We start from the raw sequence: 56907 nt of genomic DNA on the forward strand, positions 1-56907 counted from the left end.
TGACAAGTTTAATGGTGTGTTTTTTGGTTTTGGCTAGTTCAATTTCTTCATCAAGTCTTACCAAAACTCCATCAATTTGAGCTCTTACATAGCCTTTGTTGCGTAAATTTTCAAGCAAATCTGCATAAGTTCCTTTTTTTTCTCGTATGAGTGGGGCGTAGATGATGATTTTTGCACCTTTTGGAAATTTTAAAATTTCACTGACTATATCACTTACACTCATAGATGAAATTTTTTGTCCACATCGATGACAATGTTGAATGCCAACTCTTGCGTATAAAAGTCTTAGATAATCATAAATTTCAGTGATGGTTCCTACAGTAGAGCGTGGATTTTTAGAAGTAGTTTTTTGATCTATGGCAATGGCTGGAGTTAAACCTTCGATTTTATCGACATCAGGTTTGCCTACCTTATCTAAAAATTGTCTGGCGTAAGCACTTAAACTTTCTATATAACGGCGTTGTCCTTCAGCATAAAGAGTTCCAAAAGCAAGGGTTGATTTTCCACTTCCGCTCAGTCCTGTAAAAACAATGAGTTTGTTTTTGGGAATTTCAAGGTGGATATTTTTTAGGTTATTTTCTCTTGCGCCAATGATTTTTATGGTATCGTTCATAGTCTTTCCTAAACATTAAATAAATTTAAGATTTTAGCATAATAATATTAAAAGAACTTGGATAAATCCAAGTTAAAAATTTATAAAATTTAGCTTATTAAGCAAAGAGTGGGTGGTTCCAAGTATTGATAAGGCATATACGCAAAGTAAAATTTTTCTATGAGCTGAAATATGCATTTTTTCTATGATTTTAATTCCTATAAAAACTCCAACCATAGAAGCTATACCTACTAGTATTCCTTTATGAATAACTTCAGAGTCTATAACTCCAGAATTTGAAAAAGATATAATACCAGAGACTGAAGCAAAAATAACAAAAAACAAGGATAAGGAAACAACTTTTTTACTATCATAGCCTAAAAAATAAGCTAAAATCGGAGCAATTAAAAGTCCGCCACCAATTCCCAAAGAAATAGCAAAAATACCAGTAAAAGCTCCAGCAATAAATAAAATGACATTCTTTACCCAAACGCTTCTTTGATTTTGCACAATGTTTTCTTTAATTCCAAAAGCATATTTGATAAAAAATATACAACTTACCGCCAAAAATACGCTAGTAAGAGCTACATCACTTAAAGCTTTTAAAAGCATTCCGCTAAAGCTTGCCCCTATGAGCCCTCCAAAACCTATCATAATACCATCTTTAAGATTTAGATTTTTTTTCTTATAATTAATATAAGAGCCAAAAATTGCTGCAAAAATCATTTGCAATACTGAAATTCCAATAGCATGGTGAGCACTTGCTCCAAGTGCGAACATAGAAGGAACGATAATCATACCTCCACCAATGCCAAAAAGTCCAGAAGCAATACCTGAAATGATTCCTATGATTAGATAAGGTAAATCTGTGATTTCCATAGCTTTTCCTAAAAAATATTAAATATTTCAAATACGGAATAATTTTATCTTATTAAGCTAAGTATTATCTTAGTTTTTTATAACAATAGAATATTTTTTGGTAACTTTAAGCATCGTAAAAATGTTTCAAAATATTATAAAATATAAAGATTTTATAATATTTATTTTAAATTTAAAGCAAAATTTATATTTATTGATTAAAATTAATTTAGACTTTAAAAATTTTCATAAAAGTCTTAATTTTTGAAATATTTTATAAGAAAGGTAAAAGATGAGTGAAAATGGTTTTTTTAGTAATTCTTTGATTTTAAAACTTACACATACTCTTCGCTCTTGGCGTTTCTAAACTTCTTTTTATCTAAATTTTTTCTTTAATATTATTTTAATTTATTTTTTAAAAAAAGGTTTATTATGTTTGTTAAAAATGTAAATTTTTATTACAGACAAATCCTTGAAAAATTTGAAAATTCTTATTTTGCAGAGGATTTGACTAAGGTAATTATAGGGATTGATTGTGATTATTTAGATGCTAATGAATTATCCTTTAGCGAGTTTAAGGCAAAATATTATGAAGCTTTAAGCAAGAATAAAATTTGCGACTTTGCTGGATTTTTTGGAGTTTTTAGTGCAAATTTTGTATCTTTGTTTGAAAAAATTCCACTTTCTTCTAAGAAAAATTATGATTTTCCTTTATTTTTATTTGCCAATGCTAAGGCTTATTTGATTTATGAGAAAAATAGCAAGATGTTTTTTAAATTTGGTGCTTCAAAATATTTTGAATATTTAAAAGATGATATTGAACCAATGAAAAAGAAACAAAAAAATGATTTTGAAATTTTAAATTCTTTAGAAGATGAAAAAAATGATTTTTTAAAAATGTGCGAAAAAGCCAAAGAATATCTTTTAAGTGGAGATATTTTTCAAGTGGTCTTAAGTAAGCAACTTTGTATCAAACATCAAGTAAATGCTTTTGATTATTATGAGAGTTTAAGTGCTTTAAATCCAAGCGCTTATATGTTTTATTTTCCAAGTAAATATGGTGTTGTTTTGGGTTCTTCTCCAGAGTTTTTATTGAAAATTAAAAAAAGAGAGATTTATTTAGCCCCTATTGCTGGAACTAGAAATTTGGAAAATAACTGTGATCTTTTAGCTTTAGAAAAAGATCTTTTAAGTGATGAAAAAGAACTTAGTGAACATAAGATGCTTGTAGATTTAGCAAGAAATGATGCTTCTAAATTTGGCACTCAAACAAGAGTGGAAAATCTTTTTTCTATTATTAAAAATAAATTTGTAATGCACATAGTGAGTGAAGTGTATGCCAATATGAAAGAAGATGCGAGTATTTTTGATGTGATTGAAGCAGTTTTTCCAGCGGGAACTTTAAGCGGAGCTCCTAAAATAAGAGCTTTAGAGATCACTAGCGAGCTTGAAGATTGCGATCGTGGAATTTATGGTGGTGCGGTAGGATTTTTAAATTTTAACGAAGACATAACTTTAGCGATTTTAATCCGTTGCGCTTTTTTTACTCAAGATAAGGCTTATTTGGCAAGTGGGGCGGGTATTGTTTTGCAAAGTGAGAGTCAAAAAGAATATGCAGAAATTTGTGCTAAACGCAAGGCGCTTTTGGTAGCTTTTGAAAATTTAAAAAAGGAAAATCAATGATACTTTTAATTGATAATTATGATTCTTTTGTTTTTAATGTTAAAAGCATGTTAGAGCAACTCAGCAATGATGAAATTTTAGTAAGAAGAAATGATGCAATTTCTCTGAGTGAAATTAAAAATTTAAATCCTACTCATATTATTTTAAGTCCTGGTCCAAAGCATCCAAGTCAAAGTGGGATTTGTCTTGAAATTTTTAAAGCAAGGCTTAATATCCCTGTTTTGGGCATTTGCTTAGGGCATCAAGCTTTAGCTTTAGCTTTTGATTCTTTAGTGGTTAAGATGCAAGAGCCTATGCATGCAAAAAATTCTTTGATAAAACAGTGCAGGGAAAATGAATTATTTTCTAATTTGCCTTCAAATTTTAGTGTAATGCGTTATCATTCTTTAGAGGTTAAACAGCTTAGTGATGAGCTTGAAATTTTAGCCCTTGATGAAAAGGGTGTGATTATGGCTTTGGGACATAAAAATTTACCTTATTATGGTGTGCAATTTCATCCTGAAAGCTATTTTAGTGAATATGGCTTACAACTTTTTTCTAATTTTTTAAAACAAGATATAAAAAAACCACAAAAACAAGAAAATCCTTTAAGTTTTTATTTGCAAAAAATGAGTGAAAATCATTTTTTACAAAGCGATGATTTTGAGCAAATTTGTAAGATTATTATGTCTAAAGATTATGAAATTTTACAAGTAGCGGCTTTGTTGATTTTAATCACTGAAAAGTCCTTAAATGAAAAATCTTTAAGTGCTTTTGTAAGACAAATTTTAAGATATTCTCAAACTTTTAGTGATGAGAGTGAGATGATTGATATTTGTGGAACAGGTGGAGATGGTTTTAAAAGCATCAATGTTTCTACGACTAGTGCTTTTATTTTAGCAGCTTTAGGAGTAAAAGTAGCCAAACACGGAAATCGTGCCATTTCAAGTTCTAGCGGAAGTACAGATGTGTTAGAAGCTTTAAATATAACTACTCCAAACACTTTAGAATCAGTTTTAAAACAACTAAATAATCAAGGGCTTAGTTTTTTACATGCTCCATTTTTTCATCCTTTGGTAGGAGAACTTAAAGAGGTCAGATCAAGACTTGGAGTAAGAACGGTTTTTAATGTTTTAGGTCCTTTATTGCACCCTAATTTAAAGTTAAAATATCAACTTATGGGAAATTATCACGCACCTGTGCATAGGCTTTTGATAGAGGTTTTAAAAAATTTAGGACGCAAAAAAGCTTTAGTGGTAAGAGGAAATGATGGTATGGATGAGCTTAGTATTTGCGATGAAAGTAAAATTTATGAGCTTTGTGAAGGAGAAATTTTAGAGTATTCTATCTGTCCTGAACAATTTGGTTTTAAAAGAGCTTTTCATAGTGAAATCATAGGATCTAGTGCATATGACAACGCTAAAGATTTAAAAGATATTTTAAGCGGTAGAATGCAAGGGGCAAAATTTGATTTGGTAGTTTTAAATGCTATGTTTGCACTTTATACAGCCAATAAAGCAAGTTCGCCTTTAGTGGCTAAAGATATGATTTTAGAAGCCATTTATTCAGGTAAGGTTATAGAATATTTTAAGGAGTATCAAGCTTATGCTAAAGCTTAAAATTTGTGGTATTAAAGATGAAAAAAATGCCAAAGATTTAGCTTTTTTAAATATTGATTTTTTTGGACTTATTTTTGCTAAAAGTCCAAGAAGAGTGAGTTTAGAACAAGCAAGAAATTTAAGTGCAATTTTTCATGAAAAAGATAAAAAAGTTGTCGGTGTTTTTGTAGATGAAAATTTGGAACAAATTTTAAGATGTATTAAAGAAGCTAAGCTTGATGGGATACAAATTTATCGCACTATTACCAAAGAAGAATTTGAAATTTTAAAGGTGCAAAATGTTTTTGTTTGGCAGGTGATTAGTGTGGAAAATAGTTTAGATTTAAAAAGTGAAATTTTTGCTAATTTAGTACTTTTTGATGCTAAGGGAATTTTAAAGGGCGGTAATGGAATAAGTTTTGATTGGACTTTATTAGGTTCTTATACTAAAGATTTTGCATTAGCTGGAGGCATAGGTTTGGATAATGTTCATAAGGCTGTACAAACGGGAGCTAAAATTTTAGATCTTAATTCAAAACTTGAAGATGAAAAAGGCTTAAAAGATATCAACAAAATAAAACAAATTTTAAAGGAGTTGAAAAAATGAAAAAAGCGTATTATGGGGATTTTGGTGGGCAGTTTTTGCCTGAAAGTGCAATGTTTGCTTTAAATGAGCTAGAAGGTGCTTTTTTGAAATTTTCTAAAGATAAACTCTTTAAAAAAGAATTAAATGAGCTTTTAAAAACTTATGTAGGGCGTCCTACTCCACTTTATTTTGCTAGAAATTTAAGCAAAAAATATCAGCATGAAATTTATTTAAAACGCGAGGATTTAAATCATACCGGAGCACATAAAATCAATAATGCCATCGCTCAAGCCCTTTTAGCAAAAAAAATGGGAAAGAAAAAAATCATAGCAGAAACAGGAGCAGGTCAACACGGGCTTGCAACAGCCACTGCAGCAGCACTTTTAGGACTTGAATGTGAAATTTATATGGGGGCAACCGATGTGCAAAGACAGGCTTTAAATGTTTATAAAATGGAGCTTTTGGGTGCTAAAATTCATGCAGTACAAAGTGGGCTTAAAACTCTAAAAGAAGCTACTACTGCGGCTATTCAAGCTTGGGTTGGAGATATTAAAAATATTTTTTATGTGGTTGGAAGTGCGGTAGGTCCTTATCCTTATCCTAAAATGGTAATGCATTTTCAAAGTATTATAGGAAAAGAATGCAAAATGCAACTTCAAAAACTCAATAAAAAAGTAGATTATATTATCGCAGCTGTTGGGGGTGGAAGCAATGCAGCTGGGATTTTTTATGATTTTATCAAAGATGAAAATGTTAAACTTATAGGTATTGAAGCAGGGGGGCTTGGCATTGATACGCCTTATCATGCAGCGACTTTAAATAAGGGAAAAACAGGCATTATTCACGGTATGAAAACCAAGGTTTTACAAGATGATTTAGGCAATATCTTGCCTGTACATAGTGTTTCTGCAGGGCTTGATTATCCAGGAATTGGCCCTTTGCATGCTTTTTTATTTGAAAGTAAAAGAGCGCAATATCATGCTATAAGTGATGAAGAATGTATGCAAGCTTTAAAATTACTTTGCAAAGAAGAAGGTATTATTGCAGCGATTGAAAGTTCGCATGCTTTAGCGTTTTTAGAAAAACTTTGTCCAACTTTAAAAAAGAAAAGCGTGATAGTAGTAAATCTTTCAGGCAGGGGAGATAAAGATATGCAAATGATTAGAGATTATAAAAAAGGGGTGATTTATGGTTGATTTTAGAAAATTTTATAAAGAAAATGCAAATGTGGCTTATACGGTTTTAGGTTATCCAAATCTTCAAACAAGTGAAGCTTTTTTGCAAAGATTGGATCAAAGCCCTATTGATATTTTAGAACTTGGTGTTGCTTATAGTGATCCTATTGCCGATGGTGAGATTATTGCAGATGCGGCAAAAATAGCTCTTGATCAAGGCGTGGATATTCATAGTGTTTTTGAGCTTTTAGCTAGGATAAAAACTAAAAAAGCTTTGGTTTTTATGGTTTATTATAATTTAATTTTTTCTTATGGCTTGGAAAAATTTGTGAAAAAAGCAAAATCTTTAGGGATTTGTGCTTTGATTGTACCTGAATTAAGTTTTGAAGAAAGTGATGATTTAATTAAAGAGTGTGAAAGATATAATATAGCTTTAATCACACTTGTAAGCGTTACAACCCCTAAAGAAAGGGTTAAAAAGTTAGTAAAACATGCTAAAGGTTTTATTTATTTATTAGCAAGTATAGGTATTACAGGTACGAAAAGTGTCGAAGAAGCAATCTTGCAAGATAAAGTAAAAGAAATCAGATCTTTTACAAATTTGCCTATTTTTGTAGGTTTTGGTATTCAAAATAATCAAGATGTAAAAAGAATGAGAAAAGTTGCTGACGGAGTGATTGTAGGAACTAGTATAGTAAAGTGTTTTAAACAAGGAAATTTGGATATAATAATGAAAGATATTGAAGAAATTTTCAAAAAATAAAATTTTAAAACATATTTTTATTTTATATTTACTATAATTTTAAATTAAGTTTTTTATAAAGGTGGTAGTTATGTTAAAGATTCTTGAGTATTCCATCACTCATTTTTGCGAGCATATCTTAAGACTTCGCATTGAAGCAGCTCAAGATATAAGCGGTGAACTTTATGGAGCGAGTATTCCTATCATGGGCAAAAGCGAAGGAGAATGTAATTTTTATTTATTTTTTCCAAAAGAATTTTTAAAAAAAATTGCAGAAATTTTAATTAATGATGAAAAATTTAAAGAAGATGACTGGTGCGATTTAACTAAAGAATGTGCCAATCAGATTATAGGTTATGCTAAAAATTTGTTAAATGATGCCAAGGGTGATGACGAGTATAAACTCGGAATTCCGGAATATTTAGGAAAAGTTGATTTTTCTGAAATAGTTCTAGATGAAGCTTTAACTTATAAATTTGAAAATTGTTATTTTAGAATAGGATATTGCAAATAATGAGCGATGATATAGAGTTTAACATTCATCATGGGCTTTTACAATCTTATGAAGATATCTTAGATATTACAGTAGATTTTGTAAGCGAGCTTGGAACTACAAATATGAGTGTAGCGGAGCTTTTAAAACTTGAAGTAGGTTCGGTTATTGATCTTGAAAAGCCTGCTGGAGAAAGCGTTGAGCTTTATATCAATAAAAGAATTTTTGGCAAAGGCGAGGTTATGGTTTATGAAAAAAATCTCGCTATAAGAATTAATGAAATTTTGGATTCTAAGACTGTGCTTCAATACTTTAAAAAAGAAATTTAAATGAGATTGCTAGTATTATTTTTTTTAATTTTACCTTTATATAGTGTTGAGTTGATTAGTTATAATATCTACGATAGAAATGACCGAGTAGATTTAATGCTTTCTTTTGATAATGCTTATAATGGCAAGATTTCTCAAAAAAAAGAAAAAAATTTAACTCTTTTAACTTTTAGTGATTTAACGTATTCTAAAGATGAATTAAAAGAACTTAACTCTCAACTTGTAGATAAAATTAGTATTAGTTCTAAAAATAATAATACCTATATTATGCTACAAAACAAACAAAATATTAATTTAGAACTTAGCTCTATCAATGATAAATTTGGAGTAAGGATACGAGCTATAGAGCAAGGAAAAGCAAATATCGAATCTGTACCTACAACTACTATGAATAATTCTCAAGAATTAATGCCTAAACCAAAAAGTACAAGTTTAGAAGGGTATGATTATACAAATTATATCTTAGTAATGCTAATTTTAGTTATTTTGTTAATAGTGCTTTGGTGGTTTAAAAAGACTATGGTTTATAAAAATAACAATGTTTCTAGAGATTTTACTATGATTTTCCAAAGATTTTTAGATAAAAATAATCAACTTGTTGTTTTTGATCACGCCAATAAACGTTATACAATGATAATAGGTAATTCCAATGTGCTTTTAGAAAGTGTTGAAATTCCAGAGGAACAAACAATAAAACATACAGAAAAAACAGAGAAAAATTTTGATTCTTTTTTTGAAGAGAATAAAAAAAGAATTCAAAATCTTATAGAGCAGCGTCAAAAAGGTAAAAAATCTTAAATTTTTTGATTGATTGCTAATGCTATGGTAGCTGGTTTTGCAATTTTTTTGAGCTCATCTTTGGGTAAATTAAGAATTTTGTTTTCTTGATATATATAAAGAGTATTGTTTGCAAAAGCAAAATCAATCTTATCTTCATTTGTGCTTAAAGTTTTAGCTAAGCACAAAATAAAATTAAGCCATGAAATGGTATGAATATTGGGTAAAAGTTGTTTATAGGGTTCAAGATTATAAGGATTAACTTTTTTTCCATTAAGCTTAATAATACTAGCAATTAAAGCTTTTTCTTTATGCGAAAATCCATAATTTAATCCACCTAGTACAAAATGAGCAGAGTGTTCATTAGCAAAATAGAAATTTAAATATTCTCCAATATGGCATAATTTGGCAGCATTTAGTAAAGTATGCTTATAGTTATCGTTAAGTTTATGAAGATTTTTAAGGGTTGTAAAAATTTGCAGAGCAAAATGTGGAGTTTTATTTTTTTGTTTTGATTGTAAAAATTTATCTTGCAAACATTTTAAACTAGGATTGAAATTTGGTGGAAATGTGATTTTAGGACGAAGTAAATCTTGCAAATAAACTCCTTCTCTGATTCCAACCCCACTCGTGATAACTTGTTTGGCTTTTATTTTTTCCGCAATCTTTAAAAAAATAAATATACCCTCTTTAATGGTATCAAAACGATCCTTTTTTATGCCAAAATTGATTAAAGAGTCTAAGTTTGAATTAAAAATTTTTAAAATATGCCCTTTTTCTTCATCTAGCATATAGCGAAAATCATGTAAATTTTTCAGTGGATAGGAATTTTTTTGCATGATGGAATTAGATATTGCTCTTAAGCTTCCACCTATTGCAATAAGGTTTTGATTGCAAAATTCTTTAGGAATTTGTTCTAAAATTGGTTTTATAAATTCTTCTAAAGAATCCATTTTTCCAGTATTATAGAACAATTCTTTTAGCCTAACAGTGCCAATATCAAGAGATATGCAAGAAATAATTCTATTATTTTTTATTAAACACAATTCACTAGAACCACCACCTATGTCTAAAGTGGTTCCATCCTTAAAAGGACTTAATAAATTTAGAGCTGCAAGACCACCTAAGTAACTTTCGCTTTTTCCATCTATACAGCGTATATTTAAAGACAGATTATCTTTGATTCTTTTAATGAAATTTTTTGAATTTGGGGCATCTCTTAAGGCTGATGTGCCTACTATAAATATTTTTTTGCACTTATGCTTTAAAGCGCATTGTTTGAAAAAAGCTAAGGCATCTTCGGCTCTTTGCATGGCTTCTTCTTGGAGAATTTTGCCATTATTATAAGCATTTTCTCCAAGTCTTACTTTGCGTTTGTATTCGCAAGTTGTATAAAAACCATATCTAGAAGTTTTTTCAAAAATCACCATTCTAATGGAGTTTGAGCCAAGATCAACAACGGCTGTTTTTTTTGCCATTAAAATTCTCTATCTCTATGTTTGAGTTTTAATTCTTCTATAGTTTCTACATTATCAGGATCAGGAATGATACATTCATATGGGCAAGCAACAATACAGGCAGGCTCTGAAAAATCATTAACGCACTCTGAACAAAGATCAGGGTCTATTACATAAATTGGACTATTTTCATAAATAGCTTCATCAGGACATTCTTCTCTGCAAGCATCACAACATACGCAGTCTTTTGTAATTAAAAGAGACATCATAACCTTTCAAAAATTTAAAAAATAATTTTAGTTTATACAATAACCAAACTTAAATAAAATATAAAAATAGAAATAAAGATAAATTTTTTGCACCGAAGGTGCAAAATTGTTAAGATTTTTTAGGGAAGCAGAAACGGTATCCTCTACGACGAACTGTTTCTATGGTAGATATATTTAATGGTTTATCCATTTTTTGACGAATTTGATTGATAGCTACTTCGATAACATTTGGAGTTACTAGCTCAGGTTCTTCCCAGATGGCATCTAAAAGTTGTTCTTTGGATACAATTTGATCCGAATGTCTTGCTAAGTGCGTTAAAACTTCAAAAGGTTTTCCTTTAAGTTCTATATCTTGATCTTTATAAGTAATTTTTTCCTCATCTGGATCAATAACTAAGTCTTCAATTTTAATAACATTGGTTCCGCCAAGTCTTAGTCTTGCTTCAATTCTTGCGAGTAGAATATCAAAATCTAAAGGTTTTGCAACAAAATCATCAGCTCCAGCTTTCAAAGCTTTGATTTCTGTTTCTTTGTCTGTTTTTGAAGACATAATCATAACTGAAGTTCTTGGAGATTTATGCTTAATAGTGTTAACAAGTTCCGCTCCATCTCCATCAGGTAAAGTCCAGTTTGCTAAAACTAAATCATAATGTCTAATGCCGATAAAGTATTCTCCATCTTTAAAATTTTCAGAAGAATCAGTTTGATAACCAAATTCATTAAGATTGTCTATAATTGTTTTATTTAGGCTAATCTCATCTTCTATAACTAAAATTCTCATTTGTTCTATCCTTATTAAGAAAAATTTAAAGAATTATATCATAGCTTAAGTAAATGTTTAGATATCTTTAAAAAAAAATTAATATTTTTTTTTCAATTTAACCCCAACTGTAGCATTTTTTATTATATGGGGTTTGAAAATTTTTATGTTAAGATTGGTTAAATTAGGAAAATCTTTTTTTAAATTTAAGCTTACAAAGTCTAAAGACTCTTCAAGGGTGTAAAATTCTTCTTTTTGATACCATGTTTTAATTTTGGTAATTACTTCTGCATAATTTAAAAATTCATTTGCTTTAGCTTTAAGCTTGATAATAATTTTTTGTTTTTTCCTTCTTTCGAAATCTAATATACCAATGATACACTTAAAGTGAAATTTTATTTTTATATGACTTTGCATTCTTCTTTAAAAATCAATCTTTTAATATTAGGTAGATGTTTATATACTATAATAAAAGCGATAATGAAAACGGGTGCATGTGTATGAATTTCTAAGTCATAATTAAATATAAAAGAACTTACAACAAAAGCAAGTAATGCTGCTAAAGAAGCTAACGAAGATATTTTAAAAATTTTTCCTATAACTACCCATACAATAAATGCTGTAAGCACTTCCAATGGAAGCAAAACTATCATAGCACCTGCTCCTGTTGCTATGCCTTTCCCTCCTTCAAATAACAAGTAAATTGAAAAACAGTGTCCCAAAATAGCCAAAACTGCCACGCTCCAAAGCAAAGCTTGATCATAATGAAGAAATTTCAAGGTTAATAAAGGAATAGCTGCTTTTGCAAAATCTAAAATTATTGTAGCAATGGCAAGTTTTTTTGCTAGTTTGGGATTTTTTTCTTTTACTACTCTTAAAACATTGGTTGCTCCTATACTTTTTGAACCTTCTTTTTTGATATCAGTTTTAGCAAAAAATTTAGCTAGGATTAGCCCAAAAGGGATTGAACCTAAAAGATATATAAAAGCGTAAATTATTAAATTTTCCATAATATCCTTTTCAAATCATCTTAAAAATTTTAAGATTTATAACTAAAAATTATATCTTATGAAAATAAATAAACAAAAATAATTTTTATAGGATAAAAATAGTATTAATTAATTGTAAATATTTTTTAATAATATTTATCTTTATTTAAGCTCTAAATAATTATTATTTTATTTTAATTTATCTTTAATAGGAGTTTATAAATGAAAGTAAAAGCATTGCTAATCGCATCCTTAGTTGCTTTTTCAAGCTTAAATGCTGCAAGTCTTATAGATGAAGCTAAAAATTCAGGTCTTGTTGCCTTGCCAAAAGATCAAAAAGGTGTTGATGAAATTTTAAAACAAAATGGAGTAAAGGCTAGTGAATTTACTCTTGAAAAAGCAGAGCTTGGCAAAAAGCTTTATTTTGAACCACGCCTTTCAAAAAGTGGTATCATTTCTTGTAATACCTGTCACAATGTAGGACTTGGTGGAACAGATGGGGTTAGTACTGCAATAGGTCATAAATGGACAGCAAATCCCCATCATTTAAATTCACCAACAGTTTATAATGCGGTTTTAAATAATACTCAATTTTGGGATGGTCGTGCAGGAACATTAGCCGATCAAGCTAAAGGTCCAATCCAAGCTGATCCTGAAATGGCAACTCCTGCTAAACTCGCAGTAGAAAAAATTTCATCATTGCCTGAATATGTGAGTGAGTTTAAAAAAATCTATGATAAAAGTGGTGTAAATTTTGACAATATTGCTGATGCAATTGCAAATTTTGAAAGAACCTTGATCACTCCATCTCGTTTTGATAAATTTTTAGAAGGCGATGAAAAAGCTTTAACAAAAGAAGAGCAAAAAGGCTTAAAGCTTTTTATAGACAAGGGTTGTGTAGCTTGTCATAATGGTGTGAATTTAGGTGGCAATATGCAAGCGTTTGAAGTTGCTGGTAAATATAAATTTGCAAATTTAGGTGATTTTAAAGGTGATGCAAATGGCATGGTAAAAACTCCAACTTTAAGAAATGTTGCTGAAACTGCTCCATATTTTCATAATGGCGCTATTTGGAATCTAAAAGATGCTATTAAGGAAATGGGTAGTGTGCAACTTGGCATTAAAATTTCTGATAAAGAAGCAAAAAGTATTGAAACTTTCTTAAAATCCTTAACAGGAACAAAACCAGCAATTGTTTATCCACAACTTCCTATTTCTACTGAAAAAACTCCTAAACCTGAACTATAAGGTTCCAAACAAGCTCTATTTTTAGAGCTTGTTTAAATTTCTTTATCTTAGCTTTGTTATAATTGTCTTTAAATTTTGCTAGAAAGGTTTGCAATGAGACTTTTTGGAACTGATGGAGTTCGTGGAAAAGCGGGTGAATTTTTAGATAGTTTTTTGGCTATGCGTTTAGCAATGGCTGCGGGTATTTATTTTAAAGATAAAAGTATTACTAATAATATCTTAGTAGGAAAAGATACAAGAAGAAGTGGCTATATGATAGAAAATGCTATTGTTTCAGGGCTTACTTCTATAGGATATAATGTTATACAAATTGGTCCTATGCCAACTCCTGCGATTGCATTCTTAACTGAAGATATGCGTTGTGACGCAGGGATTATGATTTCAGCTTCTCACAATCCTTATTATGATAACGGTATTAAATTTTTTGATGCTCATGGAAATAAACTCAGTGAAGATATAGAGAAAAAAATAGAAGAAATTTATTTTGATGATAAGCTTATACAAGCCTCTAAGGTAGATATGGAAAAAATTGGTCAAGCAAAAAGAATTGATGATGTTATAGGAAGATATATTGTTTCTATTAAAAATTCTTTTCCAAAAGATCTTACTTTAAAGTCTTTGCGTGTTGTTTTAGATGTGGCTCATGGGGCAGCTTATAAGGTAGCACCTACTGTTTTTAAGGAATTAGGCGCTGAAGTTATAGTAATGAGTGATAAACCTAATGGACTTAATATCAATGAAAATTGTGGAGCTTTGCATCCTGTAAACTTAGCTGCTGAGGTAAAGCGTTTGCGTGCAGATGTGGGCTTTGCTTTTGATGGTGATGCAGATCGTTTGGTGGTTGTAGATGAAAAAGGCGAAGTGGCTAATGGGGATAGTTTATTGGGCGTATTGGCACTTTATCTTAAAGAACAAGGTAAATTACAATCAAGTGTTGTGGCTACTATAATGAGTAATGGTGCTTTAAAAGAGTTTTTAAATAAACATGGTATAGAACTTGATACTTGTAATGTTGGTGATAAATATGTGCTTGAAAAACTAAAAGCCAATGGTGGAAATTTTGGTGGAGAACAAAGTGGGCATATTATTTTTAGCGATTATGCAAAAACTGGAGATGGTTTGATAGCTGCCTTGCAATTTAGTGCTTTAATGCTTTCTAAGAAAAAATCTGCAAGTTCTATTTTGGGTCAAGTTAAACCTTATCCTCAGCTTTTAATCAATCTTAAAATTGCAGAAAAAAAAGATTTAGATAAAATTAAAGGTTTAAAAGAATTAAAAAAAGATTTAGAAAATAAAAATATTAATACCTTATTTCGCTATTCTGGAACAGAAAATTTGATAAGACTTTTACTAGAAGCCAGAGATATTAAGCTCTTAGAAAAAGAAATGAAAAATGTTGTGGAGTTTTTTAAGAAAGCTTTAAATGGCTAAAACTTTTAAATTTATTTTTTATTTTTGGGGTGCCTTTGTTTTGGTTTTTGCCCTTGATCAATGGGTAAAATCCTTAACTTTAGCAGGATTTAGATGGCAGAGTGAATATCTAGATTTAACTTATGCTCTAAATACAGGCGTAGCTTTTTCAATGTTGAGTTTTTTAGAACATAATTTAAAATATTTACATCTTGCTTTAATTGGCGTGCTTTTTATTTATCTTTTTTGGCAAAGAACACTTTTAAAAACTCATAGCATAGCTTTTGGAATGATGCTTGGTGCCGGCGTTTCAAATTTATTGGATCGTTTTATACATGGAGGTGTAGTGGATATGTTTTTTTGGCATAAATGGTTTAATTTTGCTATTTTTAATGTTGCAGATGTCATGATAAATATAAGTGTGGCTTTGATTTTAATACAAGAAATATTTAAAAAAAAGGAAAAAAGATGACAGAATGGATTAATGAGTATTATTTTTGGATTAAATGGGTGCATTATTTGGCATTTGTTTCTTGGATGGCGGGTCTTTTTTATTTACCTCGTCTTTTTGTGTATCATGCTGAACATAAAGACAATAAAGGTTTTGTCGAGGTTGTAAAAATTCAAGAAAGAAAGCTTTATTATTATATACAAACTCCTGCAATGATTGTGACTTTAATCACAGGAAGTTTAATGTTGCATGCTCATAAGGAAGTTTTAATGGTAGGTGCGGGTTTTATGCATGTTAAACTTACCTGTGTTACACTTTTGATTATTTTTCATATACATAATTATTATTGTTTAAAAGCTTTAGCAAATGATACTTCTACTAAAAGTGGAAAATATTTTAGAATTTATAATGAATTTCCAACTATAATGTTTGTTATCATCGCTTTAATGATGGTTGTTCGTCCCTTTTAGTTTGTCTCCGCTTTAAATTCCATACTAGCGGAGTTAAGCGGATCAATATTTTCTTTCATGATATCGATATAATCTTTATTTTTAAGACGCTTATCATCTCTAAATACTGCGCGCACAAGATCCATTCCTGTGTAAAAATCTTTCATTAAAACCACAAAAAGATATTGACCAAATTCAGTTGCGATTAAAGCATTTTGATCTTTTATGATGGCACCACTTGTTTTAAGTCCTAAAAGTTCTATGAAAAGTTCTTTTTCGAGATTGCAATTTAGAGTTTTATTAAATTTATCAATTTCTATTTTCCCTGAAAAAATTTCAGTTAAAAAGACATATTTGATAATTTCTTTTTTATCAAAACAAGCTTTGGCTATATTAGCATTTTGTTTTTCTTGTATAAATTTAGCATAATCATTTAGATTAAATGCATTGATTAAAAGCTCCCCATCTAAAAAGCTAAAAGCCCCGCTGCCTACTCCTAGGTATTCATGATGAGAACTGACATATTCGTCATTAAGCTTGTTTTTTTCTAAAGAAAAACTCCAACCATTGTTTTGGGTATAGTCTTTAAAAAATTCTCGTATGATTTGATAATAAGTAAATTCATTATCTTTAATGCTCATTCCTAGACTTTTAGCGATATTATCTTTGGTAAGATTTGATTTCATTAAAGGATAGGTTGTGATTTGTTGCGGGGCTAAATTTTTAGCAATTTCTAAGTCATTTAAAAGTTGTTTTTCGTTTTGTCCTGGAAGATTGAAAATAAGATCTATACTAAAAATAGGTAAAATTCCTAAAGCTTTTGAAATTTTTTCTTGAAGTTCTTTAGATGAACCAAATTTATTATATCTTGCCACTTTTTTCAAAGTTTCATCATCAAAACTTTGAATCCCGCAACTTAAACGATCAATTATACCTTTAAACATAGAAAGCTTATTTGGATCAATATGATTTGGATCGCTTTCGCATGAAATTTCTTTTATATTAAATAACTTTTTACAAAGTTCTAAGGTTTTTAATAATTCCTCTTCATTAATCAGTGTTGTACCACCACCCACATACATGGAGGTAAAATCAAAACCTTTATTTTTCATGATTTTAATTTCTTCTCTAAGATTTTGAAAATATACTTTGGCTAAATTTTCATCATAATAATATTTATGAAAGCTACAATAAGGACAAAAAGTATGGCAAAAAGGTACATGGGCATAAAGCATATAGCTTTTGTCTTGTTTTGGAATTTTTTCTTCGGGTTGTTTTAAAAGTTCGACATTGAAACCTTTTTGGAGGGATTTTTCCATCATAGTATGAGAGTATTTTAAAGCTAAATTTTGAAATAAATTCATAAGTGGCCTATATATTAAAATATTTAAGATATAACTTTATCAATTTTTAGCTAAAATAGGAGTAAATTTTTTATTTCTTAAATAAAAAATGGGATTAAGTTTTTAAATTATTTAAAAAGGATATAAAATGGATAAAGCCAAAATTGTTCAAAATTTAAATGCTTTGTTTAAACAAAGAGCAGAGTTTTACTCTTATTTTGATGAAAATATTGCCAAAATCAATAATACTGAAGTATTTGATTTTAAGAATGCTAAAAATTTAAATCCAGAAGAGGTATATAAGCAATTTTATCATTTTGATTATGCTATAAGAAAATTATTGCCTGCTATTTACAAGGCTTATGAAATTACAGATGCAGATTTAGACAAAGATTTTTAATTTATTTAGAGAATAGAACAAACTATTCTCTAAAAGACATATCTAAATTTTTTGATTCTTCTTTTATATTTTTACTCGTATCTTCACTTTGCTCAAATCCTCCACCAAATGCTTTGATTACATCTACTATGGAATTGGCATAAGAATATTTAGTATTATTAAAAGCAACGGCAGCATTAAGCCAATTTTGACGTGCTTCTAAATAATCTTGCAAAGACATTTCTCCTATATCATAGCGTTCTTTAGCAATTTCATAGATTCTTTTGTAAGATTGTTCGCTTGCTTGTGCATTATCGTATTGTAAGCGTATAGTTTTTCTAGCTACTAAAGCATAGCGAATTTCTCCAAAAGCAGTAATCAAAGTATTTTGATAATTTACAAAAGCTTCATCTTTATTAAGCTTGGCTAAATTTACATTTTGGTAAATTTCACCCCAATGAAAAATAGGCAGAGTAAAGTTTCCACCTATATTCCAAGTCTTAGAACCTCCTTTAACCAAGGTATCTAAATCCCCACTTTCAAATCCCAATAATCCTGTTAAAGAAAGGCTAGGTAAGAAAGCCGTGCGAGCTACTCCAACAAGATAGTTTTGCTGAGTTAATTTTTCTAAAGAAGAGCCAATATCTGGACGTTGAAGCAAGATGGTGCTTGAAATTCCAGTTGGAATGTCAAATTCTTTAAGATTAAAAACTTGATAGCTTTGATTTTTGTAAAGTATGTCATTTAAATCATTTGAAGTCAAAATTTTTAAAGCTTTAAGGTAATTTTCTTTATTTAATTTTGCTTCATTATATTGCAAAGCCATACTTTCTAAGTTGGCTCTTGCTTGAGCAAGTTCATATTCGCCTACAGCGCCAACTTGAAATTTTTCATCATTAATCCTATAAATTTCTTTTGCAGATTCATAGGCTTCTTTAAGAGCATTTTCATTTTCATAAGCATTTACAAGATTAAAATAAGTTTGAACCGTATTTGAAATAACAGAAAGTCTTGCAGCTTCATAATCATACTCACTTGCTTTAAAGCTTGATTTTGAGGCACGATATGTATCGCGATATTTTCCCCAAAGATCGATTTCATAGCTTAAATTAAGCCCCATTTTAAAATCATTACCGTAACTTACTTCCCCAGTTCGATTGCTTGGAGCATTTATAGCTGTTTTTGCACGACTACCGCTTGCGCTACCATCAAATTTTGGCAACAAACTGCTAAAATCTATACCTAATTGAGCAGCAGCTTGTTCCATGTGTATGAAGGTAAGTTTTAAATCATTATTATTTTTAAGTGCTAAATCAACCACTTTATTTAAATTTTCATCATCAAAGTCTTTCCACCAATTTTTTGTGATAGAGCTATTGTTTTCTTTTTCCCAGGATAAGGCTCCAAGCTTATTATCAATGCTATAGTTTGCTTCGGGAATATTTAAATTTGGACTTAAAGAGCAAGCTGAAATCAAAAGAGTAAAACTTGCTATAGCGCTAATTGAAATTATTTTATTCATGAACCTTACCTCTTTTTTTATCTAGCCATTCATTAAAATTTTCTAAAAGATAGAAAAATAAAGGCACAAAGAATATCGCTAAAGTTGATGCTGCGATCATTCCACCAATAAGCCCTGTTCCTAAAGAGTGTCTTGAAGCACTTCCTGCTCCTGTTGCGAAAATCATTGGCAAGATCCCAAAAGTAAATGCCAAAGAAGTCATTATGATAGGACGAAAACGAAGTTTTGCTGCTGCAACAGCTGCTTCAAAAACTCCTTTACCTTTTTTAAAGCGCTCTTCCATTGCAAATTCTACGATTAAGATAGCATTTTTAGCTGAAAGTCCAATCAAGAGCAAAAGTCCTGTTTGAAAATATATATCATTGCTAAATCCTCTTAAATATACCAATAAAAATGATCCAAATACCGCAAAAGGCACAGCTGTTACAACTGCTAAAGGTATAAGCCATCTTTCATATTGGGCAGCTAGGATTAAAAAGACAAATACCATGCCTAAAGCAAAAGCATAGCTTGCTGTTCCTTTACTAGAAACTTCTTGATAAGCTGATCCACTCCAAGCTATCGAATAATCATCCCCTAAAGTTTCTTTTGCTACTTGAGCAATCGCTTCTATAGCTTGGCCTGAAGTATAACCTGGTGCGGGTTGACCTTGAACTTGTGCTGCTGGGAAAAGGTTGAATCGTTTTACATCATCAGGCCCTGAACTTCTTTGTAAAGTTAAGAAAGAATCAAGTGGTATCATTTTTCCATCATTTGATCTTACAAAAATATTTTTTAATGCATCTTGTGTATTTCTAAAATCACCTTTTGCGCGGATATTTACTTGGAAGTTTTTACCTAGCATAGAAAAATCATTAACATAATAAGTGCCTATAGTTGCATTCATCGTGTTAAAAACATCTTGCATGTTAAGATTGTAGTGTTTTAATTTATCTCTATCAATTATAAGCTTGTATTGAGGGAAAGTTGTATCAAGGGTTGTTCTTACTCTTGATAGCTCTTTTCTTTGGTTGGCCACAGCAACAAGTTTATTTACATCTTTTTGTATTTCATCATAGCTTTTTCCGCTTTTGTTTTGAACATACATTTCAAAACCGCCTGTGATACTTAATCCAGGTATAGGAGGTAAGCCTATAAATACACTTGAAGCATTGCGATCAAAAGCAAATTTTTTATTAAGTTCGGCTATAATTTGATCAGCGCTTACATTTCTATCTTTCCAATCTTGCAAACCTATAAACATTGCAGCGGCATTTTCTTTGAGTGAACTTGTAAAAAGATCAAATCCTATCATAGCCATTGCATCTTTAACTCCATTAGTTTTTAAAACTTCTTGGCTTATGTGATCAACCTCTGAAATTGTTCTATGGAGTGCTGAAGCTGAAGGAAGATTAATAATGCTAATCATCAAACCTTGATCTTCTTCAGGAACTAAAGAATTTGGTACTGCTTTATAGAGATAAAAAATTGCTCCAAGCATAATACAAAAAATTAAAACAAAACGAATGGTTCTTTTTAGGATATATGCTACTCCTGCGCTAAATACAGAGGTACTCCAATCAAAAAAATCATTAAATTTCTTTACAAATTTAAATGGCTCTCCTTCATTGCGTCGCAAAAAGAGTGCACATAAAGAAGGTGTTAAGGTAAGAGCAACAAAACCTGATATGGTTACAGATATAGCTAAGGTAAGAGCAAATTGTCTTTGAATTTCTCCAACAAAACCTGATATAAAAGAAACTGGTACAAAAACAGCACAAAGCACAAGAACAATTGAAATAACCGGAGAGCTAACTTCTTGCATCGCTTGGATAGCAGCATCTTTTACGCTTATTTGCTCATTTTCATGTAAAATCCTATCAATATTTTCTACAACTATAATCGCATCATCTACAACGATCCCTATGGCTAAAATTAAAGCAAAAAGCGTAAGCAAGTTAATACTAAAACCTAAAACATAAAGTCCAGCAAAAGTTCCTAACAATGAAACAGGTACAGCTATCATAGGAATAAGTGTTGCACGGAAATTCTTTAAGAACATATACATAACAATGATAACTAAAATTAGAGCTTCAACAAAAGTTTTAACAACTTCTTTGATTGATTCTATTACAAATTTTGTTGTATCGTAAGGAATTTTATATGTTAAACCTTTTGGAAAATTTTTTGAAAGTTCTTGCATTTTAGCTTGAACAAGTTCTGCTGTATGCAATGCGTTTGCCCCTGATTGAAGATTGATCATAATTGGAACTGCATCATTGCCATTTAATCGTCCTTGTGAGCTGTATTGTTGTGATCCTATTTCCACATCAGCTACATCTTTAAGTCTTAAAAATGATCCATCATTATTTGTTCTTAAAATAATGTTTTCAAATTCACTAGGATTTTGTAGTCTTCCTTGCATAGTGATTGAATAAACATAAGGGGATTTTTGGGTTACAGGTTCTTCGCCAATTTTACCAGTTGCGTATTGGGCATTTTGGTCATTAACCGCAGAAATTACATCAGTAGCTGTGATTCCAAATTTATTTAATAAATCAGGCTTGAGCCAAATTCTTAAAGAATAATTACGATTTCCTATAGCGTTTGCATCTCCAACTCCTGGAACCCTTTTTAACTCATCTAAAACATTTAAAGTGATATAGTTATATACATCTACTGCACTCATTGAGCCATCACTTGAATACATAGAAATTGCAGCAAGTGTTGTTGAGGAAGTTTTTCTAACTGTTACTCCAAGTTTTTTAACTGCATCTGGCATTTTTGCAGTTGCGGCTGAAATTCTATTATTAACATCTATGGTGGCTTGATCAGGATCTGTACCGATATCAAAATAAACAGTCAAACTCATAGTTCCTGAAGAACTTGAAGTTGAATCCATGTAAATCATATTATCTGCGCCATTGATTGCATCTTCGATAGGACTTGCAACTGTTGAAGCAATGGTTTGTGCATCAGCTCCTGTGTAAGTTGCACTTACTTTAACTGTAGGAGGGGTTAAAGAAGGATATTGTTCTATAGGTAAATTTGTAAGACCTATAGCTCCAGCTAAAGAAATGATAATTGCAACAACTGAAGCAAAAACAGGTCTTTCGATAAAAAATTTAGAAAACATTATTGTGCTCCAATTTCTTTAACTTCGCTACCAACTTGAATTTTTTTAAAGTTATCTAAAATGATTTTATCGCCATTTTGCAATCCTTTGTCAATAATGGCATATTCATTGTTTTGGTAGCTTATATGTACAGAAGATTTTTCTACTTTTCCATTTTTAACAAGAAGAACATAAACATCATTTTGATTTTGTTTAACAGCTATTTGAGGCACTTTAAAGCCATTTTTTTGTATAAAACCTTCTGAAGTAATTGTTGCAAAAGCACCTGGTAAAAGTGTTGAGTTGTTGTTGTCAAATATAGCTTTGGCTTTTACTGTTCCACTATTAGCATCTATAACAGAATCAATAAAATAAAGTTTGCCTTGAACGGTTTCTCCATTAAGATTTAAATTTGCATGAATGCTGTCTAAATCCCATTTTCCACTTTGAGTATTGCGGACTAAATTTAGTTTATCTGTATCTGAAATAAAGAAATCTGCGTAAATAGGATTTAAATTTGTAACTCTAACTAGTTCAGTTGTTGAAGCACTTACATAATCTCCTATATTAACTAAAGCATCTCCTATAGTACCATCAAAAGGAGCTTTTATTTCGGTATGATCTAGATCAATTCTTGCATTTGCAAGCTGTGCTCTAGCACTTGCTAGACTAGCTTTTGAATTGTTAAATGTAGCAAGAGAAGAGTCGTATTCCTTTTGAGAGATTGCACTTTTACTAAAAAGAGCTTTAGAACGATTAAAATCCTTGCTTGCATTTTCGAAAGTTGCTTTAGCCATCAAAGCTTGTCCGTAAGCCGAATCAACACTAGCTTTAAATTTATCTTGTTCTATAATAAATAATGTTTGTCCTTTTTTTACTTTATCTCCAGCTTTAAAAAGTTTATTTTCTATTACGCCACTAACTTGAGGTTTTATAATGACATCATAATCACTGACAAGTTTAGCAGGGTAAGTAAAACTAAGTGGTAAATCTTCAGATTTAGCACTCATGGTTGTTACAGGTTGAGGCGGCATTTGTATTTTTGGTGCTTCTTCTTTGCTGCAAGCAGTGAGTAAAAGCACAACACCTAAAGCTAAAATAGTATTTTTTTGAAATAATTTCATGGTTTTGCCTTGAAAAATTAAATTAAAAATTGTAATATTTATTACAAAAATTTTTGGCTAATTATATCTTAATTTTGGTTAATAAAATTATTTTTAAGCTTTGGATCCATTGATCCCATTTAGAAAAACGTTTACAACAAATTCAACATGTTCTTTTTGTTCTTTTTTATTTTTCAAAGGAGCATTAATTAAAACATTAAGATGATGATAAGGTTCTTTTAACATAGTGCAAAAAAGAACAGCAAGTTTTTCTGCATTTTTTTTCATATAAGAATTATTTTGTTGCTTGAAAAAATCCATAAGTATGTTATAGGAAAAATTTTGTTGATTGTTTTCTATCCAATTGGCAAGATGTCTATCTTTGTCATAAACTTGAGAATAGATAATTTTACCAAAAGCTACAGCTTCTGGTTGATTGAAAATTTCTATAAAAGCTAAACCAAAAGAAGTTAAAATTTCTTTTAAAGTGCCATTTTCAATTTCTTGTGTTTTGGAATAAATAAGATGAAAGTGTTTTTTACATATGTCATCTAAAATTTCAAAGAATAGCCCTTCTTTACTTTTAAAACCATCATAAATATTAGAATAAGATCCTCCAGATAATTTAATAATATCACTCAAACTTGTTTCTTGGTATCCTTTTGTTAAAAAAAGCTCTAAGGCCACTGCTTTGATTTTTTCTTGTCTGGCTAAAACTTTTTGTGATGGTGTTCTATTTGAGTTCATTTTTATCCTTTATAAGAGTGCTTTTAGGGTATACAAATATACTTTTTCTAAAAACCGAAATTTTTTCATTATCCTTTGCGTAAGCTTTTATATGTAAAGGAAAGATTACGTCTTTTTTATCATTATTTGCTAAATTTTTTGTAGCCCTGATAACAACTATTTTTTTGACTTGTTCTCCTGCTTTTAATTTAAAAGGTTTGTTTGGTCTTATGATTTCAATTCCATCATTTATTCCTTCTAAATTTGCTGTAAAATAATATTCATGAGGTTTAGAATCTGTATTTTGAAACAAAAAGGTATAAGCATTTGAAATGACTAATTCACCTTTAACATTTGAAATATTATATAATTCACTACTACGATTGATATTTAAAAGCATGCTTTCTTTTTTGCTTCCCATGATGATTAAAGCCAGTAAAGCAATTAGAAGAACTATAAAATATGCTATCGTTCTAAATCTTAAATAATGAACCTTAGAACGCGTTTCAATAGCTTTTGCACTTGTCCAATTGATCAAACTTGGACGATTAAATTTGCTTTGAACCTTAGAGCAAGCATCGGCACATTCAAGACAATTAATACATTCAAGTTGCATTCCTTTGCGTATGTCAATATGAGTTGGACAGATGCTAACACAGGCTTCGCAACCTATGCATTCTCCCTCAGGCGGTTTTTTATGAAGTTTGGTGTGTCCATCATAGATCAAGCCCCCGCGTTTTTCATCGTAGATCACTTGCATTGTATCATGATCGAACATTACAGATTGTATTCTTGCATAAGGACAGACATAAACACAAAATTTTTCTTGTAAATAGGTAATATCCAAAGTAAAAAGTAAGCTAGCACAAAATAAAATTCCAAGTAAAAGTAGATGCTCGCCAGGATTTTGAATATAATTGAAAAAATCTTCAGGAGGAATAAAGTACCAAAGTAAATTACTAACAGCAACTAAAGATATAAAATAAAAAATTATTACTCCAAGAAATTTTTTAAAATATTGCCTCTCATATTCTTTTTGTTTGTTATTGATATTTTTGCGAATTTTAAGAAATTTAGTTTGTATGATATCTCTATATATAACTCTAAAAATCGTTTGTGGACAACTCCAAGCACACCAAATTCTTCCACCTAAAGTTGTAATAAAAAAAATAAATAAAAAAAGAAATATAAGAACAAAAGGCATGAGATAAAATTCTTGTGTTGAAAAAGAAATAAAAAATAGGTTTAATTTAGAATGATCAAAACTTAAAAGAAAAAAATGATTCTCATTAATTCTTATGAAAGGTAGGGAAAATATGATAATACTTGCAATTAAATATACAAAATATCGTTTTTTTGTATAGTTTGTAATGTGTCCTTGCATTTTTAGACCTTAATTATAATTTTTTAGCACTTTGTAATTAAGGATTATAACCGATAAAAACTAAAACAATTTTTAAATGCTTTCTAAGTTAGAATTAATAAGAAGTGTTTTATAATTATATTTCACAACAAAAATTTACACAGAAAGGTGGTGAGGACTGTGCCAGGAATCAAGGTGCATCCTAACGAGTCTTTTGATGAAGCGTATCGTAAATTCAAAAAACAAGTAGATAGAAATCTAGTTGTGACTGAAGTAAGAGCAAGAAGATTTTTTGAGCCTATGACTGAAATTCGCAAAAAACAAAAAATTTCAGCACGCAAAAAAATGCTTAAAAGACTTTATATGCTTAGACGCTACGAGTCAAGACTCTAACCCAAAAGCCCGAAAGGGCTTTTTTATATCTACAAACTTCATTTGGTATTAAATTAAAAAGTATTTATTATTTTTTGTTAAAATTTCTAATTTAAATTTTCTGTTTTTAGGATAAACTTATGAAAAAAATCAAAAAAATCATTCAAATTGGTATGATAGGTGGTTTAGCAGCTGTTGCTGGAGGTGCTTTAGCAGGTTGTGGAAGTAATAATGACAATGCAGATACTTTAAATCAAGCAGCTAATGCTCAAGGAGCTTTTGTAATTATCGAAGAAACAGCTCCAGGGCAGTATAAAATCAAAGATCAATATCCAAGTGATGAAACAAGGGTAGTTTTAAAAGATCTTAATGGTACAGAAAGAATTTTATCCAAAGAAGAAATGGATGCTTTGATTAAAGAAGAAGCAGCTAAAATTGATAATGGAACTTCAAATTTAACTAAAGACAATGGACAAATCAGTAGTGGGGGATTGAGTTTAGGGGAAACTTTACTCGCAAGTGCTGCAGGTGCTATTTTAGGAAGTTGGATAGGTTCAAAACTTTTCAATAATCAAAATTTTGCCAACCAACAACGCGGTGCTTTTTCAAATCAAAGTGCTTATCAAAGGAGTGTTAATAGTTTTAATAAAGCAGGCACAACAAGCTCTGCTTCAAGTGCTAAAAAATCAGGTTTTTTTGGTGGAGGCTCTAAAGCCACAAGTTCTAGTTCTTCTTTTGGCTCTTAAGGATAAATAATGCAATTATTACAAGTAGACAAACTTCAAAAAGATTATTTAGAAAATATAGGTTTTTCTTGGCATACAGATGAAGATGGAAGTGATTATATTAGCAATAAGTTAGTTTGTGTTAAGGAAAGTGAAGCTAATGCTTATTATGAAGCGGTAAATGAGCTTTATGATATGTTTATTGCTGCAGCGCAAGAAGTGATTAATAATGATCGTTTTGATGAGCTTGGAATTCCTTTTAATCTTATTGATGCGATTAAGATGAGTTGGGAAAATGAGGTTCATTGGCATTTATATGGGCGTTTTGATTTAGCGGGTGGACTTGATGGCAAGCCTATAAAACTTATAGAATTTAATGCTGATACCCCTACTGCTCTTTTTGAAAGTGCGATTTTACAATGGGTACTTTTAAAACAAAATGGAATGGATGAAAGCGCACAATTTAACAGCATTTATGAAAGTTTGATGGATAATTTTAAAAGACTTATTACCCTTGATGAAAGTGTTGAAGGGTTTGAAGAGCATTATCAAGGATGGAAAATTCTTTTTTCAAGTGTTGCAGGAAGTAAAGAAGAGGAAATCACTACAAAATTGCTTGCACATGTAGCCAATGAAGCAGGTTTTCAAACTAATTTTTCCTTTGTAGATGAGGTAGAATTTAGTGAAGAAGGAATTTTTAAAGAGGGTGAAAATTATGAGTATTGGTTTAAGCTTATTCCTTGGGAAGATATAGCCATAGAAGAGGGTGAACTTGCTATGCTTTTAACTCAAATCATGCGTAATCAAAGAGCAATTATTTTAAATCCTGCTTATACGCTTTTATTTCAATCTAAGGGAATTTTAAAAATTCTATGGGAACTTTATCCAAATCATCCATTACTTTTAGAAACAAAAGATACTCCTTTGGAAGGTAAAAACTATGTTAAAAAACCTGTTTTTGGTAGAGAAGGTGCAAATATCAGTATAATTAAAGATGGAAAAACTTTGCATGAGAATGTAGGTCCTTATGGGAATAATAAGGCTATTTATCAAGAATATGTAGAGTTTAATTCATGTGAAAACGAATACTATCAAGCAGGTGTTTTCTTTGCTTATGAAGGGTGTGGCTTAGGATTTAGAAAAGGAGGACTTGTGCTTGATAATTATTCTAAATTTGTAGGACATATTATAAAGGATTAGAAATGAAAATTGTTTGTTTAGATGCGGCAACTTTAGGGGATTATGATTTAAGTGTTTTTGAAAAATTTGGTTCTTTGCAAATTTATACCACAACAAATAAAGAGCAAACCATAGAGCGTTTAAAAGATGCTAATGTCGCCATGACAAACAAGGTTGTAATTGATAAAGATGTGATTGATGCTTGTAAAAATTTAAAACTCATTTTGGAAACTGCTACAGGGGTTAATAATATCGATATTGAGTATGCTAAAGAAAAAGGTATTATTGTAAAAAATGCTGCTGGGTATTCTACTATGAGTGTGGTGCAACATACTTTTGCGTTTATGTTTGCTTTTTTAAATCAAGTGCTTTATTATGACAAATGGAGCAAAGAGGGTAAATGGTGTGAAAGTCCTATTTTTACAGATTATAGTAGAATTTTAAACACCTTAAGTGGTAAAAAACATGGTATTATAGGTTTAGGAACCATAGGTAAAGAAGTGGCAAAAATTTCAAAGGCTTTTGGAGCCGAAATTTATTATTATTCTACGAGTGGAGCTAATAAAAACGCAGATTTTGTACATTTGGAATTAAAAGATTTATTAAAAACTTGCGATATTATAAGTATCCACGCACCTTTAAATGAAAAAACCAAAAATTTACTCGCCTTTGAAGAATTAAAGCTTTTAAAAGATAATGCGATTTTGATTAATGTAGGAAGAGGTGGGATTGTCAATGAAAATGATTTAGCTAAAATCATAGATGAAAAAAATATTCGTGTAGGGCTTGATGTTTTAGAAATTGAACCTATGATGAAAAATCATCCACTTTTAAGCATTAAAAATAAAGAAAATCTTATTATCACTCCTCATGTTGCGTGGGCGAGCAAGGAGGCTTTAAATGCTTTAATGGATATAGTTTATAATAATTTAAAAGAATGGATAGAAAATGGCAAGTGAACATAGTTTTGATATTTCAGCAGCTTTAGATAAACAAGAGTTAAAAAATGCTTTTGAACAAGCTAAAAAAGAACTTGATAGTCGTTATGACTTAAAAGGAATTAAGTGTGAGATTGATTTAAGCGAAAAAGAGAGTATTTTTAAACTCAGTTCTTCTAGTGAAGGAAAGCTTGATGTTTTAAAAGATATAGTGATTTCTAAACTTATCAAAAGAGGAATTAATCCTAATGCTATTAAAGAGCTTTCTCGTGAAAGTGGAGCAATGTTTCGTTTAAATTTGAAAGCAAACGATGCTATTGATAGTGAAAATGCCAAAAAAATCAATAAAGCTATCAAAGATAGCAAACTTAAAGTTAATTCTTCGATTCGTGGTGAAGAAATTCGTGTTGTAGCAAAACAAATTGATGATTTACAAGCTGTGATGAAGCTTGTAAAAGAGCTTGATTTAGAGTTAAATATCAGTTTTAAAAATCTTAAATAAGGTCAAATTTGAAGCATTGTTTAGCTCTGTGTTTTATTTTTTTTCTTTGTGCTTGTAGTGTGAAAAATCAAAATTTTTCGAGTCAAAGCTTGATGGTTTTGATTGCTTCTCCTATGATAAAAATCAATGACGCAGCTTTTTTAAAAAAAGAAAATAATGCTTTAAATTTAGAAGTTTATAAACTAGGGCAAGCTTTTTTTGAACTCAAAATCAAAGATAAAATTTGTATCAATGCAGTGTGTTATGATAAAAAAGTGTTTAATCAAAAATTTTTTAAAAATGTATATTATGATGATATTTTAAGTGATATTTTAAAGGCAAATGCTTTATGGCAGGGTAAAAATTTAGAAAAAACTGATTGTGGTTTTGAACAAAATTTAAAAGCAAAAAATTATGAAATTTTTTATCAAGTTTGTGATAATAAAGTAAGTTTTTTTGATAAAATTTCACATACTAAAATTATCTTAACGCATATTCAAAATTAAAGGATAGAGTTTGAAATTTTTTTTACTGGTATTTTGCTTTGTAAATCTAGCTTTAGCGCAAGTTTATAAAGGTGAATTGTATTTTTATCATTTGCAGGATAAAGAAATTTTTGCCATAGTTTATGATAATGCGCCTATGACTCCACTTTTTGACAGGGATAAAAATCAAACAAGTTCTAGTTTTTTAATTATTGATGATATAAATGGAAATTTAGAGATTCCGCTCGTTAAGACAAATGATTTTTGGCAGGATGAGCGTAAAAAATATAAAATCAATTCTTCTAAAATGCTTACATATGATAATAAAAATTTTCAAGGAGAAATTTTAGGAACAACTACTTTAGAACTTGTTGAAACGCAAGATGGCATTCGTATAAAGCGTAGCCTTGATTTTATAGGTTTTAATGATGATTTTAAAGAATTTCATCCTGTTCATAAGAGTGTATTTAGTTTTGAACAAATTCGCCAAAAGCCTATTTTTTTACAAGATGGAAAAATTAGTTTTGAAGAATGGTATTATTTTTATGAAGATGGTATGAGCCGTGCTATTTTAGAGTTAAATAATTTTGTTTATGATATTAATGCTCACGCATTCGTAAAACTAAATGATTTGTATAATACTAAAAATCAAAAATTTCAAAATCTTTTACATGAGAAGCTTAAAAATACATGTGATGAGTGTTTTGAAGATCTGCAAAATTTACAATTTAATAATAATTTTTTGCTTAATAATGGAAAACTAAAAATTTGTTATCTACCTTTTGAAGGTCATTTTTTAGATGAAAATATTTGCGTAGAATTTAACGAAGATGAGCTTAAGGAATTTAAAAAATAATGGAAAAATTAAAAAATTTTTTAAGTTTGAAAAATATAGAAGATACTCAAATTTATAAAGAGCTTAAGTGTACTAAAAATGAGGCTTTGATTCTTAGAGAACTTTGTAGAAATTATGTCGTTTCTATTTCTTCTATCAATGCCTTTACTTTATTATCGACAATTTTTGGAAATGATAAGTATCTTTATCTTGATGCTTTGGAGGATTTAAAAAAACTTATCGAAAGAGGTTTTGTAAATCAAAATTCGAGTTTTTTTAAAAGTTTAGAAAATAATAAAACTCAAACATTAACTCTTGCCTTATTGCAAAGTGAGCTTAGTCTAAGTGAATATTTTTTAGAATTTTTAGAAGCAAAACCTCGTTTAAATTTTGAGAAACAAGAGGCTTATGCAGATTATTTAGAATATTTAAAAGATGAATTTGCGCGTATTCAATTATACGAAAGATTAAGTTTTATACAAAAAAGTGCTTATAATAGTGAAATAAAAAATCAAATTAAACTTTATGAAAAACATATCAAAGAAAGACTAAAAAAAAGTAAATTTTATAATGTATTGGCTGATATTTTTAAAGAATACAATCTTGAACATAAAGAACAAATTATTTTTCTAGCACTTTTAAAAGAAGAATACGCCTTAAGTAATGAAAGTTCGATTTCTAGAGAAATGAATTCTTTACTTTCTTTAATCAGTGAAAATGATTTAGAAAGGCATAAAAATAAAAAACTATTACAAGAAAATGCTCCTCTTTTAAACTTAATCGAGTATGATGAATATTTAAATGCTTTTGGAGATATTTCTAAAAGTTTTTTTATTATCGATGAAATTTTACAAAGAATTATAAATTTTGAACCAAAACAAAGTAAAAAAATCAAAATTGAAAGTGTTTTAAAAGATCAAGATATTTTCGAGCTTATAGAACCAAGCACTGACATCAATGATATTATTATGCCTGAAAATACAAAAGAGCTTTTAGAAAATATTTTAAAACAACAAGATAAAAAAGTCCTAGAAAGACTTCATTCTTGGGGTATAAAGAGTAATAAAAATATAGAAGCTAAAATTATTTTTTATGGTCCTGCTGGTACTGGAAAAACTATGTCAGCTTTAGCTATGGCTAAATCAATGAAAAAATCTGTTCTTAGTTTTGACTGTTCTAAAATTTTGAGCAAATGGGTTGGAGAGAGTGAGCAAAATGTAAGAAAAATTTTTGATACTTATAAAAATATCGTGCAAACTTGTAAACAAAGTCCTATTTTACTTCTCAATGAAGCTGATCAGTTTTTAAGTACGCGTGTAGATGGAAGTAGTGGTAGTGATAAAATGCATAATCAAATGCAAAATATATTCTTAGAGCAAATTGAGCGTTTTAGTGGTGTGATTATCGCTACGACAAATTTTTTAGAAAGCTTAGATAGTGCATTTTCAAGAAGATTTGATTATAAGATAGAATTTAAAAAACCTGATTTTAAAGATAGGCTTAAAATTTGGGAAAAATTTCTACCTAAAAAAGCATTATTTGAAAAAGATTTTGATATAAATATTTTATCAAATTATGAATTAAGTGGAGCACAAATTTTAATGGTGGTGAAGAATACAGCTTTGAAAGTAGCTGTATCAAAAGATGGGGTTTTTAAAATGCAAGATTTTATAGAAAGTATACAAAAAGAATTAAATTCAAGTTTTGATAAAAGTAAGATTGTTGGATTTTAACTTTTTTAATGTTTTTGTATAGCGAACTATAAAATAAAACAAAGCTATAATTAAAGCACTCCATTCCCAAAACATAGGAATTTTTGGGGTTAAAAAATAATGATAACTTGCCAAAACTAAGCATAAATATCCTAGTTTTCTGATTTTACTAAGTTTTTTAAAGATTTTAAAAGAACTTAAAAGCATTAAAAATATGATTAAAAATGCGATAAATCCACTTGCTTCTAATAAACGATGTGAAATATCATCGAAAAGCCTTAAAATTTGAGCATTTCTATCAAAAATAAAATAATTTAAAAAGTGCAAAATCGCCCAAAAAGCTGCAAAAATACCTAAAATTTTAGGATAATTTCTTGTTTTTTTAAATTTAAGTAAAGAAAATAAAAGACTTAAATTTAAAAAGATTAAAGCAAATATTCCAGTGTAAATATAGGCTTCTTTTACAAAATCAAAGGCTTTTATGATATGATAAAAGCCATAAATTAAACTTATGATAAAGCTAAAATAAGCAAGAAATTTAAAGTATTTTGTCTGCATTAAAAATTCACTTTCAAGTCCATGTTTTTATATAAACTTGCCACTTCTTTTTCATATCCATTAAACATTAAAGTAGGTTTGGTAAAGAAGTCTCCTAAAGCCCTCTCGTTAGCTTGAGACCATCTAGGATGAGAAACATTAGGATTGACATTAGCATAAAAACCATATTCACTTGGAGCGTAACTTTCCCAAGTGGATTTAGGCTGTTCTTTGGTAAATTCTATTTTAACTATGGATTTAATACTTTTAAAGCCATATTTCCAAGGAACAACAAGGCGTATTGGAGCGCCATTTTGAGGCTTTAAGGCTTTTTTATACATTCCTACTGCAAGCAAGGTAAGAGGATGCATAGCTTCATCCATGCGAAGTCCTTCTACATAAGGATAGTCTATAGTTGGAAATAAAGCGTCTTGATCGGGAAATTGGCTCTTATCTAAAAGAGTGGTAAATTTAACAAATTTTGCCTCGCTTGTAGGTTTTGCCATTTCAATCAAACGACGCAATTCAAAGCCTACCCAAGGTACCACCATAGACCAAGTTTCAACACAGCGAAAACGATAAATTCTCTCTTCTAGTGGAAATTTTAAAATATCTTCCATGCTTAAAGTTAAAGGTTTTTCTATTTCTCCACTGATATCGATTTTCCAATTTTGAGTATTGAAATTTTGTGCCAATGATACAGCCTTTCTTTTATCTGTTGAAAATTCATAAAAATTGACATAATTTGTAGCTAGTTCTTCATCGCTGATTTCAAGTTTGTTTGGATTAGTATCGCTTGTGAAATTTAAAGCAGATAGTTTAGAAGCAAGCACGCTTGAACTTATTAAAGCACCCGCTCCAAGTTTTAAAAAATTTCTCCTTTGTTTATAAAGTTTTTCAGGTGTTATAAGCATAATTTTTCCTTATTAAAAATTTTTATTATTAAACTATAACAATGTTAATACAGGATTAATTTTGTGTGATTTTTTCAAGTTCTATATTGTAGAATATTTCTTCGCAAAATTCTTTATAATGATTAAGTAGTTTAATTTTTGAAGTTTCTTGCATTAGAATTTTAAATTCTAATTTTTTTAATTTTCTAAGTTCATCCTTGAGCTCTTTATCTTTTGAAAACAATAAAAAATATTCTTTAAAGATGAGCTCATAAATTTCAAAAGTTCCATCGACAAGATAATTAATCGCTTTATCAAGATGCCGATTAGAGTCTTTAAAATTTAAAGGATTTAAAACCATGAAACAAAGATGAATCATGGCGAAGTGAAAATATTTAAGATGTTTTTCAGGTAAGGTGAACAAATCGCTTTTTTGAAAATTTTGAAGATTGTTAAAGTCAGAATTCAAGAAATGATAGCCAAAACAGTCATTGATATTTGAAATCAAATTTTTAATTTTTTGTTCTCCATCAAGTTTTTTTCTAAAGGCTACAAAATAAGCGAGAGCCTTGTAAAATATTTGAAAAAATTCAATATGTTTATTTTCTCTTAGACAAATAAGACTTAAATCTTTTGGAGAAGTGGAGTGCTCTTGCATATAATTATAAACTTTCAGGGAAATTTTATTTCTTACCTCAAGCAAGTAGCTCAAGTCTTTTTGTTTTAAAATTTGATAATAAAAAAATATAAAATCTTTAATTAAACCTTTATGATCTTTTTCAAATAATGAAATTTGAAAATCCACGCTAAGAAACTGATTGTAAAGATTAAAGTAATCGCATTCTAATTGTTGATAATTCAATATTTTATCCCACACTTAGCATAAAATTCTTTTAAAGCATGTTCTTTATCAGGCTGAGTTTTAATCCATTCTTCAAAGTGATTACACATATCCCATTCTTTTTGCTGAATTACTTCATAATTTTGCTCTATATCGTTTTCGCTTATATTTTTTCTGTGTATTTTGTTTAAAATTTTTTCACATACAGCCCTAGGATTTTCATTTTTATATATAGGCCTTCCCACAACGATATAATCACTCAAATTTTCTCTAGCCATTGCAAGATTAGCAACACGTTTTTGATCATCATTTGTTTCTCCAAAAGGACGAATTCCAGGAGTAAGGGTTAAGAAATTTGAACTTGTGTGCTCTTTAATTTTTTTGCTTTCAAAAACAGAGCATACCATACCATCAAGTCCATTTTCATAGGATATTTTTGAAAAATTAATTACAGCTTCTTCAATTTTTTGTCTATAAATACTAAAGAAATTTTCTTCATCAAAACTCGTAAGAGCAGAAACTGCTAAAACTAAAGGTCTTTTTGAAAATTTGCTAAGCCGTGTCATAACTTCTTGTATGGCTATTTTTCCAGCACTTGCGTGGATATTGATCATATCAACACCAAGTTTTGATACTTCTTCGCAAGCATCTGCCATAGTGTTGGGAATATCATGAAATTTAAGATCAAGAAATATTTTAAAATCATCAACTTTTTTAAGTTCTTCTATGAATTTAAAACCATCTCTTAAATATGCTCTTAAACCTACTTTTAACCATATGTCTAAATTTTTTAATTCTTTGGCAAGTTGTAAGCATTCTTCTTTTGTAGAAAGATCAAGTGCGACACAAAGCTTCATTTTTTAGCCTTTATTAAGGCATCTAAAACTCCATTTATAAATTTTGGAGAATTGTCATTAGCAAGTTCTTTAGCAAGTTCTATAGCCTCATTGATGACAATGGCGCTAGGAGTATCGGTAAAAAGTAACTCATAAGCTCCAAGTCTTAGTATAGCTCTTTCTACATGTCCTAAAGCTGTAATTTGATTATCATTTAGAAATGAATTTAAGGTTTCATCAATATTGTTTAAATTATCTAAAATTCCATTATATAAATTTAAAGTAAAATTTTTTTGTTCATTGCGTATTTTTTTTTCATCTAAAATTTCATCTACAAAAACGTTGTTTTGAGAATTTAACTCAAAAGCATAAAGTAAGGAGATGACGCTTTGGCGAACTTGATGACGCGTTGCCATTAAAGCTCCTTGCTTAAATTTAACATCTCGATTACAGTTGTCATAGCTTCAAAGCCTTTATTGCCTGCTTTGCTTCCAGCTCTTTCTATGGCTTGTTCTATTGTATCTGTAGTTAAAACACCAAAGCTTACAGGGATATTATGATTTAAACTCACATTGGCTATGCCTTTGGTGGTTTCTGCTGAAACATAGTCAAAATGCGGAGTTGAGCCACGAATTACTGCACCTACGCAACAAATTGCATCAAATTTTTTGCTTTCTATAGCTTTTTTTAACGCATACGGAAGTTCAAAAGCACCAGGAACAAGTATAAGGCTTAGATTTTCCTCTTTGCCTCCGTGTCTTAAAAAAGCATCTTTTGCTCCTTCTACAAGGCGATCTGTGATGATATGATTAAATCTTGCATTAATGATAGCAATTTTTGTATTTGAGTCTAAATTTAATTTTCCTTCAATAATATTCATTTGTTTTCCTTTATGATATTTTGTATTTCTAGTAATGTATTAACGCAATTTTTAAGGCGTGTAAGATTAAGCATATTGGGTCCATCGCATAAAGCCTCGCAAGGATTAATATGTGTTTCAAAGAAAAAGCCATCTATGCCTACGGCTGCTGCCGCTCTTGCTAAAGGTTCTACAAATTCGCTTTTCCCTCCGCTACTTCCACCTGCAGCCCCTGGCATTTGTACGCTATGGGTAGCATCAAAAATAACTGGAGCAAATTCACGCATGATAACTAAAGAACGCATATCTACTACTAAATTTCCATAGCCAAAGCTAGCTCCTCTTTCAGCTACAAAAACACCATTTTTTTGAGCAGCTTCATAGCCTTCATCTTCTATACCACGGGTTTGTAGAACTTTTTTAACGCTGTATTTGATATCGCTTGGGTTTAAAAATTGTCCTTTTTTGATATTAACTTTTGCCTTAGTTTTTGCTGCAGCTACAAGTAAATCGGTTTGACGACATAAAAAAGCAGGAATTTGCAAGACATCAGCTACTTCACTTACAGGGTTTGCTTGATTGCTTTCGTGTATATCGGTTAAGATTTTCATACCAAATTCATCTTTTACGCTTTGTAAAATTTTTAATCCTTCTTCAAGACCAGGACCTCGAAAAGAATTAATACTTGTGCGATTGGCCTTATCAAAACTTGATTTGAAATAAAATTCTATATTTGGATTTTCATTAAAATTTTTTAACTGTTCAGCAACTTTAAAAATCAAATCTTTGCTTTCTATCACGCAAGGACCAGCAATGAGTATCATTTTTTTCATTTTTTTCCTTTGTTCTTAACTAAAATTAATCCACCAAAAATAATGCCTATTATACCTAAAAAAACCATAGTACTTGGTAAATTATCTCCCAAAATTATCCCAACTATCATACTAAATACTACATCAAGATAACTAACTCCGGCAACCACTCCTGTTTGTTTAGCGATACCATAAGCTTTAGTGACATGAATTTGATAAATGGTGCCTAAAGTTCCCATAATGGCAATGATAAGCCAAGCTGCAAGACTTGGCATCACAAAAGGCGCTAGAATGAAATCTAAATGTAAAGAATCAAGATGCTGTGGTTCAAAAAATTCAGCACTGATCATAGAAATTAAAGGCATTAAGGTTCCTAAAAGGATAAAAGAAAAGGCAATTTGTTCTGTAGTGTAAGATTTTCTAAGTTCTCTTACACTTGTAAGAGCTAAAGCGGCTAAAAATCCACTCGTGATACCTATAACTGAATTTTTTAAATCAAAGCCTGAATGATTTAAATTATGAGCCCAAGGCTGAGCGATTAAAAGTACTCCACCAAATGCTATTAAAATTCCTATCCAGCCTTTGATACCAATATTTTCTTTAAAAACAACAAAAGCTATTAAAGTAATAAAAATAGGAGCAGTTTTTTGAAAAGCAAAAGCTCCACCTAGTGTAATATTTGAAACATTATAGAAAAACATATATAGTGAAAGCGTGCCTACTACTCCACGAAATACCAAGAGCCAAAAATGCCCCCCTTCTTTATGCGCCTTAGATCGTTTTAAAAGATAGACTATGAAAAAAATTCCTATGATATTTCTAAAAAACATAATTTCTATAGAACTCATTTCCTTGCTAAGAATTTTTGCACAAGCTCCCATAAGTGCAAAATCCAAACATGCTAAAATCATGAAATAAATTCCTAAATTATGCTTGATTACTTTTAGCATTTTTTTCCTTGACTAAAATCTGGGTTAATTCTAGTCTTTTTTTGCTTAATATTAAGCCAAATTTTATATAATTTTAAAAATATAATTTTCTAGGAAAAAAATGCAAAGCATTATACTTATAGGTAAGCCAAATGTGGGAAAATCAAGCCTTTTTAATAGAATGGCAAGACAAAGAATAGCTATTACAAGTGATATTTCAGGTACAACTAGAGATACAAATAAAACAGAAATTCATATTAATTCAAAAAAAGCCATGCTTATTGATAGTGGAGGGCTTGATGAAAGTGATGAACTTTTTAAAAATGTGAAAAAAAACACTTTAAAAGTAGCCAAAGAAAGCGATATCATACTTTATCTAGTTGATGGGAAATTAGCGCCTGATGATGAGGATAGACAATTTTTTTATTCTTTAAAAAAACTTGGAAAACCTATAGCCTTAGTGATTAATAAAGTAGATAATAAAAAAGATGAAGAAAGGGCTTGGGAGTTTGCAAATTTTGGCGTAAAGGAAATCTTTAATCTTTCAGTAACCCATAATGTAGGCTTAGATGAACTTTATGAATGGCTTGAAAAATTTTTACATGAAGAGTTTTTAATCCCCGATGAAGAAGAAAATTTAGAAGATTTTTTAGAGTATTATGAAGAAGGAAAAGAATTTCAATTTAAAGAAGTCGATCAAAATCATATCAGAGTGGGTATTGTAGGGCGTGTAAATGTTGGAAAATCAAGTCTTTTAAATGCTTTGGTTAAACAAGAACGCAGTGTTGTAAGTTCTATTGCAGGAACTACTATAGATCCTGTTAATGAAAGTGTAGTTCATAAAGATAAAGTGATAGAATTTGTTGATACTGCAGGTATTAGAAAAAGGGGTAAAATTCAAGGACTCGAACGCTTTGCCCTGAATCGCACGGAAAAAATTTTATCTCATTCTCAAATAGCACTTTTGGTTTTAGATGCGCATGAGGGCTTTAACGAGCTTGATGAACGCATTGCTGGGCTTGTGGCTAAGCATTATTTGGGTGTGATTATTGTTTTAAATAAATGGGATAAAAGTGAGATGGATTTTGATAAGACTGTAAAAGAATTGCGTCTTGATCGTTTTAAATTTCTAGCTTACGCACCCGTGATTAGCGTATCAGCTTTAAGTGGAAAAAGGGTGCATGTTTTACTCGATAAAATTTTGCAAATTTTTGAAAATTTCACTCAAAAAATCCAAACTTCTAAGCTTAATACCTTGATAGAAAATGCCACAAGAGCACATCCTTTGCCGCATGATTATGGGAAATTGGTTAAAATTTATTATGCAGTACAATATGACTTAGCACCGCCAAAAATTGCACTTATTATGAATCGTCCTAAGGCCTTGCATTTTAGCTATAAGCGTTATTTACAAAATCAAATCAGAAAAGAATTTAATTTTGAAGGTGTGCCTTTAGTGATTGCTTCGCGTAAAAAGGGCAGTAAAGAAAATGATGAAAGCTAAAAATATCGTTTTTATAGGATTTATGGGTTCTGGAAAAAGCACTTTAGCAAGAGCTTTAGCTAAGGATTTAGATCTTGTTTTTTTAGATAGTGATTTTTTAATAGAACAAAAATTTAATCAAAAAGTCAGTGAAATTTTTGAACAAAAAGGGGAAAATTTTTTTAGAGAACAAGAGCAAAAAATGGCTGATTTTTTTAGTTCTTGTGAGAAAGCTTGTATTGCTACAGGTGGGGGTTTTGTTAATGTTTCAAATTTAGAAAAAGCAGGTTTTTGTATTTATTTAAAAGCAGATTTTGAATATTTAAAAAAGCGTTTAGACAAAGATGAAATTTCTAAAAGACCTTTATTTTATGATGAAATTAAAGCAAAAAAATTATATAATGAGCGTTTAAGCAAGTATGAACAAAAGGCAAATTTTATTTTAAATATAGAAAATAAAAATATAGATGAGCTTTTAAGCGAGATTAAAAAGGTGATAAAATGAGAGTATTAACAGGCCTTCAGCCAAGTGGCGATTTGCATATAGGTAATTATTTTGGTGCGATTAAGCAAATGGTAGATGCACAAGAAAAAAGCCAAATGTTTATGTTTATTGCTAATTATCATGCCATGACTTCTTCTCAAGATGGAGAAAAACTTAAACAAAATTCCTTAAAAGCTGCTGCGGCTTTTTTAAGCCTTGGTATAGATCCTCAAAAAAGCGTTTTTTGGTTGCAAAGTGATGTTAAGGAAGTTATGGAGCTTTATTGGATTTTATCGCAATTTACTCCTATGGGTTTATTAGAGCGTGCACATAGTTACAAGGATAAAGTTGCTAAGGGACTTAGTGCTTCACATGGGCTTTTTTCTTATCCTGTTTTAATGGCGGCAGATATTTTACTTTTTGATACACGAATTGTCCCTGTAGGAAAAGATCAAATCCAGCATGTTGAAATCGCACGCGATATTGCTTTAAAAATTAATAATGAATGGGGTGAAATTTTTACCCTTCCAGAAGCGAGAGTTAATGAAGAAGTAGCTGTGGTTGTGGGTACTGATGGAGCAAAAATGAGTAAATCTTATCAAAATACTATAGATATTTTTAGCAGTGAAAAAACCTTAAAAAAACAAATTTCTTCCATAGTTACAGATAGTACCGCTTTAGAAGATCCAAAAGATCATGAAAACTGCAATATTTTTAAAATCGCAAAGCTTTTTTTAGATGAATCAGGGCAAAAAGAATTACAAATACGCTATGAAAAAGGTGGTGAGGGTTATGGACATTTTAAAATATATTTAAACGAGCTTGTAAATGCTTATTTTAAAGAAGCAAGAGAAAAATATAATGAGCTTTTAGAAAAGCCTTCGCATTTGAAAGAAATTTTGGATTTTGGTGCGACAAAAGCAAGAAAAATCGCCCAAGAAAAAATGCAAAAAATTTATGAAAAAATCGGACTTTAAGGAGTAGAAAATGCTAGATTTAAAAAATTTGCAAAATAATTTTGATGAAGTGGCTAAAAAGTTAAAAAATAAAAAAGTTGATGAAAATATCTTAAAAAAACTTGCTGAACTTTTTGCAAGTTTAAAAAAAGAAAAAATAGCCTTGGAAGAATTTCAAGCTTTTCAAAATAAATTCAGTAAAGAGCTTGCTACAGCCGAAGATAAAGAAAGTTTAAAAGCAAAATTAAGCGAAAATAAAAGCAAAATTAATGAGCAAAGCGCTAAAGTAAATGCTTTAGAAAATGAGCTTGAGGAAATCGCTCATGCCATCCCAAATATCCCTGATGAATGTGTGCCTGTGGGTGAAGATGAAAATGAAAATGTGGAGCTTAAAAAAGTTTTAAATCCACCTAGCTTTGATTTTACTCCAAAAGAACATTTTGAATTAGGCGAGAGTTTAAATTGGCTTGATTTTATGCGTGGGGTAAAAATTTCACAAAGTCGTTTTTGTGTGCTTAAAAATGAAGGAGCTTTATTAAGCCGTGCTTTGGTAAATTATATGATAGATTTTAATAGAAGTCGTGGATTTGAATTTGTTAATGTACCTTTTTTGGTAAATGGTGCTACTATGTTTGGGACGGGTCAGTTGCCAAAATTTAAAGAAGATATGTATAAGGTAGATGATGAGGATTTGTATTTGATCTCAACTTCTGAAATTCCAGTAACCAATCTTTACAGCGGAGAAATTTTAGCGAGTGAAACTTTACCGATAAAAATGACTTGTTATAGTGCTTGTTTTAGAAAAGAAGCAGGCAGTGCAGGGCGTGATACAAGGGGTATTATAAGACAACACCAGTTTGAAAAAGTAGAGCTTGTAAGTATCACTAAACCTGAGCAAAGTGATAGTGTGTTTAATGAAATGCTTGAGTGTGCAAGTGATTTGCTGAGTTCTTTAGGTTTAGCGCATAGACATTTGATGCTTTGCACTGGAGATTTGGGTTTTAGTGCAGCAAAAACTGTAGATCTTGAAGTGTGGCTTCCAGGACAAAATAAATATCGTGAGATCAGCTCGGTTTCAAATTGTCGTGATTTTCAAGCAAGACGCGCTAAAATTCGCTATAAAAACGAACAAGGAAAAAATGAACTCGTCCACACTCTTAATGGCTCATCTTTGGCAGTAGGAAGAACCTTGGTAGCGATTATGGAAAATTATCAAGATAAAGAAGGAAAAATTCATATTCCTGATGTTTTGAAAAAATATTTTTAAAGAGTATAGATGGCTGAACAAGAAGATATAATACTAGAAAAACCCGAAGATGGCTTAAATCAACCAAGACTTGATGAGAGTTTAGAGGGATTTAAAGGGCAAGAGGGGCAAGCTCCAGAAGATGAAGAATTTGCATCATTGCCAGAAGAATTACCTCAAGAAAATAGTGAAAGTGGTTTTAAATTTACAAGAGAAAGTGCGCCTGAAGATGTATCAACTTTTGAAGAAGTTGAAAGTCAAGAGCCTACGCCTTGGTATAAAGATCGTAAGTTTATGTCTCTTGTGGGTTTATCTTTGGGGATTATTTGTATTTTAGTTTTTACACTTTTTTATTTAACTTTTAGTGAAGGAAAAATTAAACCAGATATTATAGCTTCTAAGCCTTTAGAACAACCTGTTATTATGCCTGATGAATCATATAAATACAATGATATGCAAAGAATTGATGGTATGATCCAAAAAGCAAATGCTTTATATTTAAAGGGTGAGGTTGAACAGGCTTTAAAAGTTTATGAGCAAGTTGCCGTATATAACGAATCTTTATCTAATTATAATTTAGGCGTTTCTCAAATGAATGAGAATAAATTCCAAGAAGCTTTTGAAAGCTTCAAGAAAGCTATAGCCAATGGAGAAAATCAAAGTGTAGCTGCTATCAATGCTGCTGTTTGTGCTTTAAAGCTTAATGATAAGGAAAAATTTAGATATTATATTGATTTAGCTCAAGTGTATCTTCCAAAAGAAGGAAAATCAAAATTATATGATTATTATTTAAGCTTGATTAATTATTACAAAGGATATTACCCTGAGGCCTTGCAAATGTTACAAAGAACAGATGTGGAGCCGTATTCTGATGTTGCAAAGTATTTGTCTGCTAAAATTTATGCAAAAATGGACTTTGATTCCAAGGCTATACAGCAATTAAATTCTCAAGGTAATTTTGAATCTAGTTTATCTTTAGGTCTTTTATACGCTAGAATAGGAGAATATGCTAAAGCTAAAGTCGCTTTAAGTACAGCGATGAAAATTGAAAGAGATTTTAATCAGAGTTTAGCGGCTTTAACATTGGTTGATATTAAAACAGGAAATTATCAAGATATGTTAGCGCGCTTGCAAAATTCTTATGATAACGATAAAGATAGATATAAGATTTTAGATACTTATAAAATTCAAGTTCGTTTAAATAAGGATCTTTTTAATATAGCAGTTGCTCAAAATTCTTTTTCAAAAGATTTGCTAAAAAAACAAAAAGATCAATTCGATTTGCTTTTTTATTTTGCACCTTATCAGGTTTTTGATAGTAAGCAGGCTGCTTTATATATTAAAAAAGCTAATGTTACAGATTTCGTTGATGATAGTACTGATGCGGGAATTTATCTTAATATAAGCAAAGCTCTTTCATCTACCAATGTAAAAATTGCCAATATTATTAACTATGCATTAAATCAGAAGTTACGCCTTGCTAACCAAGAATTTCAAAAACTTATCAAGGATTATCCAGAACATAGTATTTTACATTATAATTTGGCTTTAACTTATGCCCAAATGCAAAATTATGAACTTGCTTATAAGCATTTTTCAAGTTCATATCATCTTAATCCTAAAAATTACTTAGCAGGTGCTTTTGCTATGTTTTGTGCAAAATTAATTGATATTGATACAACTAAACTTTACAATGAAATTCTTGATAATATAGCTGCTGATTCTAATTTTAAAGCTAATATGCAAAAAAGTATGTTATTTTTAGTTAATAATAATTATATTTCTATGCTTCCTTATTTAGATGAAATAAAAAAAGATACGCCTTTGAGTTTGATTTTTGAAGCTATTATTGCTAAAAATAATAACCTTAATAATCAAGTAGATGTGAAAATTGCTAAATTGCGTTCAGAGTTGCCTGAAGATATTTTGGCAAATATTTTGTATTTTAATTCTTTAAATTCAAATTTAAATATTAAAGAATATGCTCAAAATGCTCAAATTCATTTTAAAAATTTAAAACTTGATTATCGTAGTGTTTTTGGTGGGCCAAATATAGCTAGGGAATTTTATGTTAATTTAATGCATATTGCAGGGCTTTTAAATTTAGAAAGACAGAAATTTAAAGAGTTGATTAATGTTTCAGGAGCAAAAGATGAGGGTATTTTACAAACTTTAGCTTATTTGGATATTTTTACACAGCAATACGAGGAGGCTTATGCGCTTTATAATTCTTTGATTGATGATTATGGAGCTAAAGATACTAAAACTTTATTTTTAGCAGCCGTAGCAGCCGTAGGTGCAAATAATCCAAATTCAGCTATAGCGCTTTTGCAGCTTTCTAAACTTACAGATAAAAATAACAAAGAGAGTAAAGCAGCTCTTGGTATGTTGTATCAAGAAGTAAAGAACTATGAAGCTGCGATATCTCAGTATAAAACTTTACCTAATAATTTTAAGAGTGAATTTTTTACTTTTGATATTAATAACAACTAAAAATGCTTAGAAATTTCTAAGCATTTTTAGTTAAGCTTGAAGATCTAGAGTTTTTCCGCCTAGTTCATCGATGCGATCGCTAACTTTTTTAAGTGCCGCATCTATTGTATCTTGACTGATTTGAGGAAGTTCTCCACCCCACATTTTTTCTGCTTGCTCAAATCCTTTTTTCATACCTTCAAGACCTTTTTTTAATTTTTCAACATCATCGCCACCGCCTTTAATAACAAAATCCGCGATGCGATTGGCTGTATTTTCCACTCCAAAAAAACCATCTTCACTTACAAGTTGTTGAAGTTCATCTGTATTCATATCAAGTGGATTTTTGCCACTGTAGCCTAAGGATGCAAAATCAATATTTGTAAGTATAGATTTCGCAGTATCTAAATTGGCACCATTTAAAAGACTATCTAGTCCAGTTTGGGCATTGCTCGAACCTATTACAGCATTCATTGTTTGCTGTTGAAACTGAACTAGGTAAATTTGTGTAATGCCTTTTCCACCAAGTGCATTTAATTTTTCAAGGGTATTTTTATCTACATCCTTGCTAGAATTAGCACTTTGAACATTTTTGTCTTTTGTGTTTTCCTTAGCATCATCTGCCTTCTTATTGCTAACTTGTGTTTGTGCCATGCTAGCGATATTTGAAAAAGTATTCACTTGCATATTTGCTCCTTTGTGTGAGGCTTTAATTTATATCGACTTTTGACTTAAAAAATTTATAAGGACATTAAATTCCTTATTTTCAAAGGAATTTAATGTTTTATTGTAGATAATAAGTAATTTGCTCTTTATTGAGAATGCGGATAAGATTGCTAGTGCCTTCTACCCCTGTTGGAAAGCCTGCAGTTAGAAGATAGCATTTATCTTCATCCATAAAACCTTTTTCAACACTTGATCTTACAGAGTCTTTTAATAATTCTGTAAGTTCATTACTTTTGTTAACTAAAATCGCAGGATTAACTCCCCAAACTATGCTTAAAGAGTTTAAGGTTTTTTCAGAATGTCCTACTGCTATGATTTCTATATTTGGACGATATCTCGCAATCTTAATAGCAGATTTTCCGCTACTTGTTAAAGAAAAAATAGCATCAGCGTTAAGATCTGTTGCAAGATGAGCTGAAGAACGCATGATTTTATCTGTATTGTCTAAATCATTAAAATCATTAAATTTGTTATATGGATAGCGTTTTTCTGTTTCTATTATAGTTTGACACATTATATCAACAGCGTTTGCAGGATCTGTACCAACGGCACTTTCTTCACTTAGCATTACTGCATCTGTTCCATCTAGAACAGCATTTGCAACATCTGAAATTTCAGCTCTTGTGGCGGTTTTGCTTTTGGCTAATGAAAAAAGCATTTGAGTCGCAGTAATAACAGGCTTAGAGGCATTGTTTGCTTTTTGTATAATTTCTTTTTGGATATTAGGAACTTTATAATAAGGTACCTCAATACCTAAGTCTCCTCTTGCAACCATTATACCATCGCTAGATTTAATAATCTCATCAATATTTTCTACTGCATCAAATTTTTCAATTTTTGCAAAAATAGATATTTTTGCGTTATTTTGTGCTAAAATTTCACGAACTTCATCAATATCGTGCGCATTTTGTACGAAAGATATTGCTAAAAAATCTACTTCATTTTTTATACCCCAAAGTAAATCATTTTTATCTTTTTGTGTAATAACATCAATATTGATTTTAGTATTCGGAAAATTAATACCTTTATTTGAGTTTAAAAAACCATCATTTTCTATAATGGTTTCAATTTTTTGATCATCTATGTTTTCTACTTTAGCACGAATTGATCCATCATATAGATAAATATATTCATCAATTTTTAACATATCTAAAATAGATTTTTGATTGATACTGATTTTATAATGATTTTGAGCAATCTTCTCCCCTAAAATTGTTTCACGATAAAAATCAAGTCTATCACCCTTTTTTAATTCAAATGGTTCTTTAAGTTCACCTGTACGAATTTTAGGACCACTAATGTCTTGTAAAATTCCAATACGAGTATGCAATTCTTTAGCTACTCTTCTTATGGTATCTAAGTTTTTTTTATGATACTCATGTGTTCCATGAGAAAAGTTTAAACGGAAAACATTTACACCATTGATAATCATTTGGCGTAGAATTTCTTCCTTTTCACTTGCTGGACCTACTGTGGCTACAATTTTTGTTTTTTTAAGCATGGTAAACTCCTTTTGAAATTATTGTAGCTAAAAATAGAAACAAAATGATTACAATAATTCTGAAGAAAATTTATCTTCGTTAAATTCCATTCCTAGGTAATTACATATAAGCTTTGCATCTCTTTCAGCATTTCCTAAACAACTTGTTGCCCCAGGACTTGGAGTCATATTGAAAATAATACCAGGGGTTTCTGTGATGCTTGCTTCACCTAGCATTAATTCTCCTTTAGTTTTATCAATAACTTGTGGTCTTACGCCTCCAAAACCTTTCGCATAATAAATATCGCTTGCTTTAAGACTTGGGACTATTTTTTTGGCATCTTTAACAAATAAGCTTTTATCAATAAAAGGTAGTTCAAAAAGATAATTATAAAAGATGTAATTTCTAATTGTTGCATCTTTAAACATATTAAAAGTTACTTTTAAAACAGTTTTATCAAGTTTTAGTGCTTCAAAAAATTCTGGAACTGATTTTAGACCATGATAACGTTCTAGTTTTGGAATAACAAGTGCAGTAGGTCCAAAGCGAGTGTTCATATCAGCAAGCAAATCAGGATCTCCATGAAGGGCTGCAAATGGAAGTTTAGGATTTTGCACCATATAAACTTTGCCATTTAAAAGTTTTTGTTTGGTTAAATAAAAACTTCCTGCAACAGGCCAACAAGACTTATCCATACCTAAGTTCATTTTATGTGCTAAATATAAAGAGTGCGCCCCAGCATTGACAACTACGCTTTTGGCATGGTATTCTTGATGATTTGAGGTTTTTAATATAAAAATATCATCTTTTTTTTCTATGTGAATAATTTCTTGATTAAAGGCAACGAAAGTATTTTTATTTTGTTTTTGGGCTTGTTCTATTAGATTTATACTCATTTTCCCAAAATCTACAGTTGTAAAAACCTCGCCGCTTTCAACACCCATGGCACAGATATTTTCAGGTCTATCTTGATTGCAATCTTCTCCTAAAACAACCTTGGGTTCAATTTGTTTGATTTTTGCTTTATCGAAAAATTTTATATAAGGATAAAGTTCTTTAAATTCTTCATAGCGTTTTTTCATATAATCACATTCTATATCTCCAACAGCTAGAGCCATTTTTTGATGAGAAAACATGAAATTATTTTGCGCATTTTGCATGAGTCCATATTTAACTATCATATCAGCTGTTCTTTTTACTTTTCGCGCTTTTTCTAAAGTATAATTGGTTTCAATATCTCCACAATGAATGGTTTGAGAATTACTCGTTCCCTTAGAATTTAATGTTGCAGCTGTATTATATTTTTCTATCAAAGCAATATTTTTAATATTTGTATATCTTGCAAGCTCGTAAAATAATGCTGCTCCTGAAATTCCAGCTCCGATGACAAGCACATCAAATTCTTGTTGGCTCATTGTTTTTCCTTTTTTTATTTTAATAAACTTTTTTCTAAATAGAAGTTTAATTGAATTTGTTTTACAAAAAGTTAAATTTCATTAAGGTTTGATATCAATGAGAATTTTTGTAACATTTTTAATAAAGTAAATTGGGATTTTCTTTTATAATCTTTTTCATTCCTCGAAAGATTAAAAGTTTATCATAAATTGCGTGATCGAAATAATTTGCTAAAAATTGCCCATCTCCACCAGTGAAATAAAGCTTTTTATTTTGAGCGGCATCTTTTATCAGTAGGTAAATTCCTTTAAAAACACCATAACTTAAAGCATCCATGGTTTTTTGTGGGAATGCATCAAGACTAACTTGAGTGTTAAATTCACTTTTTAATCGTGGTGAAATATGGCTATAAATTTTTTTATAATTTGCAATACCTGGCAAGATAAAACCACCAAGATGTATAGAATTAGAAATAATATCAATTGTAATAGCACTACCTGCATCTACAACAACTCCATCTTCAATAGTATAACAAGCTGCTATGCGATCGATTCCTAATCCTTGATAAATTGTATCAAATAAAAAATAAGGTTCAAGATTGATAAAATTTTTTTGATTTTTTAAATGTTCTTTGAGATGTTCATTGACATTGATATAAAAAATTTTTTGTTCATTTTTAAATTCTAAAAACTGATCTATACTAAGAGTAAAATATTTGTTATCATCTAGGAAATTAGCATTTGAATTCCCAATATCACAGAGCAACATAGATATTAAATCCTTTCATTTCTAGATGATTTTTTGCTTTAGAGCAAAGAGAAGCCATACTAAAAAAATATTTGTTATTTATGTTAATTTGCTGTGCTAGATTTTCTAAAAATAAGGCATCTTTCATTAAAAATTTTGTTTTTCCTGTATACATAAAAAGAATGTTATTTTGATCTTTAGCACAAATATAACTTTTTTTTCTAGTCAACATACTTAAGTCATAGGGCTTTAAATTTAATTTTAAAGACTTTATTGTTTGTTCTAAAATTTTTATCATAGCAAATCTAAAATTTTATCTCCGTAGTAAAATTTACCATTCCCCATGAAAGAAATTTTATCAACAGCTTCTGAAAGTTTAAATACTTGTGTATTATCTAAATTTAGATTCATTTTGATAAGATAGCCTGTTTTTTCAAAAATATATAAATAATTATTGTATATATTGCTTTTTACAAAAATAGCAAATTCAAATTTTTTTTCTGCAATTTTTCTTAAGTTATAATCAGTTTTAATAATAGTGCCATCTTTTTCTAGTATAAAAATACCATCATCACTAAGTGCAACATCTTTTATGTCAGCGTCAAGATAAAGAGTTCTAGCAGGGCTTACAACAATGATTTTTTTAGCTGTTGCTGCTATAAGTTTATCTCCGATTACACTTAGATGGATTACATTGTTGAAAAAATTTTCTGCTGAAATAACCACATCTTTAATGACTTGAAGATTGTTTCTTGAAAGAATTAAAATTTTGCCATCTAGCGTTGGATATACGATGATATTGTCTAAAAATATAGGATTAGCGGTACGACTGTCTTGAGCTGGAGCTGAGGTTAGGGTTTGACTAAATTTAATACCCAAAGAACGATTTGCAAGAACTATAGTATTGTTTGCAAGTACAAGGGCTAAATCATCTCCATTAGAAGCTACTCCTACAACACTAGCGTCAAATTGAAAATTATAAATTTCATTATAAGAATTGTCAAAAATTTTTAAATTTCCATTATTATCTGCAGTAAAATATTCCCCATCTTGATAAGCTAGAAGCATATAATTTTTAGGAAGTTTAAACTTGTCTATGGAGATATTATTTTTTAAGATAGCTGTATTATTGCTAAGTTTTGCAGAAACTAGATTCCAATCAACGATTTTACTTTTTAAATTGCTATTATGACTTAAATCTCCATCGGTTTGTTTTGGTTCAAAATATTGTCTTTTGGTGCCACAAGCACATAGAAATATTAAACAAAATAGTGTTAAAAATATTTTTTTCATTGTGTAATGCCTTGATAATGTTTGAGGTTTTTAGCTATTTGATTTAAACTTGAATTTTCTTTTATCTGAGAAAGTAAAACATTAGCTTCTTCGATTTTATTTTGCTCTAAAAGTTTGTAAGCTTCTAATAATTTATCATAATTTTTTAAAAATATTGATTTATCTCCTAAAGATAATGCAATAATATTTTTAAGTAAAGTGTTTGTTTGAGCATTATTATAAATTTGTTTTAGTTCATTTTGAAAGGCTGTATTATTAAGATCATTAATATTTTCTTTTAGTAAAAAGATAGTGTAAAGATTAGTATTTTTATTTTTAAGTTGTTCTAAAAGATTTTTATTGCTAGGATCTTGTATTAGATTGGCATAAATTTCATTTGCTTCTTTTGTTTTATAATTGTTTATTTTTGAGATTATAAAATTTCCAGCAAACCAAGCAACTAAAATTATCACAACAGCAGATATATAAAATTTATACTTGCGTATAAATCTCTCTCCTTTGATAAAATTTTCTATAAATTGTTCTTCTGTGTTAAGTTCATTTTTAACAGCTTTTAAATTATCTTTTAGTCCCAAAATTTATCCTTGAAAAAATATTTTTATTTTTGTATAGAAAAATTATGATATTGTATCATATAAATTGCAAAATATCCTAAACAATTTAAAGCTTTTTATGATATAATTTTCAAAATTTTAACTTTTTTATTAAGGTTTAAGAAATGCAAATAGATGAGAAATTATTAAGTAAGCTTGAAAAATTAAGTGCTTTACAAATAACAAAAAACAGAAATGAAACCATTGCACAGTTAAGTGAAATTGTGAATTTTGTTGAAAAATTAAACGAACTTGATTTAGATTCTCAAGAGATTACTGTGAGTACTATAAAAGGTGGAGCTCCTTTGAGGATTGATGAGATAAGAAATAGCAATGTTATTGATGAGGTTTTAGATTGTGCTCCAAAAAAACAAGAACATTTTTTTGTTGTTCCTAAAATCATAGAATGATTAACTTAGCATTTAGTGCTTATTTGTAGAATAAATTTAAAACAAAAAAATCAGAGAGTGATTGAAATGAATTTTTATTGGTTTGATGCTTTTATTTTAGGATTTACCTTGCTTTTAGGGCTTAAGGGTATTATCAATGGTTTGATAAAAGAAATTTTTGGACTTTTGGGTATTATTGGTGGTGTTTTTATTGCTTCAAAATATGCAACTCAAGCAGCTGAATTTATACAAAGTACTTTTTATAAGATAGAAAATCAAAGCTTAGCTGGATTTGCTGGATTTTTGGCCATATTAATTATTTTTTGGATAGTTTGTTTATTGGTGGGTAATTTTCTTTCTAAGTTGATTAAATTAAGTGGCCTAGGTTTTTTAGATCGTATTGGTGGCTTTATATTTGGCGGAGCAAAAATCTTTTTAATTTTTGCAATTTTGGTTTTTTGTGTAGCAAGAATCGATTTTTTAAATGATAAATTAGATAATTTTGCTAAAAATAGCTATACTTTAAATTTGCTTAAAGAAACTGGATCTTTTATTATGAATCAACCTTTAACAGAAAATAGTCTAGATCATGCTAATGAAAAGTTGCAAGATATTGTAAGTGATTTAAACAATACTCAAAAAGGGGAGTGATATGCTGATAGAAAATGTGGAATATGATGTTTTACTTGAGAGGTTTAAAAAAATATTAAGACAAGGCGGACTTAAATATACTAAGCAAAGAGAAGTGCTTTTAAAAACTCTTTATCACAGTGATACTCATTACACACCCGAAAGTTTATATATGGAAATCAAACAAGCTGAACCTGATTTAAATGTAGGAATTGCAACTGTTTATCGTACTTTAAATTTGCTTGAAGAAGCAGAAATGGTAACTTCCATTTCTTTTGGTTCGGCAGGTAAAAAATACGAGCTTGCCAATAAACCTCACCATGATCATATGATATGTAAAAATTGCGGAAAAATTATAGAATTTGAAAATCCTATTATAGAAAGACAGCAAGCCTTGATTGCAAAAGAACATGGTTTTAAACTTACAGGGCATTTGATGCAGCTTTATGGTGTTTGTGGTGATTGTAATAATCAAAAAGCAAAGGTAAAAATATAAATGTTTGATAATATTTTAGAGCAGCAAAGAATAGAAAAAGCTAAGGAATTAAAAAATTTAGGGATCAATCCTTATCCTCATTTTTTAGAAAAAGAAATGTCTTTAAAGACTTTTAAGGATAAATTTTCTTATATTTTAGAGCAAGTTGAAAAAAGAGATGAAAGTGTCAATGCTGTTGTTGCAGGACGTTTGAAACTTTTGCGTATAGCTGGGAAATCGATTTTTGCAAACATTGAAGATGAGGATACAAATTTACAAATTTATTTTAGTAAAGATAGCGTAGGTGAAGAACTTTATGCGATTTTGAAAAAGAATTTAGAAGTAGGTGATATTGTTTTGGCTAAAGGTTTTCCTTTTGTAACTAAAACAGGTGAGTTTAGTTTGCATGCAAGCGAAGTAAAACTCGCTACAAAAGCTATTGTTCCTTTACCTGAAAAATATCATGGATTAACAGATATTGAGCAAAGATATCGTAAACGTTATGTTGATATGATAATGAATGTCGAAGTTAGAAAAGATTTTTTAGTGCGTTCTAAAGTGGTGAGTTTAATCCGTCATTTTTTTGAAAATAAAGGCTTTTTAGAAGTAGAAACTCCTATGATGCATCCGATTGCAGGTGGAGCAAACGCTAAGCCTTTTGTAACTTTTCATAATTCTTTGGGCGTAGAAAGATTTTTAAGAATTGCTCCAGAACTTTATCTTAAAAGACTTATAGTAGGTGGTTTTGAGGCGGTTTTTGAAATCAATCGTTGTTTTAGAAACGAAGGTATGGATTTAACTCATAATCCCGAATTTACAACTATAGAATTTTATTGGGCCTATCATAATTATAAAGATTTAATGGATTTAACCGAAGAACTTTTTGCTTTACTTTTAGATAAACTTAATTTGGGAAAAACAATAGAATTTGATGGAAAAATGATAAATTTTTCCAAACCTTTTGAAAGAATAACCTATAAAGACGCACTTTGTAAGTATGGTGGTTTAGATAGGGATTTAATCGAAGATAAGGAAAAAATTCTTACTAAATTAAAAGCAGATGGTTTTGAAGCGAATGAAAAGCTTGAACTTGGACATTTGCAAGCTGAACTTTTTGACAATTATGTGGAAGAAAAATTGATCAATCCTACTTTTGTGATTGATTTTCCTATTTCCATAAGTCCTTTATCAAGACGTAGCGATGAGGATTCTCAGATTGCTGAGAGATTTGAGTTGTTTATTTGTGGAAGAGAATTGGCAAATGGTTTTAATGAGCTTAATGATCCTCTTGATCAATATGAGAGATTTTTAAAACAAATTGAAGCTAAAAATGCAGGCGATGAAGAGGCTTGCGAAATGGATGAAGATTTTGTAAATGCTTTGGGTTATGGAATGCCTCCAACGGCAGGGCAGGGTATAGGCATAGATAGACTTGTTATGCTTTTGACAAATAAAAAATCTATTCGAGATGTGATATTGTTTCCTGCAATGCGTCCATTAAAATCAGAACTAAAGGAGAAAGAATGAGTTTAGAAATGTTTGATAAAGAAATTTTTGATTTAACAAACAAAGAGTTAGAGCGTCAATGCGAAGGTCTTGAAATGATAGCGAGTGAAAATTTCACTTTACCTGAAGTAATGGAAGTTATGGGAAGTATCTTGACGAACAAATACGCAGAAGGTTATCCAGGTAAAAGATATTATGGTGGTTGTGAATTTGTTGATGAGATTGAAACTCTAGCTATTGAAAGATGTAAAAAACTTTTTAATTGTAAATTTGCTAATGTTCAGCCTAATTCAGGTTCTCAAGCTAATCAAGGTGTTTATGCGGCTTTGATTAATCCAGGTGATAAAATTTTAGGAATGGATTTAAGTCATGGTGGACATTTAACTCATGGTGCAAAAGTAAGTTCTTCGGGTAAAATGTACGAAAGTTGTTTTTACGGCGTAGAACTTGATGGAAGAATTGATTATGAAAAAGTAAGAGAAATTGCTAAAAAAGAAAAGCCAAAATTAATAGTTTGTGGAGCTAGTGCTTATGCAAGAGTGATTGATTTTGCTAAATTTAGAGAAATCGCTGATGAAGTAGGCGCCTATCTTTTTGCTGATATAGCACATATTGCAGGTCTTGTTGTAGCAGGCGAACATCCAAGTCCTTTTCCACACGCTCATGTAGTAAGTTCAACTACGCATAAAACTTTGCGTGGCCCAAGAGGTGGTATTATTATGACAAATGATGAAGAGCTTGCTAAAAAAATTAATTCTGCCATTTTTCCAGGTATTCAAGGTGGTCCTTTGATGCATGTAATTGCTGCAAAAGCAGTAGGATTTAAATTTAATCTTAGCGATGAGTGGAAAGTTTATGCAAAACAAGTAAGAACCAATGCTCAAGTTTTAGCTAATGTTTTAATGGATAGAAAATTTAAACTTGTTAGCGATGGAACGGATAATCACCTTGTTTTAATGAGTTTTTTAGATCGTGAGTTTAGCGGAAAAGATGCAGATTTAGCTCTTGGAAATGCAGGTATTACTGCAAATAAAAATACCGTTCCAGGAGAGATTAGAAGTCCTTTTATCACAAGTGGATTAAGACTTGGAACTCCAGCCCTTACTGCCAGAGGTTTTAAAGAAAAAGAAATGGAAATTGTGTCAAATTATATTGCAGATATTTTAGATGATGTTAATAATGAAAAATTACAAAAGAATATTAAACAAGAATTAAAAAAACTTGCAAGTAATTTTATTATTTATGAAAGGGCTATGTTTTGATTTCACCAATGGATATGTCGCTAATTAAAATAATTGGCGATCATTATTATATAAGACGCGATAAAATTGTAAATAAAATTACACATAGAGGTCGCTTATTTTTTGATAAATTTGAAAGAGTTGATGCTCCTTTAAATTTAAATGTCATGAGAGAACACGCTGCTAAAAAAATTGTTGTCGCTCATGATTTAATAACAAAAGATAATAAAGTAGAAAATATTGTCTTTGATTATAATGGTTTTAATGCTGAAAGATTTTATCACCGTGCACAACTTATTTTAAGAGAAGAAGGTTTTATAAATTTCACAGCCTATAAGACTAAAACTCCAGGACATTTACATCTTTATATTCACAAAGGACACACGGCGTTAAACGAAGGTTATTCTTTAGCGTCTAAACTTTCAATGATGTTTGCAAGTAAAATGCCAGTAGAATGGAAGGTGTTTCCTAGTATGGATGTACCTAGGGAATTTAATATTTTAATATTGCCTTATGAGGTTTATCAAAAAGAACGAGGAAGTTCTTGGTCTAAGCATATGTAAGAAAGGACAAATTATGGAAAATCAAAAAAATGAATTTGATGATATTATTTTAGAAAAAAGTAATAAAAGTGAAAAAGTAAAAAAAATTCTTTTACGAGTTATTGCTTTAGTTATTTTGTTTTTAGCTATCATGATAGTTATGAAGCTTATTAATGGTAGTGGTGATGAAAATACGCAAAATCAAAGTGTATTGCCAAGTGAACCTATAGCAACTCAAGACAATAACAATGATACTTCTTTTGAAAGTATGCCAATTACAGATAATACTTCAGCAGAAGATCAATTTGAGGCATTAAGAAAACAATTTCAAGATGAACAAAATACAACTCAAAATACAACAGCCTCTAGTTCAAATAACAATGATAGTACAAATTTTGCTATGCCTGATCAAGAAGTTCCAGCAGAACCAACAGCAGCTACTTCGGAAAATACCGCTCCGCAAGCAAGTGCTCCCAAACAAGAAGTAAAACAAACTGTAAAACCTAAAGAAGAAGCAAAAAAACAAATAGCTGTAAAAAAAGAAAAAGAAAGTGCAAAACAAACCCCTAAAAAAGAACAAAATGCAAATGATTTATTTAAAAATGTTGATGCTAAACCTGTACATCCAAGTGGTTTAGCATCGGGTATTTATGTGCAAATTTTCTCAGTAAGTAATTTGGATCAAAAATCAAAAGAACTTGCTTCTGTAAAGCAAAAAGGTTATGATTATAAACTTTATAAAACTACAGTTGGAGGTAAAGAAATTACCAAGGTTTTAATAGGACCATTTGAAAAGGCAGATATTGCAGCAGAACTTGCTAAAATCCGTAAGGATATTGCAAAAGATGCTTTTTCTTTTACTTTAAAATGAAATTTTTAGCAGTTATAGGCGATCCTATTTCTCACTCTAAATCGCCTAGAATGCATAATAATGCTATTAAAGCCTTAGGGCTTGATAGCATTTATACACGCTATCATTTAAGAAATGCTAACTGTTTAAGAGAAGATTTTTTTAAATTAGGACTTAGTGGAGCTAATATTACTTTGCCTTTTAAGGAAAAAGCTTTAGATATTGCTGATGTGAAGGATGATTTTGCTAGAAATATTGGCTCTGCAAATACTTTATGCTTAAAAGAAGATAAAATTTACGCTTATAATACTGATGCTTTAGGTTTTTTAGAAGCTATTAAGGATTTTGATAATATAAAAAAAGCTTTGATTTTGGGTGCTGGAGGTACAGCTTTGGCGCTTGCTTATGCATTAAAACAAAAAGGCGTAGAAGTGTATATAGCTAATCGTAGTAAAGAAAGATTTAAAGATTTTTTAGCTTATCCAACTTATCTTTATAAAAACTTGCAAGATTTTGACTTTGATTTGGTTATAAATTCAACTTCTGCTGGATTAAAAGATGAAAATTTACCTTGTGATAGAGAGCTTTT

General features: G+C 30.0%; 62 protein-coding genes and 1 pseudogene (2 of these 63 running past the window's edge). 35 read left to right on the top strand and 28 right to left on the bottom strand.

The annotated features are described in order from the left end of the window. On the bottom strand, window positions 1-613 hold the 5' portion of the coding sequence (gene uvrA / locus OT390_RS01850; RefSeq protein ID WP_394535958.1) for an excinuclease ABC subunit UvrA. It extends 2213 nt beyond the left edge of the window; 613 of the gene's 2826 nt are visible here — the first part of the coding sequence; the start codon lies at window positions 611-613; its stop codon lies beyond the left edge, outside the window. Window positions 614-685: 72 nt separating this feature from the next. Continuing rightward, window positions 686-1471, bottom strand: coding sequence for a sulfite exporter TauE/SafE family protein (locus tag OT390_RS01855; RefSeq protein ID WP_052800326.1), 786 nt, complete (start codon window positions 1469-1471; stop codon window positions 686-688). A 121-nt stretch (window positions 1472-1592) separates the two neighbouring features. Between OT390_RS01855 and OT390_RS01860 the strand changes: the two genes are divergently transcribed. From OT390_RS01860 to OT390_RS01900, 9 genes are all read left to right on the top strand, one after another. After that, window positions 1593-1718, top strand: coding sequence for a hypothetical protein (locus OT390_RS01860; protein ID WP_002854718.1), 126 nt, complete (start codon window positions 1593-1595; stop codon window positions 1716-1718). A 164-nt stretch (window positions 1719-1882) separates the two neighbouring features. Next, window positions 1883-3133: an anthranilate synthase component I family protein gene (locus OT390_RS01865; RefSeq protein ID WP_002858746.1), complete on the top strand. Its 1251-nt coding sequence runs from the start codon at window positions 1883-1885 to the stop codon at window positions 3131-3133. After that, the gene (trpD, locus tag OT390_RS01870; protein ID WP_002867764.1) at window positions 3130-4731 is read left to right on the top strand and encodes an anthranilate phosphoribosyltransferase; all 1602 of its coding nucleotides are present in this window, start codon (window positions 3130-3132) and stop codon (window positions 4729-4731) included. Before OT390_RS01865 ends, trpD begins: the two co-directional genes overlap by 4 nt. Continuing rightward, window positions 4718-5317, top strand: a complete 600-nt coding sequence (locus tag OT390_RS01875; RefSeq protein ID WP_002872431.1) for a phosphoribosylanthranilate isomerase — start codon at window positions 4718-4720, stop codon at window positions 5315-5317. Before trpD ends, OT390_RS01875 begins: the two co-directional genes overlap by 14 nt. Then, window positions 5314-6492 carry a tryptophan synthase subunit beta gene (gene trpB, locus OT390_RS01880; protein ID WP_002854204.1) on the top strand — a complete coding sequence of 393 codons (1179 nt, stop codon included), beginning with the start codon at window positions 5314-5316 and terminating at the stop codon, window positions 6490-6492. The genes OT390_RS01875 and trpB overlap by 4 nt, the downstream gene beginning before the upstream one ends. Further along, on the top strand, window positions 6485-7234 hold the full coding sequence (gene trpA, locus OT390_RS01885; protein ID WP_002854645.1) for a tryptophan synthase subunit alpha: 750 nt from the start codon (window positions 6485-6487) through the stop codon (window positions 7232-7234). The genes trpB and trpA overlap by 8 nt, the downstream gene beginning before the upstream one ends. A 70-nt stretch (window positions 7235-7304) precedes the next feature. Further along, a complete protein-coding gene (locus OT390_RS01890; RefSeq protein WP_002854524.1) occupies window positions 7305-7727 on the top strand; it encodes a chemotaxis protein CheX in 423 nt (140 codons plus the stop codon). After that, entirely contained in the window at window positions 7727-8035 is a 309-nt protein-coding gene (fliN, locus tag OT390_RS01895) for a flagellar motor switch protein FliN (protein WP_002824739.1), read from the top strand. The genes OT390_RS01890 and fliN overlap by 1 nt, the downstream gene beginning before the upstream one ends. Beyond that, window positions 8036-8833 (top strand): hypothetical protein, encoded by a 798-nt coding sequence (locus OT390_RS01900; RefSeq protein ID WP_032586593.1) that lies wholly within the window; start codon window positions 8036-8038, stop codon window positions 8831-8833. On the opposite strand, the gene OT390_RS01905 is transcribed toward OT390_RS01900, so the two are convergent. The 5 genes from OT390_RS01905 to plsY all read right to left on the bottom strand — a co-directional run bounded on the left by OT390_RS01905 (window position 8830) and on the right by plsY (window position 12308). Then, a complete protein-coding gene (locus OT390_RS01905; protein ID WP_032586594.1) occupies window positions 8830-10290 on the bottom strand; it encodes a Ppx/GppA phosphatase family protein in 1461 nt (486 codons plus the stop codon). The genes OT390_RS01900 and OT390_RS01905 overlap by 4 nt on opposite strands. Beyond that, on the bottom strand, window positions 10290-10535 hold the full coding sequence (locus tag OT390_RS01910) for a YfhL family 4Fe-4S dicluster ferredoxin (RefSeq protein WP_002854647.1): 246 nt from the start codon (window positions 10533-10535) through the stop codon (window positions 10290-10292). The genes OT390_RS01905 and OT390_RS01910 overlap by 1 nt, the downstream gene beginning before the upstream one ends. Before the next feature lie 112 nt (window positions 10536-10647). Then, complete coding sequence (gene hsrA / locus OT390_RS01915; protein WP_002854696.1) at window positions 10648-11319, bottom strand: homeostatic response regulator transcription factor HsrA; 672 nt, start codon at window positions 11317-11319, stop codon at window positions 10648-10650. Window positions 11320-11397: 78 nt separating this feature from the next. Next, window positions 11398-11715, bottom strand: coding sequence for a dihydroneopterin aldolase (locus OT390_RS01920; RefSeq protein WP_002867768.1), 318 nt, complete (start codon window positions 11713-11715; stop codon window positions 11398-11400). Further along, window positions 11700-12308 (bottom strand): glycerol-3-phosphate 1-O-acyltransferase PlsY, encoded by a 609-nt coding sequence (gene plsY / locus OT390_RS01925; protein ID WP_002854681.1) that lies wholly within the window; start codon window positions 12306-12308, stop codon window positions 11700-11702. The genes OT390_RS01920 and plsY overlap by 16 nt, the downstream gene beginning before the upstream one ends. Before the next feature lie 201 nt (window positions 12309-12509). On the opposite strand from plsY, the gene OT390_RS01930 reads away from it, so the two are divergent. The 4 genes and pseudogenes from OT390_RS01930 (at window position 12510) to hemJ (ending at window position 15866) form a co-directional block, all read left to right on the top strand. Next, window positions 12510-13535: a cytochrome-c peroxidase gene (locus tag OT390_RS01930; protein ID WP_394535959.1), complete on the top strand. Its 1026-nt coding sequence runs from the start codon at window positions 12510-12512 to the stop codon at window positions 13533-13535. A 93-nt stretch (window positions 13536-13628) separates the two neighbouring features. Further along, window positions 13629-14966, top strand: coding sequence for a phosphoglucosamine mutase (gene glmM, locus OT390_RS01935; RefSeq protein WP_002854369.1), 1338 nt, complete (start codon window positions 13629-13631; stop codon window positions 14964-14966). Further along, window positions 14959-15430 (top strand): annotated as a pseudogene (gene lspA / locus OT390_RS01940) (signal peptidase II). Before glmM ends, lspA begins: the two are co-directional and overlap by 8 nt. Next, complete coding sequence (gene hemJ / locus OT390_RS01945; protein WP_052799957.1) at window positions 15414-15866, top strand: protoporphyrinogen oxidase HemJ; 453 nt, start codon at window positions 15414-15416, stop codon at window positions 15864-15866. The pseudogene lspA and the gene hemJ overlap by 17 nt, the downstream one beginning before the upstream one ends. Here the strand turns inward: hemJ and OT390_RS01950 are convergent. After that, window positions 15863-17209: a coproporphyrinogen III oxidase family protein gene (locus OT390_RS01950; protein WP_070309977.1), complete on the bottom strand. Its 1347-nt coding sequence runs from the start codon at window positions 17207-17209 to the stop codon at window positions 15863-15865. The two genes, hemJ and OT390_RS01950, sit on opposite strands and share 4 nt — an antisense overlap. 127 nt (window positions 17210-17336) lie before the next feature. Between OT390_RS01950 and cmeU the strand changes: the two genes are divergently transcribed. Continuing rightward, window positions 17337-17588 carry a CmeU family protein gene (cmeU, locus tag OT390_RS01955; protein WP_002857293.1) on the top strand — a complete coding sequence of 84 codons (252 nt, stop codon included), beginning with the start codon at window positions 17337-17339 and terminating at the stop codon, window positions 17586-17588. A 22-nt stretch (window positions 17589-17610) separates the two neighbouring features. On the opposite strand, the gene cmeC is transcribed toward cmeU, so the two are convergent. The 5 genes from cmeC to ccoG all read right to left on the bottom strand — a co-directional run bounded on the left by cmeC (window position 17611) and on the right by ccoG (window position 25396). Next, window positions 17611-19089 carry a multidrug efflux transporter outer membrane subunit CmeC gene (gene cmeC / locus OT390_RS01960; RefSeq protein WP_002899262.1) on the bottom strand — a complete coding sequence of 493 codons (1479 nt, stop codon included), beginning with the start codon at window positions 19087-19089 and terminating at the stop codon, window positions 17611-17613. Beyond that, window positions 19082-22204, bottom strand: coding sequence for a multidrug efflux RND transporter permease subunit CmeB (cmeB, locus tag OT390_RS01965; protein WP_394535960.1), 3123 nt, complete (start codon window positions 22202-22204; stop codon window positions 19082-19084). The genes cmeC and cmeB overlap by 8 nt, the downstream gene beginning before the upstream one ends. Next, window positions 22204-23307 (bottom strand): multidrug efflux RND transporter periplasmic adaptor subunit CmeA, encoded by a 1104-nt coding sequence (gene cmeA / locus OT390_RS01970; protein WP_002859458.1) that lies wholly within the window; start codon window positions 23305-23307, stop codon window positions 22204-22206. Before cmeA ends, cmeB begins: the two co-directional genes overlap by 1 nt. 93 nt (window positions 23308-23400) lie before the next feature. Beyond that, window positions 23401-24033: a multidrug efflux system transcriptional regulator CmeR gene (gene cmeR, locus OT390_RS01975; protein ID WP_002866632.1), complete on the bottom strand. Its 633-nt coding sequence runs from the start codon at window positions 24031-24033 to the stop codon at window positions 23401-23403. Further along, complete coding sequence (gene ccoG / locus OT390_RS01980; protein WP_002858753.1) at window positions 24020-25396, bottom strand: cytochrome c oxidase accessory protein CcoG; 1377 nt, start codon at window positions 25394-25396, stop codon at window positions 24020-24022. Before ccoG ends, cmeR begins: the two co-directional genes overlap by 14 nt. A 159-nt stretch (window positions 25397-25555) precedes the next feature. On the opposite strand from ccoG, the gene rpsU reads away from it, so the two are divergent. The 8 genes from rpsU (at window position 25556) to OT390_RS02020 (ending at window position 32123) form a co-directional block, all read left to right on the top strand. Next, on the top strand, window positions 25556-25768 hold the full coding sequence (gene rpsU / locus OT390_RS01985; protein ID WP_002780697.1) for a 30S ribosomal protein S21: 213 nt from the start codon (window positions 25556-25558) through the stop codon (window positions 25766-25768). Window positions 25769-25887: 119 nt separating this feature from the next. Further along, on the top strand, window positions 25888-26493 hold the full coding sequence (locus tag OT390_RS01990) for a UPF0323 family lipoprotein (RefSeq protein WP_002854351.1): 606 nt from the start codon (window positions 25888-25890) through the stop codon (window positions 26491-26493). A 9-nt stretch (window positions 26494-26502) separates the two neighbouring features. After that, window positions 26503-27672 carry a glutathionylspermidine synthase family protein gene (locus tag OT390_RS01995; protein ID WP_406611504.1) on the top strand — a complete coding sequence of 390 codons (1170 nt, stop codon included), beginning with the start codon at window positions 26503-26505 and terminating at the stop codon, window positions 27670-27672. Window positions 27673-27674: 2 nt separating this feature from the next. Then, window positions 27675-28610 (top strand): D-2-hydroxyacid dehydrogenase, encoded by a 936-nt coding sequence (locus tag OT390_RS02000; protein ID WP_002854730.1) that lies wholly within the window; start codon window positions 27675-27677, stop codon window positions 28608-28610. Beyond that, window positions 28600-29091 carry a YajQ family cyclic di-GMP-binding protein gene (locus tag OT390_RS02005; RefSeq protein ID WP_002854188.1) on the top strand — a complete coding sequence of 164 codons (492 nt, stop codon included), beginning with the start codon at window positions 28600-28602 and terminating at the stop codon, window positions 29089-29091. Before OT390_RS02000 ends, OT390_RS02005 begins: the two co-directional genes overlap by 11 nt. 8 nt (window positions 29092-29099) lie before the next feature. Continuing rightward, entirely contained in the window at window positions 29100-29576 is a 477-nt protein-coding gene (locus OT390_RS02010; protein ID WP_002854442.1) for a hypothetical protein, read from the top strand. Window positions 29577-29586: 10 nt separating this feature from the next. Next, window positions 29587-30411: a hypothetical protein gene (locus OT390_RS02015; RefSeq protein ID WP_020246867.1), complete on the top strand. Its 825-nt coding sequence runs from the start codon at window positions 29587-29589 to the stop codon at window positions 30409-30411. Further along, complete coding sequence (locus OT390_RS02020; RefSeq protein ID WP_032586596.1) at window positions 30411-32123, top strand: ATP-binding protein; 1713 nt, start codon at window positions 30411-30413, stop codon at window positions 32121-32123. The genes OT390_RS02015 and OT390_RS02020 overlap by 1 nt, the downstream gene beginning before the upstream one ends. Here the strand turns inward: OT390_RS02020 and OT390_RS02025 are convergent. From OT390_RS02025 to OT390_RS02060, 8 genes are read right to left on the bottom strand one after another with little or no spacing between them, the layout of a single operon-like run. Continuing rightward, entirely contained in the window at window positions 32088-32660 is a 573-nt protein-coding gene (locus OT390_RS02025) for a sulfite oxidase heme-binding subunit YedZ (protein ID WP_002859467.1), read from the bottom strand. The genes OT390_RS02020 and OT390_RS02025 overlap by 36 nt on opposite strands. Beyond that, a complete protein-coding gene (gene msrP, locus OT390_RS02030; RefSeq protein WP_002858649.1) occupies window positions 32660-33553 on the bottom strand; it encodes a protein-methionine-sulfoxide reductase catalytic subunit MsrP in 894 nt (297 codons plus the stop codon). The genes OT390_RS02025 and msrP overlap by 1 nt, the downstream gene beginning before the upstream one ends. 55 nt (window positions 33554-33608) lie before the next feature. After that, on the bottom strand, window positions 33609-34394 hold the full coding sequence (locus OT390_RS02035) for a hypothetical protein (RefSeq protein WP_002824766.1): 786 nt from the start codon (window positions 34392-34394) through the stop codon (window positions 33609-33611). Further along, on the bottom strand, window positions 34391-35230 hold the full coding sequence (gene pyrF / locus OT390_RS02040; protein ID WP_002869748.1) for an orotidine-5'-phosphate decarboxylase: 840 nt from the start codon (window positions 35228-35230) through the stop codon (window positions 34391-34393). The genes OT390_RS02035 and pyrF overlap by 4 nt, the downstream gene beginning before the upstream one ends. Beyond that, window positions 35227-35625, bottom strand: a complete 399-nt coding sequence (gene nusB / locus OT390_RS02045) for a transcription antitermination factor NusB (protein ID WP_002824771.1) — start codon at window positions 35623-35625, stop codon at window positions 35227-35229. Before nusB ends, pyrF begins: the two co-directional genes overlap by 4 nt. Beyond that, on the bottom strand, window positions 35625-36089 hold the full coding sequence (ribE, locus tag OT390_RS02050) for a 6,7-dimethyl-8-ribityllumazine synthase (RefSeq protein ID WP_002854278.1): 465 nt from the start codon (window positions 36087-36089) through the stop codon (window positions 35625-35627). Before ribE ends, nusB begins: the two co-directional genes overlap by 1 nt. Beyond that, entirely contained in the window at window positions 36086-36901 is an 816-nt protein-coding gene (kdsA, locus tag OT390_RS02055; RefSeq protein ID WP_002854449.1) for a 3-deoxy-8-phosphooctulonate synthase, read from the bottom strand. Before kdsA ends, ribE begins: the two co-directional genes overlap by 4 nt. Next, window positions 36898-37830, bottom strand: coding sequence for a DMT family transporter (locus OT390_RS02060; protein WP_394535962.1), 933 nt, complete (start codon window positions 37828-37830; stop codon window positions 36898-36900). Before OT390_RS02060 ends, kdsA begins: the two co-directional genes overlap by 4 nt. Before the next feature lie 100 nt (window positions 37831-37930). Between OT390_RS02060 and der the strand changes: the two genes are divergently transcribed. Genes der through pflB form a run of 5 tightly spaced genes read left to right on the top strand, consistent with a single transcriptional unit; the run spans window position 37931 to window position 44471 of the window. Continuing rightward, on the top strand, window positions 37931-39313 hold the full coding sequence (der, locus tag OT390_RS02065; RefSeq protein WP_002888375.1) for a ribosome biogenesis GTPase Der: 1383 nt from the start codon (window positions 37931-37933) through the stop codon (window positions 39311-39313). Then, window positions 39300-39797 (top strand): shikimate kinase, encoded by a 498-nt coding sequence (locus tag OT390_RS02070; RefSeq protein WP_002860280.1) that lies wholly within the window; start codon window positions 39300-39302, stop codon window positions 39795-39797. Before der ends, OT390_RS02070 begins: the two co-directional genes overlap by 14 nt. After that, on the top strand, window positions 39794-40753 hold the full coding sequence (gene trpS, locus OT390_RS02075) for a tryptophan--tRNA ligase (RefSeq protein ID WP_002860279.1): 960 nt from the start codon (window positions 39794-39796) through the stop codon (window positions 40751-40753). Before OT390_RS02070 ends, trpS begins: the two co-directional genes overlap by 4 nt. 10 nt (window positions 40754-40763) lie before the next feature. Beyond that, complete coding sequence (gene serS / locus OT390_RS02080) at window positions 40764-41999, top strand: serine--tRNA ligase (protein WP_002858681.1); 1236 nt, start codon at window positions 40764-40766, stop codon at window positions 41997-41999. 9 nt (window positions 42000-42008) lie between these two features. Continuing rightward, window positions 42009-44471, top strand: a complete 2463-nt coding sequence (pflB, locus tag OT390_RS02085) for a motility protein PflB (protein ID WP_032586598.1) — start codon at window positions 42009-42011, stop codon at window positions 44469-44471. Between the two features lie 30 nt (window positions 44472-44501). Here pflB and OT390_RS02090 read toward each other — a convergent pair whose 3' ends face one another. The 7 genes from OT390_RS02090 to OT390_RS02120 form a co-directional block, all read right to left on the bottom strand. Next, window positions 44502-45137 (bottom strand): hypothetical protein, encoded by a 636-nt coding sequence (locus OT390_RS02090; RefSeq protein ID WP_002860276.1) that lies wholly within the window; start codon window positions 45135-45137, stop codon window positions 44502-44504. A 97-nt stretch (window positions 45138-45234) separates the two neighbouring features. Further along, window positions 45235-46677, bottom strand: coding sequence for a pyruvate kinase (gene pyk, locus OT390_RS02095; protein ID WP_002860275.1), 1443 nt, complete (start codon window positions 46675-46677; stop codon window positions 45235-45237). Window positions 46678-46725: 48 nt separating this feature from the next. Continuing rightward, window positions 46726-48072, bottom strand: a complete 1347-nt coding sequence (locus OT390_RS02100; RefSeq protein WP_002869934.1) for an FAD-dependent oxidoreductase — start codon at window positions 48070-48072, stop codon at window positions 46726-46728. A gap of 118 nt (window positions 48073-48190) precedes the next feature. Next, the gene (locus OT390_RS02105; RefSeq protein ID WP_002854234.1) at window positions 48191-48820 is read right to left on the bottom strand and encodes a type III pantothenate kinase; all 630 of its coding nucleotides are present in this window, start codon (window positions 48818-48820) and stop codon (window positions 48191-48193) included. Further along, complete coding sequence (locus OT390_RS02110; protein WP_002859475.1) at window positions 48807-49097, bottom strand: hypothetical protein; 291 nt, start codon at window positions 49095-49097, stop codon at window positions 48807-48809. The genes OT390_RS02105 and OT390_RS02110 overlap by 14 nt, the downstream gene beginning before the upstream one ends. Continuing rightward, entirely contained in the window at window positions 49094-50092 is a 999-nt protein-coding gene (locus OT390_RS02115; protein WP_002869933.1) for a hypothetical protein, read from the bottom strand. The genes OT390_RS02110 and OT390_RS02115 overlap by 4 nt, the downstream gene beginning before the upstream one ends. Next, window positions 50089-50667 (bottom strand): hypothetical protein, encoded by a 579-nt coding sequence (locus OT390_RS02120; RefSeq protein WP_002868696.1) that lies wholly within the window; start codon window positions 50665-50667, stop codon window positions 50089-50091. Before OT390_RS02120 ends, OT390_RS02115 begins: the two co-directional genes overlap by 4 nt. 143 nt (window positions 50668-50810) lie before the next feature. Between OT390_RS02120 and gatC the strand changes: the two genes are divergently transcribed. The 8 genes from gatC to OT390_RS02160 all read left to right on the top strand — a co-directional run. After that, the gene (gene gatC / locus OT390_RS02125) at window positions 50811-51095 is read left to right on the top strand and encodes an Asp-tRNA(Asn)/Glu-tRNA(Gln) amidotransferase subunit GatC (protein WP_002858734.1); all 285 of its coding nucleotides are present in this window, start codon (window positions 50811-50813) and stop codon (window positions 51093-51095) included. Window positions 51096-51161: 66 nt separating this feature from the next. Continuing rightward, the gene (locus OT390_RS02130) at window positions 51162-51725 is read left to right on the top strand and encodes a CvpA family protein (RefSeq protein ID WP_002872089.1); all 564 of its coding nucleotides are present in this window, start codon (window positions 51162-51164) and stop codon (window positions 51723-51725) included. 1 nt (window position 51726) lies between these two features. Beyond that, on the top strand, window positions 51727-52200 hold the full coding sequence (locus tag OT390_RS02135) for a Fur family transcriptional regulator (RefSeq protein WP_002854230.1): 474 nt from the start codon (window positions 51727-51729) through the stop codon (window positions 52198-52200). Then, entirely contained in the window at window positions 52201-53706 is a 1506-nt protein-coding gene (gene lysS / locus OT390_RS02140; protein ID WP_032586602.1) for a lysine--tRNA ligase, read from the top strand. Further along, window positions 53703-54947: a serine hydroxymethyltransferase gene (locus OT390_RS02145; protein ID WP_002859480.1), complete on the top strand. Its 1245-nt coding sequence runs from the start codon at window positions 53703-53705 to the stop codon at window positions 54945-54947. The genes lysS and OT390_RS02145 overlap by 4 nt, the downstream gene beginning before the upstream one ends. Next, window positions 54944-55489, top strand: a complete 546-nt coding sequence (locus OT390_RS02150) for a DUF1882 domain-containing protein (RefSeq protein WP_002859481.1) — start codon at window positions 54944-54946, stop codon at window positions 55487-55489. Before OT390_RS02145 ends, OT390_RS02150 begins: the two co-directional genes overlap by 4 nt. 13 nt (window positions 55490-55502) lie before the next feature. Beyond that, window positions 55503-56339 (top strand): SPOR domain-containing protein, encoded by an 837-nt coding sequence (locus OT390_RS02155; protein WP_002867787.1) that lies wholly within the window; start codon window positions 55503-55505, stop codon window positions 56337-56339. Further along, window positions 56336-56907: the 5' portion of a shikimate dehydrogenase gene (locus OT390_RS02160; protein WP_002858718.1), read on the top strand. 217 nt of this gene lie beyond the right edge of the window; the window shows 572 of its 789 coding nt (coding positions 1-572); its start codon is at window positions 56336-56338; its stop codon lies off the right edge, out of view. Before OT390_RS02155 ends, OT390_RS02160 begins: the two co-directional genes overlap by 4 nt.

Origin of the sequence: Campylobacter sp. CFSAN122748, from assembly GCF_045277125.1 — a bacterium.
Lineage (GTDB): Bacteria > Campylobacterota > Campylobacteria > Campylobacterales > Campylobacteraceae > Campylobacter_D > Campylobacter_D jejuni.

What these genes read in the sequence shown, in the direction of transcription:
- OT390_RS01855 (WP_052800326.1), bottom strand. Translation starts at nt 1,471, where the DNA reads ATGGAAATCACAGATTTACCTTATCTAATCATAGGAATCATTTCAGGT.
- OT390_RS01860 (WP_002854718.1), top strand. Translation starts at nt 1,593, where the DNA reads ATGTTTCAAAATATTATAAAATATAAAGATTTTATAATATTTATTTTA.
- OT390_RS01865 (WP_002858746.1), top strand. Translation starts at nt 1,883, where the DNA reads ATGTTTGTTAAAAATGTAAATTTTTATTACAGACAAATCCTTGAAAAA.
- trpD (WP_002867764.1), top strand. Translation starts at nt 3,130, where the DNA reads ATGATACTTTTAATTGATAATTATGATTCTTTTGTTTTTAATGTTAAA.
- OT390_RS01875 (WP_002872431.1), top strand. Translation starts at nt 4,718, where the DNA reads ATGCTAAAGCTTAAAATTTGTGGTATTAAAGATGAAAAAAATGCCAAA.
- trpB (WP_002854204.1), top strand. Translation starts at nt 5,314, where the DNA reads ATGAAAAAAGCGTATTATGGGGATTTTGGTGGGCAGTTTTTGCCTGAA.
- trpA (WP_002854645.1), top strand. Translation starts at nt 6,485, where the DNA reads ATGGTTGATTTTAGAAAATTTTATAAAGAAAATGCAAATGTGGCTTAT.
- OT390_RS01890 (WP_002854524.1), top strand. Translation starts at nt 7,305, where the DNA reads ATGTTAAAGATTCTTGAGTATTCCATCACTCATTTTTGCGAGCATATC.
- fliN (WP_002824739.1), top strand. Translation starts at nt 7,727, where the DNA reads ATGAGCGATGATATAGAGTTTAACATTCATCATGGGCTTTTACAATCT.
- OT390_RS01900 (WP_032586593.1), top strand. Translation starts at nt 8,036, where the DNA reads ATGAGATTGCTAGTATTATTTTTTTTAATTTTACCTTTATATAGTGTT.
- OT390_RS01905 (WP_032586594.1), bottom strand. Translation starts at nt 10,290, where the DNA reads ATGGCAAAAAAAACAGCCGTTGTTGATCTTGGCTCAAACTCCATTAGA.
- OT390_RS01910 (WP_002854647.1), bottom strand. Translation starts at nt 10,535, where the DNA reads ATGTCTCTTTTAATTACAAAAGACTGCGTATGTTGTGATGCTTGCAGA.
- hsrA (WP_002854696.1), bottom strand. Translation starts at nt 11,319, where the DNA reads ATGAGAATTTTAGTTATAGAAGATGAGATTAGCCTAAATAAAACAATT.
- OT390_RS01920 (WP_002867768.1), bottom strand. Translation starts at nt 11,715, where the DNA reads ATGCAAAGTCATATAAAAATAAAATTTCACTTTAAGTGTATCATTGGT.
- plsY (WP_002854681.1), bottom strand. Translation starts at nt 12,308, where the DNA reads ATGGAAAATTTAATAATTTACGCTTTTATATATCTTTTAGGTTCAATC.
- OT390_RS01930 (WP_394535959.1), top strand. Translation starts at nt 12,510, where the DNA reads ATGAAAGTAAAAGCATTGCTAATCGCATCCTTAGTTGCTTTTTCAAGC.
- glmM (WP_002854369.1), top strand. Translation starts at nt 13,629, where the DNA reads ATGAGACTTTTTGGAACTGATGGAGTTCGTGGAAAAGCGGGTGAATTT.
- hemJ (WP_052799957.1), top strand. Translation starts at nt 15,414, where the DNA reads ATGACAGAATGGATTAATGAGTATTATTTTTGGATTAAATGGGTGCAT.
- OT390_RS01950 (WP_070309977.1), bottom strand. Translation starts at nt 17,209, where the DNA reads ATGAATTTATTTCAAAATTTAGCTTTAAAATACTCTCATACTATGATG.
- cmeU (WP_002857293.1), top strand. Translation starts at nt 17,337, where the DNA reads ATGGATAAAGCCAAAATTGTTCAAAATTTAAATGCTTTGTTTAAACAA.
- cmeC (WP_002899262.1), bottom strand. Translation starts at nt 19,089, where the DNA reads ATGAATAAAATAATTTCAATTAGCGCTATAGCAAGTTTTACTCTTTTG.
- cmeB (WP_394535960.1), bottom strand. Translation starts at nt 22,204, where the DNA reads ATGTTTTCTAAATTTTTTATCGAAAGACCTGTTTTTGCTTCAGTTGTT.
- cmeA (WP_002859458.1), bottom strand. Translation starts at nt 23,307, where the DNA reads ATGAAATTATTTCAAAAAAATACTATTTTAGCTTTAGGTGTTGTGCTT.
- cmeR (WP_002866632.1), bottom strand. Translation starts at nt 24,033, where the DNA reads ATGAACTCAAATAGAACACCATCACAAAAAGTTTTAGCCAGACAAGAA.
- ccoG (WP_002858753.1), bottom strand. Translation starts at nt 25,396, where the DNA reads ATGCAAGGACACATTACAAACTATACAAAAAAACGATATTTTGTATAT.
- OT390_RS01990 (WP_002854351.1), top strand. Translation starts at nt 25,888, where the DNA reads ATGAAAAAAATCAAAAAAATCATTCAAATTGGTATGATAGGTGGTTTA.
- OT390_RS01995 (WP_406611504.1), top strand. Translation starts at nt 26,503, where the DNA reads ATGCAATTATTACAAGTAGACAAACTTCAAAAAGATTATTTAGAAAAT.
- OT390_RS02000 (WP_002854730.1), top strand. Translation starts at nt 27,675, where the DNA reads ATGAAAATTGTTTGTTTAGATGCGGCAACTTTAGGGGATTATGATTTA.
- OT390_RS02005 (WP_002854188.1), top strand. Translation starts at nt 28,600, where the DNA reads ATGGCAAGTGAACATAGTTTTGATATTTCAGCAGCTTTAGATAAACAA.
- OT390_RS02020 (WP_032586596.1), top strand. Translation starts at nt 30,411, where the DNA reads ATGGAAAAATTAAAAAATTTTTTAAGTTTGAAAAATATAGAAGATACT.
- OT390_RS02025 (WP_002859467.1), bottom strand. Translation starts at nt 32,660, where the DNA reads ATGCAGACAAAATACTTTAAATTTCTTGCTTATTTTAGCTTTATCATA.
- msrP (WP_002858649.1), bottom strand. Translation starts at nt 33,553, where the DNA reads ATGCTTATAACACCTGAAAAACTTTATAAACAAAGGAGAAATTTTTTA.
- pyrF (WP_002869748.1), bottom strand. Translation starts at nt 35,230, where the DNA reads ATGAAGCTTTGTGTCGCACTTGATCTTTCTACAAAAGAAGAATGCTTA.
- nusB (WP_002824771.1), bottom strand. Translation starts at nt 35,625, where the DNA reads ATGGCAACGCGTCATCAAGTTCGCCAAAGCGTCATCTCCTTACTTTAT.
- ribE (WP_002854278.1), bottom strand. Translation starts at nt 36,089, where the DNA reads ATGAATATTATTGAAGGAAAATTAAATTTAGACTCAAATACAAAAATT.
- kdsA (WP_002854449.1), bottom strand. Translation starts at nt 36,901, where the DNA reads ATGAAAAAAATGATACTCATTGCTGGTCCTTGCGTGATAGAAAGCAAA.
- OT390_RS02060 (WP_394535962.1), bottom strand. Translation starts at nt 37,830, where the DNA reads ATGCTAAAAGTAATCAAGCATAATTTAGGAATTTATTTCATGATTTTA.
- der (WP_002888375.1), top strand. Translation starts at nt 37,931, where the DNA reads ATGCAAAGCATTATACTTATAGGTAAGCCAAATGTGGGAAAATCAAGC.
- OT390_RS02070 (WP_002860280.1), top strand. Translation starts at nt 39,300, where the DNA reads ATGATGAAAGCTAAAAATATCGTTTTTATAGGATTTATGGGTTCTGGA.
- trpS (WP_002860279.1), top strand. Translation starts at nt 39,794, where the DNA reads ATGAGAGTATTAACAGGCCTTCAGCCAAGTGGCGATTTGCATATAGGT.
- serS (WP_002858681.1), top strand. Translation starts at nt 40,764, where the DNA reads ATGCTAGATTTAAAAAATTTGCAAAATAATTTTGATGAAGTGGCTAAA.
- pflB (WP_032586598.1), top strand. Translation starts at nt 42,009, where the DNA reads ATGGCTGAACAAGAAGATATAATACTAGAAAAACCCGAAGATGGCTTA.
- OT390_RS02090 (WP_002860276.1), bottom strand. Translation starts at nt 45,137, where the DNA reads ATGCAAGTGAATACTTTTTCAAATATCGCTAGCATGGCACAAACACAA.
- pyk (WP_002860275.1), bottom strand. Translation starts at nt 46,677, where the DNA reads ATGCTTAAAAAAACAAAAATTGTAGCCACAGTAGGTCCAGCAAGTGAA.
- OT390_RS02100 (WP_002869934.1), bottom strand. Translation starts at nt 48,072, where the DNA reads ATGAGCCAACAAGAATTTGATGTGCTTGTCATCGGAGCTGGAATTTCA.
- OT390_RS02105 (WP_002854234.1), bottom strand. Translation starts at nt 48,820, where the DNA reads ATGTTGCTCTGTGATATTGGGAATTCAAATGCTAATTTCCTAGATGAT.
- OT390_RS02110 (WP_002859475.1), bottom strand. Translation starts at nt 49,097, where the DNA reads ATGATAAAAATTTTAGAACAAACAATAAAGTCTTTAAAATTAAATTTA.
- OT390_RS02115 (WP_002869933.1), bottom strand. Translation starts at nt 50,092, where the DNA reads ATGAAAAAAATATTTTTAACACTATTTTGTTTAATATTTCTATGTGCT.
- gatC (WP_002858734.1), top strand. Translation starts at nt 50,811, where the DNA reads ATGCAAATAGATGAGAAATTATTAAGTAAGCTTGAAAAATTAAGTGCT.
- OT390_RS02130 (WP_002872089.1), top strand. Translation starts at nt 51,162, where the DNA reads ATGAATTTTTATTGGTTTGATGCTTTTATTTTAGGATTTACCTTGCTT.
- OT390_RS02135 (WP_002854230.1), top strand. Translation starts at nt 51,727, where the DNA reads ATGCTGATAGAAAATGTGGAATATGATGTTTTACTTGAGAGGTTTAAA.
- lysS (WP_032586602.1), top strand. Translation starts at nt 52,201, where the DNA reads ATGTTTGATAATATTTTAGAGCAGCAAAGAATAGAAAAAGCTAAGGAA.
- OT390_RS02145 (WP_002859480.1), top strand. Translation starts at nt 53,703, where the DNA reads ATGAGTTTAGAAATGTTTGATAAAGAAATTTTTGATTTAACAAACAAA.
- OT390_RS02155 (WP_002867787.1), top strand. Translation starts at nt 55,503, where the DNA reads ATGGAAAATCAAAAAAATGAATTTGATGATATTATTTTAGAAAAAAGT.